We start from the raw sequence: 57262 nt of genomic DNA on the forward strand, positions 1-57262 counted from the left end.
CCCACGATAAACAGCACTACCGTGCCGATAATAATCCCCGCAGCAGCCATATTTTGCTCCTTTTTAGTGTTTTTGTGTATTAAATCTAGAGTAAATTTTACTACAAATATTGATATATTAAGCTAAAATAAGAATTATTTTTTAATTTTTTTTGAATAGTATTATTTTATGTAACTTTTATTTTTATTAAAATTTTAGACTAGTGTAGCAGGTTTTGAGTCAAATTTGACGTCTCGTATGCGCTTAAAACAAGAAAACGCCAAACGACGCGCAAAGCCAAACCAGGTCAAAGCACTAAATTTAAGCCGCACGGATCAAATTTGACTACGATCAAATTTAAAATTTAGCCAAATTTACTCCCGCGGCAGCCCGTTTTTATCGGATTTGTCGCTAACTAGCTTGCCGTCTTTGTCGTATTTTTTGGCGCGGATGAGCCTGCCACGCTCAAACTCCCCCTCGGCTTCGAGTTTGCCGTTTGCGTAGTAGTGGCGCGCCTCGCCGACCTCCAGCCCGTCCTCAAACGTCACTCTGGCCTTTAGCGCGCCGTTTTCGTGATACTCCTCGTATAGCCCGTGATAGCGTCCGTTTTTAAACATCACCTTTGCCGCCAGCGCCCCGCTCTCGTAGTAGTCCAGCCCCGCGCCCGTTTGACGACCGTCTTTGTACTCGTATTCGCCTCGCAGCTTGCCGCTTGGGTAATATTCGCGCGCGACGCCGTCCTTTTCGCCGTCTTTATAGTTTTCTACTACGCGCGTTTTGCCGTTTTCGTAAAATCGCTTCCAAACGCCGTTTTTGCGGTCATTTTTGTATTCGCCTGTCTCCTCCACGGCGCCGCTTTCGTAGTACCACGTCTCCGCGCCTTCTCGTTTGTCGTCCTTATACGTTCGCTTGCTGCGGATTTTGCCGCTTTTGTAGTAATCTACGTCCTCGCCGTTTCGTAGCCCGCCCACATAGGGACTGCGTGCGCTAACCTCGCCGCTAACGTAATAGTCGGTAAATACGCCTTCTCGCTTGTCCGCCTTGAAAATACCCTCCTGCTTTAACGCGCCGCCCTCGTCAAAGTAGTAGCGGCGGTAGCGCCCGTCGCGCACGTCATTTTTGTATTCGCTCTCGCCCATCAGAGCGCCGCTGTCTGCGTGGTAGTGCTTGGCCGTGCCCTCGTGGACGCCGTTTTTTAGGGGGTATTCGTTTGATGGCTTGTCTCTACCGTCAAAATAGTCTCTATATCGCACCGCTATGCCGCCCTGTACGTCTATTTCGCGTATAAGCGTGGGCGGAAGCGGTTTTAGCCTCGGATAGACCATACCCATCGCATTTACGCCGTATAGATCCTCGACGCTGTAACGCAGCATCTTTAGCGTGCCGTCGTAGGGCTTGCCTTTTACGTAGTAAAGGCCGTTTTTTAGGCTCACTTCTGGCTCCATTACGATTTTTGGCTCCAGTGCTTGCACCCCGATCGCTAAAAGCGGAAGTACAAATAGAAATTTTAGGATTTTCATGGCTTTTCCTGCTTTGTTTTATTTGGGTAATTTTAAAATTTGAAACTAAATTTAAGGTGAAGGCGCGGCTATTTTATTTTTGATGAGCTAAATTTGAAAGCTCGCGTCAAATTTAACCGTCTTTTAGCGCCTCAGCTACCGCTGTCCACTCCTGCACGAGCCTTTCAAGGCTAAAATTTGCATTTGCAGGGCTAGTCGAGGGTAACTTGATGGGGTCTTTGCCCGTCGCATTTAAAATTTGATTTTTTAGGTATTTTTCGCAGATTTCATGCGCCTTGCCGCCGTTTGCGTAGACTTGCGTGATCTTTGCGACTTTAAAGATCGGCTCTAAATTTGCAGGAGCGACGGCAGTCATTTTAGCGTCGCTCGAGCCCTTTATCTCGCAGGATATCGCAGCGTCGTAGATAGCGATGCGGTGAGCGAGCAGAAATTTTATCTTTTCATCCGTGCTCACAGGCGGCGGAGCGTTTAAAATCCCGGCCAATACTCGCCAGAAGCGATTTTGCGGATTTGCGTAGTAAAAGCCAAATTTACGAGAAACGACGGACGGAAAGGAGCCGAGGATCAAAATTTTAGAGTTTTTATCAAAAATCGGTTTAAAAGGATGGGTTTGGCTCATATTGCACCTTTTAAATTTGCCATGCTTTCGGCATTTTTCAAATTTGAAAGTAAATTTAACCGCCCAAACGAGCGGCTAAATTTACAGATATTTTCCCTCGCCCATCAAATTTAGGCGAGAGAAATTTTCGCCTTACTCGGCGTTTTCGTTAGCCTGAGCTTCCGCGCTAGACTCGACCTCATCGCTAAAATCGGCTAAAGATAAGCGTTTTAGCTGGCGGTAGCGTCTTTGCGCGTCGGCCTTATTTTTAGCCAGCAGCTCGTCTGCGTGCTCAGGGTTGGTTTTCTTAAGCGAGTTGTAGCGAACCTCGTTTAGCAAAAACTCCTCGTAAAGCGACCAATCAGGCTCTTTTGAGGTCATTTTGAGCGGATTCTTGCCCTCTTTGATTAGGCGCGGGTCGTAGACGTAGGTCGGCCAGTAGCCGCACTTGGTCGCTAGCTCGCCTTGATCGCCAGAGAGCGCCATACCGCCCTTGATACCGTGTGCGATACACGGCGAATACGCGATCACGAGGCTAGGCCCATCGTATGCCTCGGCTGCGGCGATCGCTTTTATCGTGTTTGCTTGGCTCGCGTTTGAGTTGATCTGCGCGACGAAGATATTTCCGTAGGTCATCGCGATGTAGCCTAGATCTTTTTTCTGCATCGGCTTACCGCTAGCGGTAAACTGCGCTATGGAGCCTGCGCGGCTGGATTTTGAGCTTTGACCGCCGGTGTTTGAGTAGACCTCGGTGTCAAGCACGAGCACGTTTACGTTCTCGCCGCTAGCTAGCACATGGTCAAGCCCGCCAAAGCCGATATCGTACGCCCAGCCGTCGCCGCCGATGATCCACTGGGATTTTTTAACCAAATATCTTTTTAGCTCTAAAATTTCTTTTACACCGGGAACGCTTAAATTTTGCTCCAAAACAGGGGTCAAAATTTTAGCTATTTGCGTCGTCTTCTCGCCGTCGTTTTTATACGCGATCCAGTCGGAGTATAGCGCGGCTAAGGCGTTTGGCGCGGTATCTTTGGTGCGTAGCATTACGTCTTCTATACGGTGGCGCAGCGTCTCTACTGCGACATTCATGCCCATACCAAACTCCGCATTATCCTCAAACAGCGAATTCGCCCACGCTACGCCTTTGCCCTCTTTGTTCGTCGTATAAGGCGTCGAAGGCGCGCTACCGCCGTAGATCGAGCTACATCCGGTGGCGTTTGCCACTATCATGCGGTCGCCGAACAGTCTCGTCACAAGCCCGATATAAGGCGTCTCGCCGCAACCGGGACACGCGCCGTGAAACTCAAACAGCGGCTGCGCAAAGCCCACGCCCTTGACGCTATCTTTGCTCATCAGGTCGTCTTTGTAGGTTACTTTTTTAAATAAATAATCGGCATTTTCCTGCTCGTTTTTATCCATCTCCTCTGCTAGAGGCACCATGACAAGCGATTTTTCCTTGCTCGGGCAGTTTTGAGCGCACAGTTCGCAGCCCGTGCAGTCAAGCGGGCTAACTTGGATTTTATATTTTAGCCCTTTTACCTCTTTGCCTTTGGCGTCTAGGACGTGATCTTGCACGGTTTGCGGAGCGGCGGCGAGCTCGTTTTCATCGATAAGAAACGGCCTGATCACCGCGTGCGGGCAGACGAAGGCGCACTGGTTACATTGGATACAATTTTCCTCGATCCACTTAGGCACCATCACGCCGATACCGCGTTTTTCGTAGGCCGTGGTGCCTGACTTAAAGTGTCCGTCCTCAAAGCCCACAAACGCCGAAACAGGCAAGCTATCTCCCCTAGCGGCGTTGATAGGCTTAACGATTTTTTCTATAAATTCATCGCCGACGTATTTTTCCTCCGCGCTCGCGTCATCCGTCAAATTTAGCCAGCTAGGATCGACCTCGACCCTAACCAGCCCGTCCGCGCCCATATCGATGGCCTTATAGTTCATCTCCACGATCGCTTCGCCCTTTTTGGCGTAGGCTTTGTGCGCGTACTCTTTCATGTATTTTTGCGCGTCGGCAAACGGTATGATGTCCGCGAGTTTGAAAAATGCCGACTGCATGATGGTGTTCGTGCGGTTTTTCAGCCCGATCTCGCGAGCTAGCTTCGTGGCGTTGATGATGTAGAAATTTACCTTCTTAGCGGCCAAAATTTTCTTTACTTTATTTGGGAGTTTAGCGACCGTCTGCTCGGCGTCCCAGATCGAGTTTAGCAGGAACGTCCCGCCCTCGCGGATACCGTCTATGACGTCGTAAATTTCAAGATACGCCGCGACAGAGCAGGCTACAAAGTGCGGATTTGAGACGAGGTAGGTCGAGCGGATCGGGTTTTTACCGAAACGCAGGTGCGAGCGCGTATAGCCGCCTGATTTTTTGCTATCGTAGGCAAAATACGCCTGCGCGTAAAGCTCGGTTTTATCGCCGATGATTTTGATGGAGTTTTTATTCGCTCCCACGGTACCGTCCGCGCCAAGACCATAAAATAGGCACTCTTTTACGCTTGCGTCGCTTAGCGAAATTTTCTCGCCGACTTTTAGCGAGGTGAAGGTCACGTCGTCCTTGATACCGACGGTAAAGCCGTTTTTAGGCTCACTTAAATTTAAATTTTCAAAGACGGCTAGCATTTGCGCAGGATCGACGTCCTTTGAGCTTAGGCCGTAGCGACCGCCCACGATCACGGGCTGATTTTTGCGTCCGTAAAACGCAGCCTTGATGTCCAGATATAGCGGCTCGCCTAGACTTCCCGGCTCTTTCGTGCGGTCTAGCACGGCGATCTTTTCTACAGTCTCAGGCATCACGTCAAAGAGGTATTTTAGGCTAAACGGACGATATAGATGCACCTTTAGCGCGCCTACTTTTTCACCCTTTGCGCGCAGGTGATCGACGACTTCTTCTAGAGTTTGCGTTACCGAACCCATCGCTATCACGACGCGCGTTGCATGCGGATCGCCGTAATAATTAAAAGGACGATAATCGCGTCCAGTGATTTTTGAAATTTCTTTTAGATACTCGGCCACGATATCAGGCACCGCGTCGTAGTAGCGGTTAGCTAACTCGCGCGTCTGAAAGTAAATATCGTCGTTTTGTGCCGTGCCGCGAGTTTTCGGACTCTCGGGGCTTAGCGCCTCGTCTCTAAATTTTTGCAGAGCTTCGCGGTCTAGCAGTCTATCAAAGTGCGCGTAGTCAAGCACCTCAACCTTTTGTATCTCGTGGCTCGTGCGAAATCCGTCGAAAAAGTGCAAAAACGGCACGCGACCCTTGATCGCCGCTAGATGCGCGACTCCGGCGATATCCATGACCTCTTGCACGGAGCCGCTTGCCAGCATAGCAAATCCCGTCTGGCGACAGGCATAAATGTCCTGATGATCGCCAAAGATAGAAAGCGCCTGAGCCGCGATAGAGCGAGCGCTCACGTGGATGACGCCGGGAAGTAGCTGGCCTGCGATCTTGTACATATTTGGGATTTTTAAAAGTAAGCCTTGCGAAGCCGTGTACGTCGTAGTTAGCGCGCCTACTTGCAGCGAGCCGTGCACGGTGCCTGCAGCCCCGCCCTCGCTTTGCATTTCGACTACTTTAACTGGCATGCCAAATAGATTTTTCTTGCCCTGAGCTGCCCACATATCGGTGTAATCAGCCATCGGCGAGCTAGGAGTGATCGGGTAGATGCCCGCGACCTCGGTAAATGCGTACGATGCGTGCGCCGCAGCCTCGTTTCCGTCCATAGTTTTCATTATTTTAGCCATTTTTCCGCCTTAAATTTTCTTATGTTTTTTTAAAAATCTTTTATTATAGAGCTAAATTCCAAAATCTATCATTAATCCGCCGCTTTACATTTTCAAAAAAGATTAAATTTAATAATCTAAAGCCCCAAATTTTAGCGGCGATCAAAAAACATTTGACGGCCGATTTTTCTAAATTTGCTAAAATTTGGCCGCCAAATTTACAGCAAGGAAACGTATGCGTAAAATTTTATCCGCTAGCCGCATTTTTCGCCTTATGTTTTTGCGTCGTAGCAGATGAAAATCGCAAACAAGGCAAAATTTGCGATAGGCTAGCGTAAGAAGATACGTTGCTTCATCATCGACCAAAACAGGCTTGAGGTTATTGTTGCGAAAGACGGCAAAGCAGGGAAATGAACCATTATTGGCTATCTGGGCGCTGAGTCTCGTATAAAAAGCCTTAGATGCGGATTTTGACGGCGTTTATCTTAGTATCATCGATGTGCTTGAGTCCCTTGAAAAAAGGGAGCGCATCGGTAAGTCAAATTTGCCTTTTTGCTCAAGTTCTTGCGACAAATTTGATTTAAATTTGACTCGTTATACATACCACTACGTTTTATAAGTGATTAAATTTAACAACTCAAACAAACACTAAAAATAGCCGTTTAGCGAGCTAACTATACGCTACTAAAATTCTAAATTTATCGATCAGACTCATCTGCCCGCTATAAATTTAACCGCCTCAAATGCATTTTGAAAGATCAAATTTGAATGCTCGCGCAAGTCAGCCTCCTTGCCGTAGCCGCAAACTAGCCCAACACCCGCGATACCAGCACGCTTCGCCGACTCAAGATCCATCGTCGTATCACCGATCATAAAAGCGCTCGCCTTATCTTGCGAGCTCGTTTTGCCTAGGCGCTCAAGAGCCGTGTTTATGGGCTCGGGGTCTGGTTTTGGATTTACTACGTCGTCTCTGCCGATCACGGTTTTGATAAATCTCATGACGCCCAAGTACTCAAGTAAAATGACTGAAAATTTCGACGTTTTCGTCGTCACGACGCCAACGTCCGCAACTTCGCTAGCAAGCGCCAACGCACCCGCCGCGCCCTCAAGCAGCGATGTTTGCTCTAAAAAAATCTGCTCGTATCGCGCCTTGTACGCGGCGATATAATCGGGCACTAGCTGCGTCGGCGCGCCAAGTCCGGCAAACATAAAATCAAGCGGATGACCGACTAGAGCCTTGACCGCCTCAGGCTTTGGAGCAGGCTCACCGTGAGCGAGAAATGCCGCGCCAAATCCGTCAAGGATCGCAGGCGTCGAGTCGATGAGCGTACCGTCGAGGTCAAAAAGTATAGTTTTTTTCATTTTACTTCTTTCGTTTTTTATTTTAATGTTGCAAATTTGACGGCATTTTCAAGCCGAATTTACGTTTTAATAAACTTTGATTTTACTTTTTGTATTTTAAAATTTGCCTTAAGATAGCTTTTTGTAAATTTTTGATTTTTAAATTTATACTTTTTGGCTTTGGACTAAATTTTATGCGACTGCACTCTAAGGCGCCGAAATTAAGGATTTGTTAAAATGTTTATGCTGTTAAATTTGACTTTAAAATATGAATTAGATTTTAAATTTGACGAAAGCGGTGAAATTTAAATTTCGAAAACTATAGATAAGTCCTACGTCAAAATTTGTACATTTTTAAAGGGCTTGTGTTGTATTGATTTTGGATTAAATTTAATCTATTTTGCCCTACGTACCAAATAGGATACGAGTATAAGACCAATCTACAACATACCACACAAAAAAAGCCAAAGAACCAAGAAAAACCGTGCAAACCGGTAAATCAAATTTGCTCGTCTTGCCTTTTATCCTGATAGCGGATGCTAAGCTGCGGCGATGGTATAGAGATGCCTTCGGCGTCAAATGCAAGCTTAACGCTCTCAAGCATAGCAAACTGCACGTCGGAAAAATCATCGCTCGCACACCAAAATCTAGCGGTCAAATTTACGCTATTTTCGCCCAGGCTTCCGACGCCGACAAACGGCTTTGGCTCTTTTAAGATCTTTTTATTTTCGTCGGCTAGGCTTAAAATAACCTCTTTTGCGAGCTTTAAATCATCTTGATAATCTATGCAAAACACGAGCTCGACGCGTCTAGTACCCTCTTTTGAGAAGTTGATTATATTGCTACTTATTATGCGACCGTTTGGGATGATAATGGTTTTATGATCAGTCGTACGCAAAACAGTGCTAAACATATTGATCTCTTTGACCGCGCCTTGTACGCCTGCGACCTCGATATGATCCTTGAGCTTAAACGGCCTAAAAAATATTATCAAAAATCCTGCACCGATGTTTGAAAAAGTATCCTTAAACGCCATGCCTATGGCAAGACCGATAGCGCCGAGAGCAGCGACAAACATAGACGTCTCTACGCCTAAATTTGCAATCGCGGCTATTAACACAAAAGCCATAAGAAGCGTTTTGATGATATTTAAAAGAAAATTTGAAAGAGTTTCGTCAAGTCTGGAAGAAATGACTAATTTTGATACAAGATTTGAGATTTTAGCTACTAACCATTTGCCGATAAGCAAGATGGTGATAGAGCCTAAAATTTTTAAAGAGTAGGACGAAATTAACGACCAAATAAGTTCGAATTTAATCTCGTCCATGCGTTATTAAGCTAGGCTAATTATTTGTTAAATCTAGCTTCAACACGCCTATTCTCAGCGCGTCCTTCTTTCGTTTTGTTTGAAGCGACAGGTTTAAGCTCACCGTATCCTACAGTTGTAATCTTATCTGCGCTTACGCCAAGTTCCTCAAGAGCTTTAGCAACTGCGTTTGCTCTTTTTTCAGATAGTTTTTGGTTGTAAGCCTCAGCACCAACGCTATCTGTGTGACCGCTTAGAACTACGCGGTAGCCTGGATTTTCACCCATAAAGTTAGCTACTTTTTTGATCTCCTCAAGATATTTTGGAGTTATTTTGTAGCTGTCGAATGCGAAGTTTACGCCAATATCTCTAAGAACGATAACCTTCTCGCATCCAGTCTCGTCAACTACTACACCAGCCGGTGTATTTGGGCATTGATCGACATCGTTTAAAACGCCGTCGTTATCATCGTCAAGGCTTACAGGAGCTGGAGCTGCCTCAACCTTTGGAGCTTCTGCAACTACAGGAGCGTTTTTAGGAGCAAAACCTACTGCAAAACCTAGAGTATAGAATAGGTTGTGGTCGCCATGGTTAAATTTAATAGCGTCTACAGCTTCAGCACGCAATGCGAAGTTGTCGGTGATTTGGTATCTTAGGCCAAGACCGTATTGACCGAAACCGCCGTCATCGTTTTTAACGAATCTTTTTGAAACATCTTCATATCCAGCGCCAAGCAAACCGTAAAGAGATAGTTTTTCAGTTAGACCGAAATCTTTAATAGCGTTAACAAAATATCTAGTAGCTTTACCGTCTACGCCATATTCTCTTATTTTATTAGTATGGCTAACACCAAGCTCAACATGATCTAAGAAGAAATTCTCAAGGTTTCTTCCTATTCTTAAACCAATAGCAGACTGTTCGTTAACTCCTAGGTTTCCCTCAGGGTGAACTCCGCCGATAGTTGGAGTTAATTCATATTTGTAAGCTGAATCAGCAGCAAAAAGAGCTGTAGCAGCAACTAAAGCAATAGCAATCTTTCTCATAGAAAATCCTTTCATGGTGAAATGTATTTTTTAATAATATCACAAAAATTATAAATTTCGTTTTAACATTTGATATTTATAAAAAATATAATTAAATAATCATAAATATCAATGCACCTTAAATTCGCACTATTCCAAAAACTATTAACGTTTAGAGAACTGCGGGCTTCTTCTGGCTTTTCTTCTACCGAATTTCTTACGCTCAACAACGCGTGAGTCGCGAGTTAGTAGGCCTTTTGGTTTTAGAGTCGCTCTAAAGTCGGTATCAAATAGAGCCAATGCTCTTGAAATACCGTGTCTTAGCGCCTCAGCCTGAGCAGAGTATCCGCCGCCTAGAGTCGTTGCAGTTACGTCTACAGAGCCCTCTTGTTTTGTTAAAAGCAGAGGCTGAACAACTTTTAGCTTGATGGCCTCGTGTCCGCCGAGCCAAGTATTTAGATCGAGTCCGTTTACTAAAATTTTACCGCTGCCCGGTTTTAGCCAGACTTTTGCTACGGCAGTTTTTCTTTTACCGGTTGCATAAACTTTCGCCATGATTATTTTCCTTCTTTTTTAGCTATTTGAGCCGTATGCGGATGCTCGCTGCCGGCGTAAACTTTTAGTTTTTTTATCATCTCTCTACCGAGTTTTGTTTTTGGAAGCATTCCGCGAACGGCTAGCTTAAACAGTTTTTCAGGTTTGTCAGCTAAAAGCTCGCCGAATTTCTCGCTTTTAGTGCTACCGAAATATCCTGAATGGCGGTGATAAAGCTTTTGCTCGGCTTTATTGTTGCCCGTAAATTCGGCTTTAGAAGCGTTGATTATGATAACGTAATCGCCGCAATCGACATTCGGAGTGAAATTTGGTTTATGCTTACCGCGAAGCAGCGTAGCTACCTCGGTTAGCAATCTACCAAAACGCTTGCCTGCCGCGTCAAGCACGATCCACTCGCGCTCCACTTCGTTTGGTTTTGTTATTTTCGTCATTTCTTACCCTTTAGATAATTTTAAGTCGTGATTGTATTCAAATGCACCTTACAAATAGCTTAATTTAAGCTATATTTAAATATCAATGCTTCGAATTTCATCCCGTAAAGCGTAAAATATCGCCGCCTTTACGCTCAAATTCGGGTAAATTTGAGCCAATATTTTTTTGTATTCCGCCACTTGCGCGATATTTTCATCTATGTTTTTATCGCTCGTTTTATAGTCGATCACGCAGATTTCAGATTCGCCAACGCAGAGCAGGTCAAGCTGTTTTAATGCACCCTCATATCGCAAAGGCTGCTCTTTAAACGCACGCTTTCCCTGCGTCATTTGCTTAAATTTAGGCTCATTTATCAAATTTAGCCCGCGAGCGTAAATTTCATCCAGCTCGCCCTCATCTAAAAATTTATGAAACGTATTTCGCATCGAAATTTGCGCGGTTTGTAGCAAGCTCTCGTCAAATTTTTCCGCCATCTCGAGCAGATAGTGTAGCGCCAAGCCAAAATAAATCGCCTTTTGATTTTTGCCCTCGGTTTTTGGCGTTTCATCTACGATTTGCTTTGTAATTTGAGCTAGTTTAATAGGCTCAAATTTGCCCGCTACACTCAAATTTCGCGCCTTGCTAGGCGTCGGCTCGCCGAAGCTAAAATCGACCAAATCAAGATATTCTATAACCTCGCCACTACTCTCATACGCCCCAAAAAAGCTCGGATTTCTGCCGTTCGCGTCTGTTTTTTTTACGATGATTAGCCCGTTGATCGCCCGAGTTAGCGCGACGTAGAGCTTATTCATATCATCCTCGCGCTCGAGCCGCGCCGCCTTTTCTTTTAGCTGCGCAAACTCCTCGTCGATGCACTGTTTTTTGACGTTGTGGCGCACCTGCCAGGAGCCCTCGTCGGCGTCGTATTCAGCGATAAAATTTGACCCATCGTGCCGCCCTGCACCCATTTTATCGCACACGATCACATTTTCAAACTCCAGTCCCTTTGACTTGTGCACGGTCATGATTTTCACGCCCTCGCCGCTTTTTGCGCTCGCTTTTGCTTCAAATCTATCAAGATTATAGATAAACTCGGTCAAATTTGAGTACGGCTGCGCTAGCTCTAGCAGCCGCAAAACGTCCGCATCGCTCATATCTACGCCAAGCTTGCCCGCTAGATAGTGCAGGCTCTCAAGCGCCGATTTTTGCGGATTTACGCTCAGTTTTACGGCGTTTACGTCAAGGATTGCCTCGGTATTTAGCTTGTAAATTCGCTCGCCAAATAGGCAAAATTTAGCATATTCCGCTACTGCGCGCGCATTTTTGCTAGCTAGCAGAGGCATCACGCCCTCGCTCACGCTTTTTACGCCCGCCTCGCTCAGCAAATTTGAGATTTTATTTATATCGTCGTTTTTCCAGCAAAGCACGGTGATATCGTCCTCGCAGACCCCTTTTTGTAGGAGAAATTTAACCTGCTGCGCCGCCTCTGCCGCCACGTCATCGCCGCTGCTTACCCGCACGAATCCAAGATCGTCCGCCTCCGCCTCAAAATACGGCATCTGCCCTACCAAATTTACCCGCTCGCCCTCTTTTTGTGGCGTTCTTTGTGGTTTAAAATTTTCGATCTTGCCCGCAAATACGGCGTTCGTAAATCTAACCAACGCCTTTTTGCTGCGGTAATTTACCTCCAAATTTTGCGCTTTGATCTGCGGAAAATCTCGCATCAGCTTGCCGAAAAGCTCCTTTTTACCGCCGCGAAAACGGTAAATGCTCTGTTTTACGTCGCCGACGTAAAAAAAACTGCCAAGCCCATTTTGTCCGTATCCGGCGACGATCTCTTCGATAAGCGGACGCATGATCTCGTACTGCGCGACGTTGGTGTCTTGAAACTCGTCGATGAGAAGGTGGTTTATCCGCCCGTCGAGCCTAAAATAAAGCATCTGCGCGTCCGTTTCGCCGCCCCTTAAAAGCTCGTAAACCAGGCGCGTCACGTCGCTAAAGGCGAGCGAATTTAGCCTTTTGTTTAGCGTGATTTTACACTCTTTATAGATTTTTAAAAATCTAGCCAGCTCGGCGATTTTATACTCTTCTAGCGCATCGAAATACCGCTTTAACCGCGCTTTTAACTCAAAAAACATCTCGTCAAGCTCCGGCGTATAAATTTTAGAAAACGTGCGATAATCAAGGCTCGCGCGCGACATAAAAGATCGAGCTAAGATTTCGCCGGGAGTTCCCTCTTTTACGGCGTTTTGCGCGTCTTTACCGCCGCCTCTAGCTAGGACGTACTCACGCATGTTTTTTAGCGCTTCTGCGACGCCGCTTTCGTTTGGAAAGGCCGCATTTTCGCTGCTTTTTAGCTCGCCGAAATTTTCGTAAAACATCTCCAAGCTCTCAAAAAAGCTACCCTGACTGCGCTCGGCCGTCGCTATCAAATTTGCAAGCGCTTTTAGCAGTCGCATATCCTTACTTACGCTCGCGACAAACTCGCCCCGCTGTAGCTCGTTTAAATTTTCGCTCACTTCAAAATCTGCGCTTAGCCCCAAATTTAGGCAAAAGCTGCGTAAAACGCCGACGAAAAACGAGTCAAACGTGCCGATTTTTAGATCGCTTTCTAAAAAATGCGTCGCCCGTGCGTCGCGCATGGCTAAAATTTCATCCCTGCCGGCACCTAAAATTTGCTCCAGCTCGGCTAGCTCCGCGCCCTTTTCCTCGAGCCGCAAAAAGGTCTGCACGATGCGCTCTTTCATCTCGTTGGCAGCTTTTTTGGTAAAAGTTAGCGCCGTGATCTCGCGCGCGTCAGCGCCTGATAGCAAAATCGCGATAAAACGCACGCTAAGCGCAAAGGTCTTGCCGCTGCCCGCACTCGCCTCGAGGGCCAAAAACGGCTTCATAGCTCGCCTTTCACTAAAATTTTATAGTCTTCGTATTCGCTCATTGCGCCCTTGGCCTCCCCGAAATTTATCGGCGTGTCGTTGATGGATTTTAGCTGTTCGATCGTCTCTGCAAGCGCATCCGTGCTAGCCTCGCCCGCCACCAAATTCATATTATCTTTTAGATCATAAAAATACCCCTCGCAAGGCCTACCCACGAGCGCTTCGTAAAATGGTAGTTGCAAGGATTTGGCGTCGAAATTTCCACTTTTGTAATCAATCACCGCTAGCTCATCGCCGCGCCCATCTATGCGGTCGATTTTACCCGTTATGCGCACGCCCGCAAAGACGCTATCAAGCTCTTTTTCAAGCCCCTGCACGCGCCATCCGGCCTCATATCTCGTGTCCTCTATGGCCTTAAATTTTTCCATCTTTATCATCGTTATCTCGCGCTCTAGCGGTGGCGTGTTTAGCTCTCTTAGCACCGTTTCAAATTTAGCGAGGTCAAACCTATCAAATTTAGAGTAATACTCAAAAAGCGCCCTATGCAATGAGTTACCGAAGTCCGCTGCAGACGCGGTTTGCGGCATCACGGGCGGCTTTACGTTCAAAATATATCTGTAATAATACCGCCGCGGGCACTGTAAATAGGTATTTAGCCTACTAAAAGAGAGCGGGATAGCGAAAAAATCATGCTTGACGATGATATCTTGCTCGAAAATTTTAGGCTTTGCGGGCGTTTTTCGCGTGAAATTTATCAAATTTACGGCTTGCTGTTTTTCGCTCGGCATTTTGTTTTGCACAGTACTTTCGTCAAATTTGTCGGCCAAATTTAGCTCTCCGTCCGCTTCGCCAAATTCAAACAAACTTCGCTCTTTGGCAGTTTTTGTTTGTTTAGTTTTAGCCTCGTTCTTTTCGTCAAGGCGCGGGCCAAATTCACCGTCAAATTTTTGCTCGTCAGCAAAATCGGCCTCCGCGTCAAATTCGTCGTTAAACAGCGTCGCATAACTCTCATCGCCGTATCTCGCGTCCTCCACGGCGTTAAATTCGCCGAGAAATCTCGACGCGATTTTCTCCTCGTTTGCCGCGTAGCATATCGCCGCCTTTTTCGCGCTGCCGATTAGGCTCTCGTAGTAAAATCTCTGCAAATTTTCGCGGTCGACGTAGCCGATGAGGCCCGCTTTTTGGCGCACGCGCGAGCTTAAAAACATCTCGTTTACGCTACGCTTTGGCACTAAATCGTCGTTAAAATCAAGCACTATGACGCCATCAAATTTAAGCCCGCGACTCTCCAAAACGCCCATGACGCCGATCTTGCCGCCGCCTACGTGATCAAGCCTAAGCCTGGCTAGCTTTATCAAAAATATCTCGCAAATTTGACGCAGCGTAAAGCTAAAATACCGCGCCAAACTCTGCGCGTAAAATAGCTCCTCGCGCGTTTTTTGCGCGGCGGCATGGTCGCTCTCAAGCGCCAAAATCTCCTCCATCAGCGCCCTAAAATCCTCAAACGAACAAGGCGCCTCAAAGCCGTTTTTAAATTTCTCAAACAGCTCGCCGCTAACGCCAAATTCATGGAGATTAAACTCAAATTCGTTAAAATTTTTATAGTTATCCTCGCTCAAATTTACGCGGATTTTGTCGTTTATCGCGGTTACTATGCACTTTAAAATTTGAAAAAACCGCGTGCGGGTAAAACTCTCGCCCATCGCGAAGTTAAACATCTTGCCGCGGTCGTGCAGGCGTAAGATCTCGGCAAAGCTCTCGTCAGGCAAGATAACAGCGATGTTTTCGGGCTTGATACCCTCGGCGACGAACTCGCTAGCCTTTGCCATCGCGTAGGCCGCCTGCAAGCTCCTAGCGCTAAAGCTCCTTTTTAAAACGAGCGGATTTTTGCGCACGGAGCCAGTTTTTCTTAGCTCGCGCGTGCTCAAATTTAGCTCAAATTCGCAGTAAAGGCTAAACTCGCTCGCCTCAATGCCAGAAATTTCAGCCAGTTTTGAGATCAGTTTTTTGTTAAATTTACTGGTTTGAAAGATGATTTTTAGCGTCGTTAGCTTTGCGATCTCGCCAAACAGCTCCCACTCAAATTCGCTCAAAAAGCCGTCTATTTCGAGATTTATCTCGCGAAATTCCCTGACGAACCCGCTGTTTAACTCGTAAATTTCAGGCAGCACGATACCGTCGTATAGATTTTCGGCCGCGAGCAGCTCCTTATATCGCGCGAGCACCACCTCGAGGATACCCAAATGCTCCTCGTAATCGGCGTAAATGTCGCTAAATTTTAGATCTGCCACGCTTTTTTTGCTGATGGCAAGCTCCTTAAAAAAGCTGAAAAGATAGTCGTTGTTTTTCAAAAAAGCAAAAAACTCCGACGGGATACGCAGCCGCTCGGATGCCTCTCTCACGCTCGCGCAGGCTCGCTGCATCAGCACCAGCGCGTACGCCTCGTCCGCCTCAAAGCGCCCCGGCACCAGCACGGCCTTTTGCTCAAACTGCGCTATCGTCATGGCCTTTGGCACGAGTTCGTTTTGAAATTTCGCGTTAAATTCGCGAATCTTTCGCGAGTTGGTAAAGATGTAAAGTTTGTCTAAATTTTGCATAAAGGCTCTTTGTTTTTTGGCGAAATGATAGCCCAGAGCGGCTGAAAATCAAAGAAAACTAACGCGCCTCGAAGTTAAATTTATAAAAGCCGGTGTCGTTTGCGTCGGAGATTTTTAGCAAAATTTGCCATCTGCCTTTTTTTGGGAGCGTCACGGGCGCGGTTTTTAAAATTTGCCCGTCAAATTTGGCGTCTAAATTTTGATTTTGCTCGTTTGTGGCAGGTCTGGTTAGCAAAATCTCGTGCGTGAAATTTGGCGCCAAAGAGCCGTTTTTGGCTTCGACGGCGATCTTAAAATATCCGTTAAGCCCGTCAAATTCGGGCTCGAATTTAAGGGCATATCTGGCGTCAAATCTGCGCTGGCTAGCCTCGATCTCGTTTATATTTTCATCTACGTTTTGGTAGCGCTCGAAGTAAAAACCATCCATCTCCACGGGGGTTTTGACGGCCAGAATGATGGTCGCTACGCAGGAGGCGACTATCAAAATAAGCGCGGTAACGATAGCGTGAGGCCAATAGTTTTTAGCCATTTTTCCTCCTAAATTTTCTAAATGCGGCGACGTAAACGACAAGGGCGATGGAGCCGTAGATAAAAATCCTAAACGCATCTAGCGTGCGGCGGTTTTGATTGCCGACCGCGTTTTGTAGGGCGACGCCTTTGCTTGCGGCGATTTGCTCGGCAAGATCGGCGTAGCCGTTTAGCACGGCAGCGTTAAAGATATCTTTGCCGTTTTTTGACGCTAAAATAGGCAAAATCGAGCCCGAGCTTGGATACGGACTTAAAATTTTCTCTTTATCAAAAAGCTTAAGCGTCTGCGGGTCGGCAAAAATTTCCACCTTGTGTTCAGCCTTAGCAAGCATCAAAAGCACGTAAGGCGGGGTCAAATTTAACTGAGCGGCGGCTTCTTTTAGCGTTTTGCCGTCCAAGTTCTCATAAACCGCAACCCCTGCAAATACGCCACTTTTGCTCGCTAGCTCCTGGCCTAAAACCGCGATTTTCTCGCTTACAGCCGGGCTTAGGATGTTTTGATTTACCAAAACTATCTCGCGAGGTGAATTTGAGCCCTGCAAAGTCGCCGCGCCGCAAAAAAGAAAAAACAAAAAGATAAAAAATGTGCGGGTCAAATTTGCAAATTTGAGCGCAGAAAAGCGGCGAAGTACGCTCAAATTTAAATTTAGAAAATTCATTGTAAATTTAACGCCTCGCAAAAAAGCGAGCGCAGTCAAATTTGAGAGAGTAAAATTTATAAGCTTCATCGGCCAAGTCGCACTTTTTCACGCAAAAAGTAAAGCGAGCCGCTAGGATTTAAACGTAAAATTTGAAAAGAAGCGGCCGAGTTTCCGCTCCTTGATTTATCAAATTTCATCCCACAAAAAGGTGATTTGGCGTTAGCACCGCCCACGCCGTAAATACCGCCGCCGCAATGAGTCCGGCGACGATGATTTTTTCCAAAACCGCTTGCATAGCTACTCCTTCACGCGCACTTTTTTGGCGTTATCCGCGCTTTTCATCTTTAGCTCGGAGGCGTTTAGCGTGTATGGTTTTTGTGCGACTTCTTGCTGGAGCTTGATCGCGTAGTACGTGAGCGCCGCCAGGATCGCTAGCAGCAGCCCGGTCGCGATGAGTAGCCCCGTCACGCCGTGTAGACCGAAAACGTTTCGATTCGTGTTTTCCATTTATTCTCCTTTAGAAAGCGAGATGACATACTCGCCGACGGCTTTTTGCTGCAAGGCGTTTAGTCTGCCGTCGCTAAATTTAGGCATCGTACCGATAGCGCCTTTTTTACCGCGTTGTAATACGTCCTCGATAAATGACGCTGTGCCGTATTTAGATAGATCAGGAGAGTTACCCTCCATGCCTTTGCCGTCCTCGCCGTGGCACGCTGCGCAGGTCGCAAAAAGTTCCTTGCCGCTAGCTACCAAATTTTCGTTTTTGGTCTTTTTTATACCGGAAATTTCTTTAGCGATGTAGGCCGCGATCGCCTTTGCGCCCTCCTCGTCCGCCATACCGGCAGGCATCTCGCCCATCGGATACTCAAGGCCTTTTGAGCCGTTTATTATCGTATCATATATCCCCTCTTCGCTGCCCCATTTGGAAAGGTCTGCGGCCTTGCCGTTTATGCCGTCGCCGGTTATACCGTGGCAGGAGGAACACTGCACCAAAAAAAGGCTTTCGCCCATGGCATGAAGCGTCTTGGCGTCCACGTTTGCGAAGCGTTTTTCAAATTTAGCGTTTGCGGCGGCGACTTCTTCGTTGTATTCGCCGATTTGCGAGTAGGAGTTTACCGGATAGCCGGCGATCATATACCACAAGGCCCAGACGATACATATCGCATAAACTATCGCCCAGCCCAGCGGTACGGGATTTTTGTACTCGCCTATGCCGTCCCAGCTATGCTCGCTAAGCTCGGCCTTAGGTTTTGCTACCTTCATCTGCCCGACCAAGCGACTTACGACGAAAGCCGTGGCCAAAACGATAGCAATAGCTCCGATAAGCCCCAGTAAATTTACGTTATCTTCTAAATTAAACCATTGCATTATTTTTCCTTTTTAGCGTTTTGCTCTATGGACGCAGACTCTAAAATTTCCTCGTCGATACCGTCTTTTAGGGCGAGGTCGGAGTATCTTTCGTAGTCTCGCCTGCCGCTCTTTTCGGATCTATAAAGATGAAAATAGTATCCGTAAAGAAGAGTAACGCACACAGCTAGAAAGATAAAAGCTCCGTATCCTTGGATATCTCTTAGAGTCTGCGCATCCATAAATTCGCCTATTTTAAGCTATTTAGATAGGCGATGAGCGCCACTATCTCGCGGATCTCTCCGCGCTCAAAGGCCTTTTTGACCTCTTCATCTTTCATCTCTTCAACTATAGCGGCGGCTTCTTCTTTGGCGGCTGCTTGTGCCTGCTCGTAGGTGCCGAGTTTTGGCATGCCCTCTACGTCGTACGGTACGCCAAATACCTTTTTCGTCGTTACCGCTTCACCGTATGCCGTCTCGATGTCGGCGTTGTTGCTAAAGTGATGCTTATAAGCAGGCATTATAGAACCGGGCACCACAGAGGTCGGCTCTTTCATGTGATTTTCGTGCCAGTCGGTGGTGCGGTAGTTACCCACGCGCCAAAGGTCGGGGCCGGTCCTCTTTGAACCCCAAAGATGCGGGCGGTCAAACGCATACTCGCCGCTTAGCGAATACATGCCGTATCTATCGGTCTCTGCCTTAAAAGGGCGAATTTGCTGCGTATGGCAGGCGTTACAGCTATCTTTCATATATACGTGTTTGCCCGCAAGCTGTAAAACCGTCGGCGGTTTGGTACCCTCTAGCGGCCTAGCTCTATTGGCAAAATCAGGCAAAATCTCAATCACGCCCGCATAGGCGATAAATATAAAAACCATAACCGCGAAAAAGAAGGGATTTTTCTCTAACCAACTAAACATTAGCAACCTCCTTTACGCCCGCAGGACTTGCGCTTAGCGGCTCTTTTTCGAGTGCTTTGGCGCCAAAACTCTTGTAGATGTTATAAACAAAGATGAAAAATCCTAGCAGATAAAGTAGTCCGCCAACGGCTCTGATCCAGTAATACGGCACTATGTTTATCACCGTATCGATAAACGAGTAGGCTAAATTTCCGTATTCGTCGGTAGCGCGCCACATCATACCCTGTGTGATGCCCGCGATCCACATCGATGAAAAATAAAGCACTATGCCGATAGTCTGTATCCAAAACTGAGTTTCCATCAAGGATTTCGAGTAAATTTCGCGTTTAAACACGCGCGGCGTCATGTGATAAAGCGCCGCCATCGTCATAAATCCGACCCAGCCTAGCGTACCGTCGTGCACGTGACCCGGCACCCAGTCGGTAAAGTGCGCTAGGGCGTTTACGGACTTGATCGCCAAAATCGGCCCCTCAAGAGTTGAAAACATATAAAATGTCGAGCCCAAAATCATAAATTTGATAAGAGGATTTTCTCTAAGCTGTTGCCACTCGCCGCGCATCGTTAGAAGCATATTTATAGCTGAACCCCAAGACGGCAGTATCAAAACCACCGAAAACACAGAACCCATCGTCTGCATCCAGTCAGGCACCGCAGAGTAGATCAGATGGTGTCCGCCCGCCCACAGATAAAGGAACATCAGGCTCCAAAACGAAAAAATCGAAAGCTTGTAAGAAAATATCGGCTGACCGCTCTCTTTTGGGAGGAAATAGTAAATTTGAGCAATGATCGGCACGGTAAACACAAATGCCACGGCGTTATGCCCGTACCACCACTGTACTAGCGCGTCGTTGGCTCCCGCATACATAGAAACCGAGTGCCACCAGTTGCCGTAGCCTGAAACTAGCTTGGTCGGCACGGCCATGTTGTTAAACAAATAAAGCATCGCGATACCTAGAAACGTCGCGATAAAATACCAAACCGAGATATAAAGCGTCCTCTCGCGGCGAATACCGATAAGGCCGAATATACTAACGCCCCAAAGCACCCAAAGCACGACCACGCCGATATCTAGAGGCCACTCTAGCTCGGCGTACTCTTTTGACGTGCTAACGCCGGCAAATAGGCTAAACACGCCGCCTGCCATAACCAGCATATATATCCAAAAGTGTAGCTTACCTACCGCCATCAAAAACGGCGACTCGCTCATCGAGACCTTTAAAACCCTTTGTCCGATATAGTACCACGTCGCAAATACGCCAGAGAGCATAAATCCAAATATCACGCCTGCCGTGTGCAACGGTCTTAGGCGGCTAAAGGTGCCGTATTCGCCCGCGAGATAGTTTAGATCAGGATATGCCATCTGAAAGGCTATCAGCACGCCTATGCCCATGCCGACTATCCCAAACAGTATCGTCGCGAACATAAAATACTTGGCGACCGTGTAGTCGTAGCTTAGCGCCCTGTCTAGTCGCATCGATATCCTCCTTTGTTTATTTTGTTATTAGATTGTTATTTTATTAGATTTTTAGTGTAAAACCGCTTAACCGACCTAAATTTACGTTTCAAATTTCACTTTTTTAGCTCGATTTTATAGCCAAGTCCGGGCGAGTTTTTTATGAGTCCGGCGCCCACTTTATCGCGTATTCGCTTGATAAATGTCCTAACGGCAGGATCGTTTACCTTTTCGCCAAACCACACCACGTTTCTGATCTCCTCGGTTAAAACGAGCGTGCCGATGCGTTTAACTAAAAGAGAGATGAAGGCCAGCTCTTTTTTAGTTAGCGCGATCTCTACGCCGTTTTTTACGAGCACTTTTTTGGTTTGATTAAACGAATATCCGCCAGAAATCTCGATGATATCGGCGCCTATGATTTTGGTTTTTACGATCTGCTCTAGCACGACGAAAAGCTCGTCCATGTCGATAGGCTTGATCACGTATTTATCGATGCCTACGTCGATAGCTTTTAGCAGCTTTTCTTTTTCGCTATATGCGCTTAGGATCACTACGGGCGTGTTTTTTGAGAACTCTTTTATCTGCCTTGACATCTCAAGCCCGTCCATGATAGGCATCATGATATCAGCTATCACGATATCGGGGCTAAATTTTTTAAATTTCTTAAGACCTTCGTCGCCGTTTGAGGCCGGAATGACCTTTTGAAATATGCCGCCAAAAACCTCTTGCATTGACTCCCTTATGCTATCCTCGTCCTCGACTAGCAGTAGCGTTAGCTCTTTAAAATTTTTCATTTTTCATCCTTTAGCGGCAGCTTTATCTCAAATTCCGCTCCAAATTTTACGTTTTTAGCGCCGGCACCTCCGCCGTGATTTTTGGCTATGCTTTTTAGCATATATAGACCGATGCCAGTACCCGCGCTTGGGTGCTTCGTTGTGAAATACGGCTCAAAAATCTTGTCCATTATCTCGTCTTTTATACCGCCGGCGTTATCCGTTACTCTTATGATAGCAAATTTATCCTTTGTTTCTAACGTTAGCGTTACTTTTTTATCGTCTTTTTTATTTACCAGCGCATCTTTGGCATTAGAAAGCAGTATGATTACGGCCTGACAAAGCTGCGACTCAAAGCCGTAAATTTGACCTTCGCTTTTTAGCTCCAAATTTACGTCTATGCCCTCTTTTTCGTAGGTTCCCTGTACCATCTTTAGCGCGTTTTCTACCGCAGCCGAAGGAAAGAAAAGCTCCCTCTCGCGCTCGACGCTAAAGAAGTTTCTAAAATCCTCGATCGTCTGCGACATGCCCTTTATCACACGTTTTGCGTGCTCGTAGTCGGTTTCAAATTTCTCGTTTGACTTCACGCTCTCTTTTAGTTTAAAAAGCGTGATGCTAAGCTCGTTTAGCGGCTGACGCCACTGGTGAGCGATGTTTGCGATCATCTCGCCCATCGAGGCTAGACGCGACTGCAAAAAGAGCATTTTGGTCTTTTCCTCGTTTTTTTTGATCTCGGCTTTTACCAATTTTTCTAGATTTTGGTTTAAATTTACGAGCTTGGCCGTCTGCTCGGCAACCCTGTTTTCGAGATTTTCATTTAAATTTAGCAGCTCTTTTTTCGTCTTTTCAAGCTCGTTGTTTAAATTTATCACGTCCGTTACATCGTATCTAATCGCAAGAAATTCCTCGATCTGCCCGCTTAAATCCAAAATCGGGATGATAGTCGTGTTTAGATAGACGTCGCGACCGTCTTTGGTGCGGTTTCTTATCGTGCCTTTGTGCACTTTTTTGGCTAAAATCGTATCCCAAAGCCGAGCAAAAACCTCCTTTGGCACCTCGGGATGGCGCACGATGTTGTGATTTGCGCCGACTAGCTCCTCGCGCGTAAAGCCCGACATCTTACAAAACTCATCGTTTACGAAGGTGATAGTGCCGTTTGTATCGGTCTTTGAGACTATGTTGCTAGTCTCGATAGCCTCTTGATACTGCCTAAATCTTTCTTTGATGTCATCCATTGCTCGCCGTAAATCCTATAAAAGATAGATAAATTCCGTAAATTATTATCGCCGCGCCGCTTAAATTTAGCGCCTGTTTTTTAAATTTTTCGCTCGCGGCCTTTAAAACCAGCGCATAAAAACTCATCGCAAAAAAGCTAACTACGCCAAACGTAGCCGCGATCGCCGCGCCCTTTGCCCCGCTGCCGCTAGCTACTGCTAAAGCTAAAAAATAATAAACCACTCCACACGGCAGTAGTCCGTTTAAAAACCCAAGCGTCAAAAACCCGATCGCGCTATTTTTGGCGATCGCGGCTTTCATTTTTTCGTTTAAAATTTTGGATAAAAATGCGTTTTTCTCGATAAAATTTAACACCGCTCCGCGCCTAATGAGCGCGACGCCCAAAACCGCCATAAAAACGCCGATAGCAAAAAACAGGTAGCCTCGCGCCGCAAGAGAGAGCGTAAAAACGCCGCCAAGCGACCCAAAAATAAAGCCAAGTAGCATATAGGCGCAAATTCGAGCTAGGTTATATCCAGCTATCATCGCCGCGCTAAAAATTTTACCTTTGCCGCTCAAAAACCGCGCGAGCAAGATAGCAAAACCGCCGCACATACCCGCGCAGTGACCCACCGAGCTAAGCGCCGCGACGCTCAATACCCCAACAAACTCCGCACCGCTCATCAAATTTGACCGATAAATTTCATTTGCGAATTTTAGCCGCACCGGGGTTAAATTTGGCCCACAAATTTAACTGCAAATTTAGCTCAAATTTGACCGCGACTAGCAACTACAAAATTTCTAAAAATTGTTTAAAGATATATTTGCTCTCGCTCGGCCCGCCGCTAGCCTCGGGGTGATGCTGCACCGAAAATACGGGATAATCCTTGTACTTCACGCCCTCGATCGTGCCGTCGAAAAGATTTCTGTGCGTGATCTCGGCGACCTGCGCGATCTCCTCTGGAACGTTGTAGTTGTGATTTTGCGCCGTTATCTCGACTGCTTTAGTTTGCAAATTTAAAACCGGGTGATTTGCGCCGTGCTGACCGAATTTTAGTTTGTACGTCTCAAAGCCAAACGCGTTGCTAAGCAGCTGATGTCCGAGGCAAATGCCAAAAATCGGCACTCGCGCCTCGATCAGCTTTTTTATCTGCGCGATCTCGTTTTTCAGTGCCTTTGGTTCGCCTGGGCCGTTTGAGAGAAACACGCCGTTTATCTCGCCGCTTTTAAATTTAGCGATGAGTTCATCCGCCTGCACGTCGTGCGGATAAATTTGCGTCTCAAGGCCGGTTTCGCAAAGCTCGTTTAGGATGTTTCGCTTCACGCCGTAGTCGATGACGGCGACCTTTTTGCCGTTTGATTTTAGCGCGGAGTAGGCTTTGCTCGCGTGATCCCAGCCGCCCTTTTCGTGAGCGTAAATTTGCTCCGTGCTCACCTTTGCTACGTAGTTTATCTCTGAGATTCTAGGCGAGTTTTCCAGAAGCTTTTTTAGCTCTTTTTCGTCTGAAATTTCAGTCGAGATCACCGCGTGCAGCGCACCGTTATCGCGCAGCATCTTGGTTAAAAATCTAGTGTCTATATCATAAACGCCAAATTTGCCTTGCTCTTTGAAAAATTCTTCCAAGCTCTTTTGCGAGCGGAAATTTGACGTAGTAGCGTTAAAATCCCTCATCAAAACGCCGCTAGCGTGGATTTTCGCGCTCTCCATATCGTCCTCATTTACGCCCACTATGCCGATCTCAGGCATGGTAAAAACAATAAACTGCCCCGCGTAGCTAGGATCGCTCATGATCTCCTGATAGCCAGTTAGGCTCGTGTTAAAGACCATTTCGCCGCTAGCCGTACCGCTCGCGCCAAAGGCCTTCGCCTGCAAAAAAACGCCGTTTTCAAGGTAGATATAAGCTCTCACAACATACCTCGTTTTCTTAGCTCGTCCTCGTAGAGCCGCTCAAATACGATGTCGTACTCCTCGGTGCCCGGGATCAGCTTGCGCTTGTAGCCGTCAATCTTGTCGATAACCACGTCTTGTAAAATTTCATACGTTTTTAGATACTCTTCGATCGAGCCATAGATGATGTTTTTGATACGGTTTTCGGAGACCGTGTAGTCGATGAGTCCCTTTTTCCAAGCGCCCTCAAGCACGAGGTGAGCGACGTTACTAAAGCGGTCTTCATATGTTAGGATCACGCCGTACTCTTTAGCCAGCTTCTTTTTTACGAGCCAAAACATATTTTTTCTATCGACTTGCATGCTCTCCATATCGTCTTCGTTCTCGGCGAGCACCTCGTTTACGCGCTCTTCAAGCGCTTTTTCTTTTTGTAAATCGTTATCTAAAATTTCTTTCGCGCATGCCGCTACGGGCTCTACTCCGCGCGTTAAATTTACGAATCCGGACTTTAATAAATCAATAGCGATTTTGTGCGCGATGTAGGGTGTGTGTGGGAGTTTTATACGCATTTTTACCTCTCTTTTTGGGCTTGATTTTAACCAAAATTTGGTAAGAAATACCTAAAATCTCACGGAGTTTTTTGTTTTGACAGGAGTTTGTTTTAAGTAAAATTTGAAGCTAAATTTGAGGCGTGGATAAAAATACTTTTGAGACTGGGCGCTAGTTAAATTTGAGATTTAGCGTTAAATTTGACGGCAGTAAAATTTAACCTTTGGAGTCAAATTTGACCGCCAAAGGCAAATTTAGCTTTCGCATTATCCGCGCAAATTTGAGCCCAAATTTAGACGCGAGCCAAGCTAAATTTAGAGCGCTATAGCCCAAATTTACAAATTTAGCAGATTTCCAGCAGGGCCGTCGGGCGAAGTCGGAGAGACTTCCTGTGTTACGTTTTTTTCGGCTTTTATAAATGGCGGGCCTTGTTTGATTAAAAGCGTGATTTCAGACGCCGCGGTAGGCTCCATTTTTGCCATTATCGCGGAGATTTTTTTAGGGCTTAGTGAGTACATGATGCTAGCCGCATCCGCCCTATCCATCGCGCTTAGCACGTCGGCAGCAGCTTGGTCCTTCATCTTGCCGTAGGTCTCGCCGACCTTGTCGCTAGTCATCGCTTTTAGCTCTTTTACGATTTCCTCGTTTTTCTTTAGCAGCTGCTCGGTTTGCTTTTTTTCCTCTTGCGCGCGGGCTAGAGTTGCGTTTAGCTCAGCCTCTTTGACGGCTAGCTTGGCGTTTCGCTCCTCAAAAAGCGCCGCCGAGCTCGCTCTAAAAGCCTCCAAGCTCTGCCTTGCTTCGTCTATTTTGGCAAGCTCTCTTTTTAGCTCGTCTTTTCTGGTTTCAAATATCGAAACGCAGTCCACCGGGATCTTAAAGCCGCTTTGGCTCGTGCTTTGAGCGTTTACGTCGTTTGCACCCCAAACGCATAAATTTAAAGTTAGTAAAATCAAAATTTTTTTCAAGCTTTCGCCTCTTTTTGCCTAGTAAAATTCATCGTCGCAAACTCGTCCAGAGCCGCCGCTTCGGCCTTTTTTATCTTTTCTATTTGCGCGCTAAAGTCCTGCGTTTGCAGGTATTTCATCTTTTCGTACTCCAAATTTGCCGCCTTGTGCTGCCGCTCGAGGTGCGCGATGTTTTTTTTCATTAGCTCGAGCCGCTCGGTTAGCAGATTTTTTTCTCGCCGCATAGCGCCAAGAAGCTCCAGCGAACCGCGCAAATCGGTCGCAGAGCCGCTGGAGGGCATTTCAAATTTTGAAATTTGCTCGGCAACCTGCGCTATGAAGCCCTCTATCATCGCCGCTTCGTTTCTGGTTCTTGCTAAATTTAGCTCGATTTTGTCTAAATTTCGCTTTTTTATATTTACGATTTGCGTAAATTTGCTTTTCATCTTAGCGAACTATCGTGTCTTCGCGCTCCGGGCTCGTGGAAACGATGCCGACCTTTACGCCCGTGATCTCCTCGATGCGCTTGATAAAGGCTTTTGCATTTGCAGGAAGATCGTCAAATTTACGCGCCCCTTCTACCTTATCCCAGCCATCAAGCTCCTCGTAGACCGGTTTTACGCCCTCTAAATCGCTTGGAAAATACTCGATTATCTTGCCGTTTTTCTCGTAGGCTTTGCAGATTTTTACCTTTTTAAAGCCGTCTAAAACGTCAAGCTTCATCAGCGCAAATTTATCCACGCCGTCAAGTCTCGCCGCGTATCTCACGCCAACTGCGTCAAACCAACCAGTGCGGCGCGGTCTGCCAGTCGTTGCGCCGTATTCGCGTCCGATATCGCGTATCTTTTCGCCGTCCTCGCCCATATCCTCGGTCGGGAAGGCGCCGTTGCCAACGCGCGTGGTATAGGCTTTGATGATGCCGATTACCTCGCCGACGTTTTTAGGGCTTAGTCCGATACCGCTGCAGCTGCCTGCGGTTACGGTGTTTGAGCTAGTTACGAAAGGATACGTGCCGTGATCGATGTCTAGCAGCGTGCCCTGCGCGCCCTCGAGCAAGATTTTCTTATCCGCGTCTATCGCCTCCCACACCATATGCGTGGTATCAACGATAAATTTACCCAGCGCCGCCTCGTAGCTCTTTAGCTCGCCCAAAAGCTCATCGCGAGCAGGCGCTTTGACGCCTAAAACGTCTAAAAACGCTTTATTTGCCGCAAAATCGGCTAGAATCGCATCGCAAAGTTTCTCGGGATTTTTTAGCTCCCCGACTCGGTGTCCGCTACGGCTGATTTTGTCGCTATATGCAGGCCCTATGCCCTTGCCCGTCGTGCCGATAGCGTGCGCGCCTTTAGCCTTTTCTTTGGCTTGGTCGATTTGCGCGTGATATGGCAAATTTAAATGCGCCTTGTCGCTGATAAACAGCCGTCCCGAGACGTCTCCAAACTGCTTTAGTTCCTCGATTATCGCGGCCGGGCAGAGTACGACGCCGTTGCCGATGATGTTGATTATATTTTTATGAAGTATGCCTGAGGGAACCTGATGCAGCGCGATTTTCTTGCCCTCTACGACGATCGTGTGACCCGCGTTGTGCCCGCCCTGACACCTGCACACCATATCGTAGCCGCCGCTTAGCAGATCTACGATCTTGCCCTTGCCTTCGTCTCCCCACTGTACGCCCACTATCACGTCAGCCTTGCTCATACTCTCTCCTTTTGATCTAAATTTTCGATTAATGCGTCGGTATATACGCCAAAGCCGCTGCTTTTGATGCCCTCTATCTCGTAGTTGCCGCCGCCGCTTAGCACGACGTTGCCGCCTAAAAATCTAAAAAACAGCTTGTCGTAATACCTCATCTTTGAATAATATAACGGAACAATTCTTAAATTTTCATATTTTACCGCCTGCGCCAGCTCTTTTATCTCAAGCAGTGCGGTTTTTATCTCATCCGGCACCACTGGCAAAATCTCGTCGATGCTTGCTACCGTATTTACGAAGGCTAGCCTTTTTAGCCACTCCTCGTTTTGGTTTAGGATTTTTTCGATCTCGCCGTGCTCAAATATCGAAATAGGTAAATTTAGCAGCCTACACACAATCTGCGGGATCGCGATGTGGCTGATTTGCAGCACGGGCGCGAGGTCAAACGACTCAAAAAGCTCCTTTGCGATCTTGACGCTGGTAGCCAGATCGCTCTCGCCGATTAGCTCGGCGCCGATTTGATAGATTTCAGTGCTCGGATACTTAAAAACCGGCTGGATGTAAAACCAGCGTTTAGGTTCGGTATCTTTTAGGCGTCTAAGCACGATGCGTACGACATCCACGGTGCTATCGGCGCGCAGGCTGATTTGGTGATTTTCGTGATCGCTAAAACGCACCAGAGCCGTCGGCTGTACGCTTAGGTGCTGATGATACGAGAAAAATGGCGTCACGATCTCGTGAAATCCATTTTTCTCCAAAATTTCACTCGCCGCGCGCTCAATCTTTCTTTTTAGTTTCGCGCTTTGTCCGAAATACAGCCTCGTGCCGCTTGGTATTTCGTGCTCGTAAACGCTCGCGTCAAATTCGCTCACTCTTGCTCCTTTGCTTTTGATTCATTCTGTTTTATCTCGGGCTCTACCCACGGCAACTCGTGAAACGCCGCCACGAAGTAGCTAGGCTTTGAGCCGCTATAAACGGTCGCGATACTAAGCTGCTCGAGATAAATTTCGCCACTTTTACGCTTATTATAAATTTCGCCGCTATAAAAGCCTTTTTTCAACAACCTCTTCCACATGTGTTCGTAAAATTTATCATCATGCACGCCTGATTTTAGTAAATTCGACGGCTTGCCGATAGCTTCTTCTTTGGAATAGCCGCTTATCTTGCAAAAGGCTTTGTTAGCGTCTAAAAATACGCCGTCTAACCCGACTACGGCGACGGCTTCTTGCGCGTTTGCAAATAGGCTTAAAATCGTATTTTTATATGCGCCCTCTTTGTCGTCGTTTAGTCGCGCTATCTCCATGCCGGTTTTTGCGGTCAAATTTGCCGCCAGCTTGCTCTCGATAAAATACCCGATCACCTCATCCACGGTTCTGCCGTCTTTTGAGATAAATTTGATAAATACGCTGCAGTCTATGACCTCTAGATTTTTCCTTATCAGCCTGCAAGATTGTAGCGACTCGTTCTCTTTTTTGAGCAAAGCCGCGTTAAATAGGCTAAATTTGATATTAAATTCATTCGCGAGCCTATCTCGGTCGTCTGGATGGATGATGTTTTTAAACTCGAATTCACTTGAGAGTATTTCACTTTTTTTGTATCCCAATGCGCGCTCGATATTGTCCGAAACGCTTGATATATCGCCTATAAAGCGGTCCTTCCAAACCACGCTAAACAGCGGCGAGTGGGCGTCTATCTCGCTTTGCTTTTGCGCGTTTTTCTTTAGAGCGTTGCTCTTCGTAACGTCTTTTACGACGCAAAAGCCGATCTTTTCGCCGCCGGGTAGCTCGTAGTTTTGCTTGTAGATGCGCACCTGTTTTATCTCGCCGCCCGCGGCAAAATGGTTCGTTTCGTAAATTTCGCCTTCGTCTTCTTGCAGCGTTTTCATATCGGTCAAATTTGACGCGTTTAGCTCGGCTAAATTTTTGCTTTTTATCGCTTCCTCGCTAAATCCGTAAAACTCGCACGCTCTCGCGCTTGCCTCGACGATCTTGCCGCTTTTTGCGTCGATTAGTAGCAAGATAAAAGGTCCTTTTTCAAACAAAAATCCGAATTTGCGCGAGTACTCTTCAAATTTCGTCTTTTTCTCGCCGAAATCTCCGTAAAATTTGACGATCTCGTCCGAGATTTGATCAAATTCTTCTACCGAGCCAAATTTCGCGTAGGTCTTGATCTCCTCGCCGTCGCCGGCTTTTGCGACTAAATTTTTGATAGATAAAACTGGCTTTATGACGGAGTTTTTGACAAATTTGGTGTAAGAAAAGGTAAAAAATCCGCCTACGGCTAAAAATGCGACGCAGATTAGCAAAAATAGTAAATTTTCTTTTATAAATTTATCCACAGGATAGCTTGAAACCACGGCCAAACCGATCCTCGGGATACTTTGAATATAATAAATTTCGCTGTTTAGCGAGCCTAAATTTGCAAATTTTACTTCGTCACTGTTTAGGTAGTCCGCACTCACATCGTAAAGATCAAAGATGTTTTTGTGCTCTAAAACCAGCTCGGGGTCTTGGTGAAATACGATCCTACCGCTTTTATCTATCGCGAACGAATTTACGCCGATCCTCTCGTATCCGCGCGCAAACTCCTCGTAAATCGCCGTAAAGCGCATGAGCGTAGCCACCATTTTGCCGTTTTTCATCTTTTTTGCGACGAGTCTTGTCGGTACATCGCTTTTATCAAACATAAATTCTGATCTTAAAATTTTATCCTCAGGCTCGTTTTCCCAGGGCTTTGAGAGAAAAAACGCGGAGTACGTATCGCGTAATTTTTCATCGCTGACAAACTCTATCTCGCCGCGTTCGTTTACGATAAAAAAGGCCATGTATTCGTTATTGTTTTTTACGGCAAAGTCAAAGATCGCTTTTGAGTCAAAATCGGGTGCTTCAATATATCTTTCGATAAGTTTAAGTTCGTTATCTATATTTGCGGCGCGTTCTTTGATGAAAGTTTTAAAGTTAGAATTTGCAGCGTAAATATCCTCTTTTACGCCTTCAAATTTTAAATTTAACCCAAAGCTAGCAGCGCATATCAGAAATACGGCGGTAGCAAAAAGCACCACGTATATCCTGCCTAAAACGGCGCGTGCGAGAGGAAATTTAGAGGCGGATGAACTAGCCAAAAGAAAAACCTTAAATTAATTTAATATAAACGGCTTATTGTAGCTGAATTTTGCTTGTTTTAAGATAATAAATTTAGAAGTTTGGCGAGAGGATGAGAGAATCGAACTCCCCGCGAAGCGGTCAACCGCCCCGCCATCGGATTTGAAGTCCGCGAGCGCCACCAGATCGCTTTATCCTCCGCGTCGTTGGATGATGAGCGCGATTATAGCCAAATTTATATAAATTTTAGTTTGATTTCTATAGTATTTGCAGAAAATTTATGGGTCGGCGATGAAAAAGCTATTTGCGCGATTTTTTTTAAAAAACATCTTCATTTTTTCGCCGATTTTTTTCCTCGGCGGTTGTCTTGAGCTCTTTACGACCGTGACGCCGCTAACAGGCATAAACGTCTATGACGCCTATCAGATCAGCAAAGACGAGCGCGGTATATATTCGATAACGAAAGATAAATTTATAAAAACAAAAATCCAGACTAAAATTTTAGCCTCAAGCGGGCTTAGCAACCTAAACGTTGACGTCGAGAGCTTTTACGGTAACGTGTATCTCATCGGCGTGGTGCCCGACGCCGAGCATAAAACCAAGCTCGTAGAGCTAGCTAAAAACACCGACGGCGTGAGCAAAATCTACACGTATATTCGCCTCCCTAGCGACGGCGGCGAATGCGAAAGCAACCTCGCCATAATGCTAAAACTAAAAAATAATTTTTTTAAAGATAGCATAATCAGCGGCACTAGCGTGAGAGTAAGCGTAGTGCAATGCAACGTCGTATTTACGGGCATCATCACCGATATCGAGCAGGAAAAACACGCGATCTGGTACGCCAAACACATCGAAGGCGTGCGGGACGTCTACTCTTTTCTTAAGGTTATGAACGAGTAGTTTTCCCCATTCAAATTTGAGTTAAATTTAAAGATTTTATACTTCAAGGCGCACCGCACGTTTAAAATTAGAAGCCAAATTTGCAAATTTAGCAAGATATGCGACAAATATTCCAGACAGAATAGGCGTAGTTTAGCTTTAAAATTTTAACCCGTGAGGGCGCGTATATGAAATACGTAACCGAAACGGGTTTAAAATTTTAAAGCTTGAAATCCGTCATTTATGGGGAATCTTAGCCCGGTAAAAGGTTTTGATTAGAGTCGGTAGTAGCACTAGCGCCCCTAGCAACATCATTATCATAACAAGATCGGTCAAAAGTCCGAAATATATCGTCGGGATAAAGTTGCTCGTTACCATGATGCTAAAGCCAAGGATGATCGCAAACGAGGTGTAGTACATCGCGTAGCCGATGCTTGCGTGCGAGGCCTTGATCGACTCGGCGACGTTTTTGCTGCGAAGCTCGATTTTTAGGCGGTGGATGTAGTGGATGATGTCGTCCACGCCGATGCCTATGCTGATAGCTGCTATCGTAATGCTCATGATATCAAGCGGAATGCCCAGCACGCCCATGACGCCAAATACCGCGCAAAGCGGGATCAAATTTGACGCGATAGCGATGGCGGCTAGCTTGATGCTTTTAAAAATAATGCAAAAAACGATAAAAAGCGACAAGATAACAAAACCAAAAGAATCCACCTGCGAGGCTATGAGGCTTTGAAGGAGGTTATTATAAAGCACCATCGCGCCGCTAACTTGCACGCTCGCGTTGTCGTTTACGATCAAATTTGCGATATCGGTTTTAAGCTCGTGCAAAAACTCGTCCCTGCGTAGCGCATCGTCGCTATCTAGGGTGCGCGCAGTAAAGCGCAGCTCGTTGTCCTTTATGCTCACGTAGGGGCTTAGGATTATGTCTTTGTACTTTTGCGGGATCTGTTCATATAGGATCGAGAGCATGAGGCCGTCGGCGGGCTTTTGCGTGATACGCTCGACGATCTTTACGACGGTGTTTAGGCTGCTCGCGTGCCCGATAAAGCGCTTATTTTCTAGATAGCTATGCACCTTTTTGGCGACATCGATTTTATGCTGATTAAACCAATACTTATCCTCGTTCGCGCTAGCGGCAAACTCGTCGTCAAATTCGTCTTTAGGCTCGTTTTTAGCCGCGCTTTGCTCAAATTTAGGCTTGTTAAATTTGATCAATATATCGACCGGCACCGTGCCGCCCAGCTTCGTATCGATCACTTGCATACCCTTGTGGATTTCGGTCGTATCTTTAAAATAGCTTATAAAGCTGTTTTCGACCTTTAGTTTTGAGATGCCATAAAGCCCAAAAATAAGCACCGCAAGACTAATGGCGTAAACGGCACGGCTATGATTTAGCGCAAACGCGGCGCAGTGCTTGGTAAAGCTAAATTTATCCTCAAACGTCCTAACCGGAGCAAGCTTTGGCATCAGCACCATCACAGAGCCAAATAGCAAAAACGCAAGCACCAGCGAGATAGAGATCGACGCGCTCATCATAATGCCAAGCATTATGATAGGCTTGATATCAGAAAGCGCAAGCGACAAAAAGCCGATAACGGTCGTAAATATCGCGAAAAACGATGGGCTAGCCTTATCGCGCAGCGTGAGATAGACCAGTTGGCGGTTGTTAAGGTGCGGCTTTGTGATGCAAAACTCGCGGTAGCTCACGATCAGATGGATGACGACAGAGATAGTGATGATGAGCTGAAGTGCGATGTAGTTTGAGCTGATCACTGTGATCTCCCAGCCGAAAAATCCAAACAGCCCGCTCGCCCAAATAACGCTAATCACACAGATAAAAATCGGCATAACGATGTAGCGAACCTGCCTAAAAAAGAGCCAAAGACAAAAGACCAAAAGCAGCGTGACACTGATACCGTATGTCGCAAGATCGGAGCGCACGAAGCTCACCATATCATCGGCGATCATATTTGCTCCGCCTAAAAACAGACTCTCGCCTCCGCCAAATTTCGCTATCGTCTCGCGGATCTGCTCGATCGCGGCGTGCTCTTTTATACGCGCTTCGTCGCGGTGAGCTTTAAACTGCGCATTTACAGCATTTAGACGCTGTTTTTGCTCGCTCGTGATATTGCCGTCAAGTTTGGCGTTTAGCAGAGCGTTTCGCTCGTTTAGTATTCTTTGATATTTTTCGTCGGTCTTTAAATTTAGCACGATCGCGGTAGTTTTTAGATCGCGGCTAACGAGGTTGTTCGTGTATAGCGGACTATCCGCAAACTCGCGGCGCACCAAGGTTTTGTTTATATCGGCATCAGCGAGGCTTGGTACATGCTTAACCAGCTCGCTAAGATCACTAGTTCCGCTTTGAAGCAGCGGGATATTTAGTACCGAAATAACGCTTGATACGAGCTCGTTTTTTTCTAGTTCGCGGCTTAAATTTTCTATCTTTTCAAGCGTAGAAGGTGCAAGCAAATCGTCTTTTGGTGTGTAGGCGATGACTAGGTAGTTTGGGCTAACGTAGCGTTTAGAAACGTCTCTAAAGACGGCTAGATCTTTATCGTTTTCAAGTAATAGCGTCTCGGTCGACGCGTCCACCTCGAGCTTGCCGCTAAAATATCCAAAAAAGAGCGTCGCGGCCAGTACGCCTGCGATAGCGCTTTTTGGAAAGTTGACGATAAATTTAAAAATCCGCTTCATCAACGCCTTATTGCGGAGCTTGGACTGAGTTTAGCTTGCTAAGCAAATTTTCAAAGCTCTCGTTTTCCATCAGGCTATCAAACTGGCTGCGGTAGGTCTGGATGATGCTAACGCCTAAAATTTCGACATCGTAGATGAGCCAGCCGCGCTCTTTGGCATTGTAAAATTTATACGTAAAGCCGTAGTTTTTACTATCCTCGCCGACTAAATCTGCGTTTAGAAAGTAGCGGTTTTCATTCGGTTTGGTCGCGTCTTTAAAATTTATAGTTTGGTTTTTGTAGCTTAAAAGTTTATCGACGTAGCTTGACTTTAATCTCTCTTCAAAAGCTTTATTAAATTTGGCCTTTTGCTCGGCATTTAGGTTGTTGTAGCGCTTGCTTAGGGCGATTTTAGACATCTGCTCGTAGTCGAAATATGGATCAAAAACGGCGAAAATTTTACTTATTTTCTCGTCTTTGCTCAAATTTGCGTTTTTTAGCACCTCGATGGCGTCTTGCGTCGTTTTTTGCATCGTAGGCTTTATCTGCTCCTCGCTGATTGCAAAGAGGCTAACCGCGCTAAAAAGCGCAAGCAGGATGATTTTTAAAAATTTCATTTTATTCCTTTATTAAGTGGTTGCGGCGCTGTTCGTAGGCGTCGCGTAGAAACGGATACAGGTCGATCGCGTCTTTTTTAAGATTGTCGTAAGCATCTGGATGTAAAGACAAAAGGTTGCCCTGACGGAAAGTTTTTATCGCAAAGGAGTCTAGCGCCGGCTTTACGTAGCTTATGGGATCGAGGTAATAATCGCCGACTAGGCCCGCGATATCGCGTAAATTTGACGGGCCGATAAACGGTAAAACCACGTGAAACCCGCTACCCACGCCCCAGTATCCAAGCGTCTGGCCAAAGTCCTCGTCATGGCGCTGCAAATTGTAGTATTTCGCTCCGTCGGTTAGCCCACCAAAGCCAATGATCGTGTTTGCTAGAAATCTCAGCGTCTCTTCGCCCGCCTCGCTAAATTTAAACTGCAAGAGGTTATTTACAAAGCGAACGGGATATAAAAGGTTGTCAAAAAAGTTCCCCACCGCAGTTCTAGCAGCCTCGGGCACTACGTAGTTGTAGCCTTTTATCGCGGGATGGATGGCGTTTACGTACATAAAATCGTTAAATCCCGTCATCATTCTATTATAACCGCTAAGCGGATCGAAAATCTCGCTAGGCTGGGTAAATTCGTCGTCAAATTCGCTCTTTTCTTGCGTTTGTTCAGCAAAAACGCAACTAAAAAAAAGCAAAAAAAAGAGTAAAAATTTTCTCATCGAATCTCCGAATTTTAAGTCTGCAAAGGCAGTAACCTGAGATTTTATCTCAATGTAGCTTTTAAATTTATAAATTTCGAAATGCCCGGTATTACGAAGTTTATTTAAGTTATTTTTCATATATATTTAAATATACTTCCTAGCAAATTATTTTTTTATATTGATAGAATTTGGGGGAATTTCATGAAAGCAGACGTTAGTTTAGAGCTATTTTTAGATAGCGGAGTATCGGTGCTGGCTAAACATATAGAGCTTTTAAAGGCCGTAGAGCACACCAAAAGCATAACAAAAGCGGCCGAGTATGTCGGCATCTCGTACAAAAACGCATGGGACAGCCTAGACGCGCTAAATAACCGCTCGGACGAACCGCTAATCGCAAGAGCCGAGGGCAACAAGAAAAACAGTGGCTCGGAGCTCACGCCGTACGGCAAAAAGATGATCGCACTGTACGACGCGATGCTGGAAAGCCAAAAGATATTTTTAGAAAAAGTTTGTTCAAATATAAACGTCGATACGAACGAAATTTTAAATTTACAGCGCATGAGCATGAGTCTGAGCGCACGAAACCAACTAAGCTGCGAGATCACGGACGTAAAAACGGGCGCGGTCAATTCACAAATCAGCGCCAAACTCTCAAACGGCGAAATTTTACGCGCTAACGTCACGGTCGAGTCTGAAAAAAATCTAAATTTAAAGGTCGGCAAAAAAGTCGTATTTATCTTTAAAGCCCCTAGCGTAATGCTCGCAAAAGAGGAAAATCTAAAACTAAGCGCGGCAAATTTGCTAAAAGGACGCGTGATCGAGGCCAAAATCGGCTCGGTAAACGCCGAAATCGTGCTAGAAATCAGCAATCATCAGACGCTAACCTCTATCATCACCAAAGAAAGCGCGATGCAGATGCGTATCGGCGTGGGCGACGAACTCACCGCTATAATCAAAGCAAGTCAAATCGTAATAGGAGTATAAAAAATGAAAAAAACATTTTTTTTGCTAGTAGTTGCAGCCATCACCGCTTTTAACCTAAACGCGGGCGAGATCAACGTATTTGCCGCTGCAAACGTCACTTATGCGTTTGACGAGCTAAAAGCGGAGTTTGCCAAATCAAATCCGGGCACCAAAGTAACTGTTACTCTAGGAGCTAGCGGCGCTCTGTCTACGCAGGTCAAAAACGGCGCTCCGGCGGACGTTTTCATGGCTGCGAATATGAAATTCGTACAAGACCTATACGACACTAAATTTGCCGTAACCGAGCCTGTAGTATACGCTCAGGGCGCACTTGCTCTATTTACGATCAGAGATATCGATCTAGCTAAAGGCATAAACGCTGTTGAAGGCCTAAAAGCCATCGCGATCGCAAATCCTGAAACCGCTCCGTACGGCAAAGCTAGCATCGAGGCTCTAAAAAAAGCGGGCATCTACGATAAAGTCGAGAAAAACGTCATCCTAGCAAAATCTATCGGCGAGGCTCTAAGCCAAGCTCTAAGCGCTGCTGACGTCGGATTTATCGCGGCTTCTGCTATGTACGATAAAAAAATGGCCGAATACAAAGAGGGCAAAAACTTTATCCTCATCGATCCTGCGCTCTACACTCCGATCGATCAAGGTATGGTTATCCTAAAACACGGCGAAAACAATCCTGAAGCCAAGGCTTTCTACGACTTCATCAGAAGCGACCGCGCGAAGGAAATCTTTAGAAAATTCGGATACGTCGTCCCGTGATAAAGGCTAAAATTTCGGCGATAGAGCAAAACGACGGCGTTAGCGTTTTTGAGTTTAGCGCCGAAAATTTGAGCCTAAAAATGCTATCCTTGGAAAATCTGCAAAATTTAAAAATCGGCGACGAAGTTTGGCTAAATTTTAAAAGCTCGGACGTCTTCGTCGCTACTTCCCCGCTTTTAAACTGCTCGGTCTCAAACGAGATAAAAGTGCGAATTTCGGATATCCAAAAAGGCGAGATCACAAGCTCGCTGCATCTAAACGCGGGCGAGTTTGAGTTTGAAAGCATTATCTCGGCAGCATCGCTAAAGCGGCTAAATTTAGCGCCGGGCGATCAAATTTACGCCTACGTCAAGGCAACCTCGCTCTACATCGCATGATAGAACTAAACTGCATAAAAAGCCTAAACGGCGCAAACGGGAAATTTGATCTAGACGTAAATTTGAACGTAAAAAAGGGCGAATTCGTCGCTCTTTACGGCAAGAGCGGTAGCGGCAAAACGACGCTTTTGCGCCTGATCGCGGGCTTTGAAACGCCTGATAGCGGAACGATAAAAGCAGGCGGAAAAACGCTATTTGAGGGTAAAAACTTCGCTCCGCCGCAAAGCCGAAATATCGGATTTTTATTTCAAGACTACGCGCTTTTTCCAAATATGAACGTGATGAAAAACCTGCTTTTTGCAAATAACGACCTAAATTTAGCCCGCAAGCTGCTGGGTCTCGTCGAGATGAGCTCGCTAGAAAACGCCGCCATCTCGCAGCTCTCGGGCGGTCAAAAGCAGCGCGCCGCCCTAGCCCGCGCTCTCATGCGAAAGCCAGAAATTTTACTACTCGACGAGCCTCTTTCGGCGCTTGATAACGCCATGCGCGAAAAGCTGCAAGACTATCTTGCCAAGGTGCACGCCGAGTTTGATATGACGACGATTTTGGTTAGCCACGACGTCGCGGAGATCTACAAACTCGCGTCCAAAGTCTTCGTGCTTGACGGAGGCAAAATAACGCAAGAAGGCGGCCCGGGCGAGATATTTTTGAGACACAAAGGCTCGCAGAAATTTAGCCTGCCGGCAAAAATTTTAGAAATCTCAAAGCGCGACGCCATCTACGTAGCCGTCGTTTCCGTCGGTGGGCAGCTTTGCGAAGTGGCTCTAAGCGCGGCTGAAGCCGCAAATTTAAAAGCGGGCGACGAAGCGGCGATAAGTGCCAAGGCGTTTGGGTTAAATTTGCAAAAAAGCGCTAGCGAAAGAGGCGCGATTTACGGCGCCAAATTTGACGACCCAAGCAGCGAAATTTACGCGCAAAGCGAGCCGAAATGAATATAGATTTTACGCCCTTTTACCTCTCTTTAAAGCTTGCTTTTATCTCGACTGCGATCCTGTTTTTCCTCGTGTTGCCGGTCGCATTTTGGCTCAGCCGCGCGAGTTTTAAATTTAAACCCGTGCTCGAGGCTGTTATCTCGCTACCCCTCGTGTTGCCGCCTTCGGTGCTCGGTTTTTACATGCTGGTTTTTCTCTCGCCTTACAACTTTTTAGGCAAATTTTTTGAAGAAACCTTTGATATCCGCTTGGTTTTTAACTTCTCAGGCCTCATCATCGCTAGCTGCATTTACTCTCTGCCATTTATGTTTCAGCCGCTTCAGGCGGGCTTTGCGAGCCTGCCAAAGAGCCTTTTTGAGGCGAGCTATTCGCTAGGTAAAGGCAAATGGGAGACGCTTTTTAGAGTTGCTTTGCCAAATATCAAACCCTCGCTTCTAACCGCTCTCATAGTGAGTTTCGCACACACTTTGGGCGAGTTTGGCGTCGTGCTGATGATAGGCGGTAGCGTCGGGGATAAGACTAAAGTCGCCAGCATCGCCATCTACGAGGCCGTCGAGCTCATGGACTACACCAAAGCGCACGTTTATTCGGCGATTATGCTGTTTATAAGCTTTGCGGTGCTATTTTTAGTTTATTTTTTCAACAATTCACACGCAAAGAGGACGCAATGAAAGATATAAACGCAAATCCGGTAAAATTTAGCGAGCTAATAGGCGGCAAAAACTGCATCGTTTTTACCTATCCTAAAATGGGCGAGAGCGGGAAGTTTTTGCCTGAAAATTTAAAAGATTTAAAGGGGCTAACCGGCTGCACGCTTCAGTGCAAAGCCTATCAAGAAAACCTTGCAAAGCTTGAATCCGCAGGCTTTACGCTAATAGCCGTCGGCTCTCAAAGCGTAGAAAAGATGAATGAATTTAAACAAAGCGTAGGCGCGAATTTTATCTTTTTAAGCGACGAAAACTTCGAGCTAGAATCCGCATTAAATTTGCAAACTTTTACCACGAACGACGGCAAGAAATTTTACCGTCGCCAAACTCTGATTATCAAAAACGGTGAAGTCGTAAAAAGATTTAACGACGTGGCCGAGCCCGCAAACGACGCGGCAAACGTACTATCGGCGATAGAGCGGCTTTAAATTTCCTTCAAATTTACGCAAGACGGCGAGCGACTTTAGGGCTCAAATTTGAACGCAAATTTGAGCAGGCTAAGTCCCATGCCGTTTTGAACTCAAATTTTAAATTCCCGTCAAACGTAAATTTAACCTAACCCAAAAAATTTTTTTATATAATTACGTAAAAATTTAGGAGGGATATGAATCTTTTTTCCATAGAATTTGGCTTGTGCTTTTTTATTTTTTGGCCGATTTATTATTTTTTAAACGCTCGCCCGCACCTGCAAAAAGCCGTTTTACTCGCTTTTTCTTATCTGTTTTTAGCCTCATTCGGGCTTAAGTTTTTAATCATAAATTTTATCTTTAGCACGGCGATTTTTCTTTTCGCAAGGGCGAGCGAGAACAAGGACTCTGCGTTTTCGTTTGCCGCCGGCGTTATTTTCGTGCTTTGCGCGCTTGCGTTTTTTAAATACGGCGGATATTTCACGATCAAATTTGGTGTCATGAGACTCGAAACCATCGCACTTCCGCTTGGCATTTCGTTTTATTCATTTATGAGCATTTTGCTACTAAAGGCCGTGCGAGAGGGCGAGCTAGAGGCGCCTAGCTACCTTGATACGCTGATTTTTCTTAGCTTTTTTGCCGCGATTATTTCGGGTCCGATTTTACGGCCAAAGCCATTTTTTGATGCATTAAACTCTCCCAAAGTTTTTCGTGCTAGCCCCGCCATATTCGCGCTTTTATGCTCTGCGCTTTTTAAAAAACTCATCGTCGCAAACCATCTTTTCGAGATAGTTAATCCCGTTTTCGCCGCGCCTACCCTACCCGCTTCGCAGCTTCTTGGCGCGCTTTTTGGCTACAGCGTGCTGCTTTACGCCGATTTTAGCGGCTACGTGGACTTCGTGACGGCGCTAGGACTCATGTGCGGCTTTGTTTTACCGCAAAACTTCAACCGCCCTTTTACGGCGCGAAATTTAAAAATTTTCTGGCAAAATTGGCACATCAGCCTCATAAATTTTTTCAAAGAGTGCGTCTATTTTCCGCTCGGTGGCAGTCGCGGCACGGTAGCACAGACGCAGCTAAACGTGATACTGGTTTTTGCGATCTCGGGTGTCTGGCACGGCGCGGGGCTGGGATTTTTGCTCTGGGGGCTCATCCACGGCCTTGGCGTCGTGTTTTTAAATTTAACCAGCGAGCGCAAATGGCTAAATTCGGCTATGCTTGGACGATATTTTACGTTTATTTTCGTGAGCATGGTTTGGGTATTTTTCACGATGGATTTTGAGGGGGCGGTGCGCTACATCGGGGCTATTTTTAGAAACTCCGGCGGCGAACTTCTTGCCATTTGCGCGCTATTTGCTGGCGTTTTCGTGTTCGTATTTTTATACGCCGCGCTTGACGTTTATCCGATTTTGGTCAAATTTTTTGCAAGTATAAACGTTATTTTTTCAGCCGTTTTTTTGGCGATTTTTGGGATAATTATTTACTTTTTGATGCCGTCAGGTATGCCTAACTTTATATATCAAGGATTTTAATGAGAGCGTTTTTTGGGCTATTTCTCGCGTTTTTTACGCTGATTGCGCTATTTTTGCGACCGCTGTCAAACTACTACGAAGCCAAATATCAAAAAGATTTTTTCATCACGGACGAACGAGCGATGGCGCTGAGCGATAAATTTATAAGCGCGGCCGAGGATGGCTTGCAGAGCGCAAAATCGGCCATAGATAAACTTACTGGCACTTTTTCGGGCGATAAAAAACAGGTCGCAACTAGCGCTAAAACGGAGCAAAATTTAACCACCTCGCAAACCAAGCCCGTAAATTTAAATGCTCAAAATACGCAAAATTTAACGCCTAGTATCGGCACGGTAAAAGAGGCAAATTTAACTGCGCAAACCGCTCAATTACCGGCTAAAACCGCTTTAAATTTAGATAAAAACGGCTCGCTAGCCTCAAATTTAACGCCGAGCGCTCCAGACAAAACAAACAAATCCGCAACTTTTGATATCGAGCTAAATGAAAATTTAGGCGTCATTTTGATAGGCGACTCCATAATGCAAGGCTTTGGCTGGGGGTTTGAAAACGCGCTAAAAACGAGCAAAATCTCAATCAAAAATATGGCAAAAGCAAGCACGGGGCTAACAAATAAGAAATTTTACGACTGGAGCGAGGAGCTAAAAGCGGCGCTAGCAGGCTTAGAAAATCGCCCGCGAAATCTGCTAATCTTCGCGCTTTTTGGCGCAAACGATGCTTATAGCTACACCTTTGACGAGCAGGCGCTGGACTTTGGCACCGATGCGTGGAGGCAGGCGTATAAAGGCAGGATCGCCGAGATCTACGAGATCGCCACAGAGTACGGCGCGCAGGTCGTGTGGCTGGGAGTGCCGTGCATGAAGAGCGAGAAATTCGACAAAAAAATGAAGGCGCTAAACCTGATCTACAAGGACTCGGCGCAAAAATACGGCGCGCGCTACATCGATATCAGCGACGCGATCTGCGATAACGGCAAGTATCTAAAAGAAGGCGCCGACAAAAAGCCGCTGCGCAAGGACGACGGCATGCACATCAGCATGAACGGCGCTAAAAAGATTGCCGTCTACGTCGTGGATAAGCTGCTAAACGGGCAGAGCGATAATTAACCTAACTTGGAGTATTGGCAAATTTTAGCTGTTGTCAATTTTTGCAATTTGAACTTTGCGGATTTGTCAGCCGTTTGCAAAACAAATACGGATTCACATTAATTAGCCCATACCGATTTTCATCGTATAGCGCGAGTAAATACTCGCTCGCCTAAAATAAAATGCCACAAAAAACAAGTTGTCACAAACGATTATCCAGTCTAGATCGCTAGCGTCTATTGCGATCAACCTAGATATGACCACTCGCCAGACCGGCTGTAGCTTGCGTTTTCATGTCGCCTGCGTCGTACATGCTCCAACTGCATATTTGTCGCCTTAGCAAATAAATTTGCAAAAATTTGAGCGACAAAACTCAAATTTAACTCGGCCAGCGCCAAAAACGCATTTAACTCGCGCCGACCGCGTCAAATTTCAAATTTACGCAACTACCGAATTTTAATATATCCACTTCACGATGTCGCTTATTTCGCGGTGATATTTTTCAGGCTGTGGATTTAGGCGGTAGCCAAATGGCACTAAGATAGCCACTCTTTTCTCGCTCTCATCAAGCCCTAAAATTTCATTTAAAGCGTGTCTGTCAAAGCCTTCGATCGGGCAGCTGTCAATCCCAAGGCTTGCAGCTGCGTTCATCATATTTGTCGCAGCTATCATGCACTGCTCGTGCGACCACTGAAAAGTTAGCTCATCATCGTTTTTGAAATTTGATAGCAAAAAGTCGTTGTAAAATTTCTGCCTCGCAGCGATCATCTCAGGATCTTTATCTGCACGTCTAGCGATCATTTTATCAACATAGCTGCTACCAAATTTTACCTCTTTGATCTTTGCTAAGATGACAACCAAATGCGAGCAAGAAGTGATTTGCACTTGGTTCCACGAAACGGCTTTTATCTTTTCTCTAAGCTCCTTGTTTTGCACAACCAAAAAGTCCCACTGCTCAAGGCCAGTCGAGCTTGGGCTTAGTCTGCCAGCCTCTAGGATAAAGTCAAATTCGCCAGCACTTATCTTTTTGCTCTCGTCAAAAATTTTGCAAGCGTGACGAAATTTTAAAATTTCAAGATAGTTCATTATATCTCCTTTGTTAAATTTCTTGAAATTATAGAGCGGTTAGGTAAATTAAAGGGAATTTAGTAGCCAGCAAAAAAGGCCGACTTTAAATGTAAACAATCCAAATTCGCCCGCTTTGTGCGGACGAATTTGTTATTTTGGGCTAAATTTACTGAGCCAAAGGGTTATTTAGCTCTACGACGTTTACTTTGCCATCTTTATGAGCTAGAGCGTAGATACTGCCGCCCTTTATCGCTAGTCCAGATATATCGCCGATTTGAGGCATCGAATAGGCGTCAGTTATCTTTGCGTCCGCAAGGTCGATCACGAGCAAGGTGTTATAATTTTTAGAGTAGGCTAAAAATTTACCGCCCACGATATCGCCAGCCGTGACGTAGTAGTCTTTTAGATCGTGCTTATCTTTTAGTGCAATGGCTGATGTCACGATAGTTTCGCCGCTTAGCATTTTATCCTTGCTATCGACTTTTATGAGGATAAAGTTCTTGGCGCGCTCGTTTGGCACCGTGATCATATACAGATATGTGCTTTGCGGGTCTTTTGCGAGCGTTAGGACGTATTGCTTTTTCGCTCTTATCGTTTCAAATTTCCACGCAGACTCGAGTCCGCCGCTACTCTCTCTAAATATCTCCACTCGTGATACGCGTCCACTTTTTGGGCAGGTTTAACGGCGAAGGTTGTTTTGTTAAAGCCCGTAGTCACCAGCATGTCACCGACAAAGGTCGATGCGACGGCTTTTTTGATATTTTGGCCGTTTGGCTTGTCGATGATAGCGTGAGCGATCTCTTTAAAATTCGCATCCGTAAAATAAACTCCGCCTTCAGTGTTTGAGATGCCAAAAGTATCGTTTTTAGCGTTATACGCAAGTCCGCTCGTTACGCCTTTGCCGAAAATCCCTTTGTCTCAAAAGGAAGCGGGAAGCTGTTTTTCACGCTAAGCGCAGGCTTTACGTCAACAAACGCGCCAGCGCTTGGATCAGAGTTAAATTTGACGCTTATATCTTTAGGCTCGCCCGCTATAAACGGATCCTCAACGACGTTTGCGCCGACAAATGAAAACGGCTTTTCAAACCTTTTCCAAACGCCTGAGGTCCAAGTATTATTTAGGCTGATACGCTCAGGATCGCCCTTGCCACTATACGGAGGGATGCCTGCTGAGATGAGCGCTTGAACGGCATTTGATAGGATGACAAATAGGCTTAAAGCGATCACAAATTTAGAGTACGCGCTAAGCGGCTTTATCCTAGTGTCCGAGCGCGAGATGTCCTCAGATACGACCTTGTCTTTGGCAAAAAGCATCATAAGTCCCATCGCTACGACCACGACCCAGTAGACCAAAATGCCCCACGTATATGTGTGAGCGCCAAATATATCGCCGCCAAAGCCCATGCCAACATCTCTATATAAACTAAAGCTAGCATGCCTTAGCGTCATAAAAATGCCGTATGCTGCGCCAAAAAGCACGGCGGCTATGTAGCGTGCCTTTAGTCCGTAGCGCAGTATCAAGATACCAGCGACGCCGACCACGACCATGCCGATACGCTCCCACCAGCAAAGCGTGCAAGGCCCCTCGCCGATGACGTAGCCAAGATAGATGTTTGCGATACCGACGGGGATAGCAAGCACGAGCAAAACCGCGGTGGCCATGACGAAGTCGAAATTTTTCTCGTTAAAAAACTCATCTAGCCCTCCTAGTACGCCGCGTAAGGTAGCAAGGGCGTCCAGCTGGCGATGAAAAACATAATAAAGCAAATCGCCGTCCCCACGGCAAATGCGCCAAACGCTAAGCCCTCTTTTTTAGGCTTTTTCCAAGCTATAAAAACGGCTATAGCTAAAAAGAGAAACGATAAAAATTCCATTTTTATCTCCTTTGTATCATTAAGATTAGATTGTCATTTTAATTTAATTATTTTATATTTTCGCCTAAAATACGGAATATTTTTGATAATACATTGCAGATTACTCTAAAATTTGGGTAAATATTTTAGAAATTTAACGGATTTGGTTTGCGAACAAATAGCTAAATTTACGGATATTTGAACACGGGATTACGCATAAATTTGCTGTTTTATTTTGCTATAATTTTTTATTTTAGTTAAATTTCATTTTTAAGGATTTTAGCTTTTTTGTATTTTAGACGGTTCAAATTTGACTAAATTTATAAACTCGGGGGCTTTGTCAATTTATATAAATAAATTTGGCGGGCTTGCCGTTTTAAACTTGATATTTCAAAATTTGACCGAATTTAAACCCGTCAAATTTGATTAAATTTGCGCGTTAAAATTTAAAGCTTGATTACCGTAAATTTATACCGTATTCGCCACGCTTTTTAGCTATGCCTACGATCGCCGAGCTCTCGTAACCCGCCTCTTTTAAGCGAGATAGAGCCAAATTTGCCTCGCTTTGCGGTACCGCTAGCAGCAACCCACCCGAAGTTTGCGCATCGTAGAGCAATATATCTGCCTCGCCACCAACGAATTTACTCGCAAATTCGCGGTTTTTGTAGCTGCCCTCGGGGATGATGCCCATATCGGCAAACTCGCGCGCAGCAGCTATCACGGGCACGCTATCCGCGTAAATTTCAAAGCTGATTTTGTCGTTTAGCATTTCGCTTAAATGCCCCAAAAAGCCAAATCCCGTAATGTCGGTCGCCGCCGTTACTTTGATATCTTTTAGCGCGTCCACGGCATAGAAATTTAGCTGCCGCATCGTCTCGACGGCCTGCTCGATTTGGGTTAAATTTAGCAGATCGGCCTTGATCGCCGTGCTTAAAATGCCCGTTCCCAGCGGCTTTGTGAGTATGAACGCGTCGCCCTCTCGCGCAGTGTTGTTTGACCAAAAAGAGCTTGGCGAAACGACGCCCGTGACGCTGAGTCCATAATACATCTGCTGCGTCTCTATCGTGTGTCCGCCGACGATCACGCCGCCGCATTCGGCGACTTTGTCCTGCCCACCGCGTAAAATTTCGCCCAAAATTTCGCCGCTTAGATTACAGCTATCAAAACCGACGATATTTAGCGCGTTTAGCACCTTACCGCCCATCGCAAACACGTCGCTTAGACTGTTTGCAGCCGCAATCTGACCGAATATAAACGGATCGTCCGCCACCGGCGTGATAAAGTCTAGCGTCTGCACGAGCGCGATATCGTCCGTGATCTTAAAGACGCTCGCATCCTCGTTTGTGCCGATGTTTGAGAGCAAATTCGGGTGAGCTAAATTTAAATCGCCGATAGTTTTGTGTAGACCCGACGGGTCAAGCTTGGCCGCTCAACCCGCCGCTTTAACGAATTTCGTGAGACGTTTGTCGTTGTAAATCATAGCTTGATTTGCTCGTGCGTAGTTAAAATTTGCATGATTTCGTAGGCATTTGATATCTCTCCGACGCTTAGATCGCCGACGAGTTTATACGCCTCTAGGCAGCTGCCGCAGCTTAAAATTTTAACGCCCGCAGCCTCTAAATCCTTAAGCGGTTTAAAGCTCGCATGCGCGCGGTTTGTAGTCATTTTAACGGCATTATTTACGCAGATTACGTATTCTGGTTTATTTTCTACCTGCAAAAGCGCGCCTAAAAATTTAGCCAGCAAATTAACGCCTACATCGCCGCTACCGGCGCGCTCTTCATTTAGATAAAGGGCTGTTTTTTTAGCCTTTGGCGTGATCTCGCAGACGAATTCGTCAAAATTTGCTAACTCAAGCTTTGATTCGCCCTTAACGGCGGTAATTTTCGTCTCGGCGCCGTTTTGTTCAACGCTAAATTCGACGTTTTGGTTTTTCAAAAAGCGGCTAATGTTTTCTTTTGGAGCGATTGAATTTACTAAAATCTCAAGCTTTTCGCCGACTTTTAGGCTCTCAAGCGCATTTTTAGTCCTGATAACGGGCTCAGGGCAAGCCAAATTTCTACAATCGATTTGCATGATTTTTCCTTAAATTTATTACTCTTCAACCTGAAGTCTGAGGGGAATTTTATCTAAAAGATTTTAAATTTCGTATAAAAAGGCGGATTTCAGCCTAGGCTTTAAAATAAAAAAGGAGAAAAACTTCTCCTTTTTTATTATTTTAATTTCGCGTAAGTTTTTTCGTATTCAGATACGGGGATTTTGTTTTTAGAGATGAGTTCCTGATACCAGTAATGGTGAAGCACATAAACCTCTTCTTCTTCTTTATATCCCGTTACCATCGACCAGATAGCGCCGTGTATCGCGATAGCAGCCATGTATATATGCACCAGGAAAAACACGGCGCAAACTATACCGAGAACGTTATGAACTAGCGCAGAAGCTCTTAAAACTTCGATTTGCGGTACGCCTAGCCAAGTAGCGACGTCAGGCGTTTTAAAATCCAAGAAGAACATCGCGGCACCGGTTAGTATCATCACGATACCGCCGGGGATAGCAACCCAGTACCATGCTTTTTGACCGGCGTTAAATTTACCCGCAGGTACCGGTCGCTTAACTTTTGAAAGATACCCGCCTACGATCAGCATCCATCTGATGTCGTAGATCGTCGGTAGCATTCTTTTCGTCCAAGCTATCAGCATCGGCAGTACGGATACCGCAAATATAATAGTGGCTAACCCGTGAATATTTTTGCAAAATCTCACGAAAGCCCCGCCGCCAAGCTCCGCGCCCCACATCATGATGATACCGGTCGGTACCAGCACTATCCACGAGATCGCGGCTAGCCCGTGAGCGACGCGCTCTATTACGCTAAATGCATAGACTTTGTTCCCGTCGTGGCTAAAATGCTTTGGCCCGATAATCAAAAAATGCAAAGCAAATGCCCCAATCACGGCTAAAATCAGCGACAAAACGGCTATAGCAAAGTAGTCGTTACCCTGAATAAAAGTAAAAATCGGTCCCAAACCGTCTTCGTAAGGCTTGATGTTTTCGATTCTACCAGCAGCCCAGATATTGCTCTGATACTGGTTGGTGCTAGGACTTGCCTCGATAGCGAAGGCCCAACAGGCGAAAACCGAAAGCAAACTAAAAATTCTCGTCATGCTATCTCCCTTTGGTTTTGTTTTCCGTCTCAAAAAGCTTGTTGTGGTCGGCATCCAGCCAAAGGCTAAATTTTGCGGATTTTCGTGAAATTATATCAAAAAATAGCGCAATGCAAGCTTAGCGTCAAAACAACGCATTTTTAGGCGGTTGCGGCGCTTTTTTATCAAAATAGGGGTCAAATTTATAATCCGCTCTACTAATTCATTTATATAAGCTAGATTTTATTTATCTTAAATTTAACTTCGTTTGAGATTAAATTTGCGGCAAATTTTACGGGTGATAAACTAAATTTCAAAATTTAAATCCGAAAAGCTACGGGTTTAGCGCACGCGCATGTCAGGCAAAAACCTGGCGTAAAATTTGATTTAAATTTACAGCCACAAACGGCGCCCTAAAATGTCAAAATTACACCCTAAAGGGCGCAGTTTCAGGAGGCAAATTTAGTTTCGCCTCTCATACTCTTCAAAGCCAAATTCCCGCACGGTTACAAGCTCGCCGTTTTCTTTTAAAAGCAGCAAATCAGGCAGCTTTATGCCGTTAAAGGTCGTGTTTTTCACGATCGTGTAGTGGATCTGATCCTCAAATATCACCTTGTCGCCCACGCTTAGCGGCGTGTCAAATTTATACTCGGGCTCGCCCGCGTCAAGCCCTACGATGTCGCCGGCTAGACAGGTATTTCCGCCGAAACGGTAGCTAAATTTACCGCCCCTGCTCTCGCCTCGCACAGCCGGTCGGTACGGCATCAGCACAGTATCTGGCATATGCGCTTCGGCCGAGACGTCCAGGATGGCTATGGTTTTTTCGTTTTGTACGAAATCAAGCACCGAAGCGGCCAAAAATCCCGTCTGCCAGCCAACCGCTTCGCCGGGCTCGATATAGACCTCAACGCCGTATTTTTCGCGGAAATTTTTGATCAAATTTATGAGCAGATCCACATCGTAGCCTTCTTTGGTTACGTGATGTCCGCCGCCAAAATTTACCCACTTCATACGCGGGATAAACTCGCCGAATTTCTCCTCAAACGCCATCAGCACGGTCTCCAGGCTCTGCGCGCTCTCTTCGCAAAGCGCGTGAAAATGCAGTCCCGTGATGCCATCAAGCGCGTCAGCGTCGAAATTTGCGCGAGTGATACCTAGGCGGCTGTAGCGACCGCACGGGTTATACGCGTCGGTCGGTGCGACGGATAGCTCCGGATTTACGCGAAGCCCACAGGTAACGCCTGCAGATAGGGCTTTTTCTTTAAATTTAGCCCACTGCGCAAAGGAGTTAAAAACTACGTGTTTTGAGAGCGCTAGCACCTCATCTATGTCCTCGTCTTTAAATGCAGGCGAATAGGTATGTATCTCGCCGCGAGCGTATTTTGCGGCAAATTTAGCCTCGTGTAGGCCACTGCATGTCGCGCCGTCTAGATACTCGCCGACAAGCCCCATCACGCCGCTAAATGCAAAACCTTTTAGGGCGACTAGCACCTTCGCGCCGCTTTCATCCTTGACGCGTTTTAAAATTTCTAGATTTTTGCGCACCTTGGCCTCTTCGCAGACGTAGGCGGGCGTTTTTATTTTGCTTAATATTTCGTTCATTACGGCTCTTTCGTTTAAAATTTGGCGTAAGTATATCTAAATATTTTTTTAGGTAAAATCAAGAAAAAAATTTAATTTCAAAGGCGAATTTATGGTAGAAATCGAGTTTTTGGGCCCAATCAAAATGGAAAATTTAAAGCTAGAAGCGGCAAATTTAAGCGAAGTAAAAGAAAAACTAGGCGAATACGCGCAGCTTAAAGAGTGGCTAAAAATCTGCGCCGTCGCCGTAAACGACGAGATCGCAAGCTCTCTTGACGCGCCGCTAAAAGACGGGGATAAAATTTCCATTTTACCGCCGGTTTGCGGAGGTTAATATGCAGATTTTTGAAGGAAGCCTCGACGCCAAGGCGATCACGAATGCCTGGTACGACGAGTTTAAAGACAAAAACTGCGGCGCGCTCATCACGTTTACGGGCATTGTGCGCGAGGAAGGCGGCATAAGCGCGCTTAGCTTTGATATCTACGAGCCGATCCTGCGCAAATGGCTAGCGGGCTGGGAGCAAAAGGCGAAGGATCTGGGCGCATACGTGCTTTTTGCGCATTCGCGAGGCGACGTTCCGGTACACGAGAGCTCCTACGTCGCAGGCGTGGTAAGCCCTCAAAGAAAGGTCGCCTTGCGGCTGATAAACGAGTTCGTCGAGGACTTTAAAGCTAACGCTCCGATCTGGAAATACGACGTCATAGGAGGCGAGCGCATCTACGCAAAAGAGCGCAGCCAGGCGATAAAAGGGGCCGGACTTTTAGGCTGAATTTACTTGACTCGGCCTTGATATACGCGCCGAGCGAATTTGACTGCTTTTTAGATAAAAGATTTATTTCTTGCAGGCTAGGATATGTTTTAGCCTGCTTTTTACTCTTAACCGCCATCAAATTTGGCAAATTTAAACTCTTTTTTCATAATCTCTTACTCACCGAGACCCGCGCCGCGAAAATGTCAAATTTACAAATTTAGTAAGATGCAAGGCAAATATTCAAGACATAATAGGCGTAGTTTAGCCTTAAAATTTTAACCCGTGAGGGCGCGTATATGAAATACGTAACCGAAACGGGTTTAAAATTTTAAAGCTTGAAATCCGTCGTTTATGGGGAATCAAGCAACTTTTTTGTGAAAAAATCCCACATAAACCGCAAAAACAAACCCTATCGCCACCGCCCGCGGAGCCGCCGCCGTTACGGCGCTTGGCGAGCTGGCAAGCAAGAAGTTATGCGCTACGGCCGCACCCGCCGCCATACCGATGACAAAGATTACCGAGCTTAGATTGCCCGCGCCCATTTGCACGAGATGCTTACCCGGACAGCCTTCGCTCAGGCTAAAGCAAAGCCCAGCTAGCATCATGCTAAGGAAGTTCCAAACCATGTCGTTGTGTGCGATAGGCTGGCCTTCAAAGCCAAATTTATACTGCCCGAGCGCTAAATTTACGATGCTGGCAAAAACGACGATACTGATAATGCCCGTAAACATCGAGAAATCCTTTTTAAAAAGCCTACCAAAAGCCCCGACGCTGCAAAATTTGCTTTTATGCATTAGCGCGCCCACGACGACGCTAAAACCAAGCGAGATCAGGATAGGAGCGTGCATGGAGCCAGGGCCCTTTGCGGAGGTAAAAAGCGCGCCGTTTTCGCCAAGCTTCAGCCCTAAAGCAAGCGCCGCAAGCAGCAAAATACCCATAACCGTCGGCAAAACGCCTATCGCGGTCTGGGTTTTAGTCTCACTCGTCAGCCCGTAGCCGAGCTTTTTGAAAAATACGCCCGCGCACACGCCCGCAAAAATACCGACGACTCCCGCAATCGCCGTCATATCGCCGCCGCCAAGACGCAAAAACGCTCTCCACGGGCAGCCCAAAAACACGAGGCAGCCGATCATCGCGAAAAATCCGAGAAAAAAGCGCACGAAAGGCGAAGAGCCCGTGGTCGCGCTAAACTCCTTCGTCCAAAGCACGCTGGCTAAAAAACCACCTAAAATGAGCCCGATGATCTCCGGGCGCACGTACTGCACGACTCCTGCGCGGTGAAAGCCGAGCGCCCCCACCGTATCTCGCAAAAAGCAAGCTGCGCAAACACCCATGTTGCCGGGGTTGCCAAAATACACGAGCAGTGCGCCAAGAACGCCAAGCGCCGCACCTGAAACGATAAACCATTTTGAATTTGAAAAATTCATGGAGTGTCCTTTGAAAAGGTAAAATCGACCCGATTTCTTAGGCTGTATTTTACTGATGTTAAAATAAAAAATTAATAAAATTTGACGGGAGATTAATCGCGAGCTTTAAATTTCGGCCAAATTTTAAAATTTACCTGAGTAAGCGCGTTTGGCTAATATTTTCGGCTTTTTTAAATTTACGTTTTTTAGGCGGGAGCGGCTTTGCCTCGGCTCTTACTTGCAAATTTAAATTTGGCACATTTTTTAACTTCTATGCTTTATTAGCATAATTTACGATTAAATTTAGTAAAATCGGCAGAAATATTCCAGACAGAATAGGCGTAGTTTAACTTTAAAATTTTAACCCGTGAGGGCGCGGACTCGTCGTCCGTAACCGAAGCGGATTTAAAATTTAAAGCTTGAAATACGTCATTTATGGGGAATCAAAAAGGACAAAAAATGAAAGAATTTATGAGTTACGAATCCTCTCTTGAAATTTTACGCTCTACGCTCGCTCCGTGGGACCGCGTAGAAAAGGTCACGCTCACGCAAGCACTTGATCGCCGTATCGCCGTAGATATCGCGGCACAGGACAACTACCCGGCCCAGCCCGTCTCCGCTATGGACGGCTACGCGTTTGCGTGGAGAGAGGATTTGAGCGAGCTTGAGCTCATCACCGACCTGCCCGCAGGCAGCGATAAGGGGCTAAAGGTCGAGGGCACAAAATGCGTCAAAACATTCACCGGCTCGCTGATGAGCGAAGGCACAGATACGCTAATCCCGGTCGAAAACGTCGAGGTCTCGGGCGACAAGGTAGTGATCAAAAAGCCCGTCGCAAAGGGCTTTGCCGTGCGAGAAGTGGGCGAAAGCTACAAAAAAGGCGAAATCCTAATCAAAAAAGGCGCGACGATAGGCTACGCCGAGACTGCGCTGCTAGCCGAGCTTGGGATCTTTAACGTTAGCGTATTCGTGCGGCCGCGCGTTGCGGTGCTAGCGACGGGAAGCGAGATAAAAGACCTCGGAGAGCCGCTAGAAAACGCCGCGCAAATCCACAGCTCAAACCACGTAGGCATCGCAGCCATGGTGCGCAAAATGGGCGGCGAACCCGTGCTGTGCGAGATAGTTCGCGACCGCGCCGAACTCGTAAAAGACGCCATCGTCCGCGCGCTAAAATCAGCCGACGTGCTCGTAACCACGGGCGGCATCAGCATGGGCGACTACGACTTCGTAAAAGGCGCGCTGGGCGAAAATTTCGACATTATCATAGACGGCGCCGCGATCAAACCGGGCCGCCACATCAAGGTCGCAAAAGCTGGAGAAAAATACATTTTTGCACTACCAGGCTTCCCATACTCGGCGATGGTGATGTGCGTGCTCTACGTGCGCGTGCTGCTAAATGCGTGGTTTGGCGCTAGCGAGCCTAAAATCACGGCGATCATGGACGAGGACTACAAAAAGCGCTCGCCGTTTTTGGAGTTTACGGCGGTAAATTTGGTCAATCTGGGCGGCAAAATTTACGTAAATTTAGACGGCAAGAAGGTGGGTAGCTCGGCGATCGTAAATAATCTCACAAATGACGCCGCGCTTTTAATCATCCCAAAAGAGACCGAATTTATCGCAAAGGGCGAGATAGTCGAAGTGCTGAAAATGGTCTAAATTTGAGGTTAGGCGTTTGCGGTTGCTGGTAAATTTGGGTGCAGTTTTTACAAATCTATGACAATCACGGACAGGCAATAGCAACCAAATTTGCGCACAGGAAAATTGATTTTTGGGCGATAAAATTTCAAAATTTAGGCGAAAATTTACCGCTTTGTTTACTCTTTTAAGGCTTTACGAACGCCGTTTAATCCGTACCTGCCCAGTGTTTCAAAAAGTGACTAGAAACGCTTTGGGCAAACTACTTGTTTTTTGTTTTTAATTAAAACAAGCATCGTCTTGTAATGTCAGCTCCAGTTCCTTGAAATACCCACCAACAAAAATAGACCCAACTACTGTATTTTCAGCTCGTATATCATTAAAGTTTTAAATTTTAAGTAGTACCTAGTTTACATAATATGTAAATTATATATTGACATTTCACATAAAATAAGCTATGATTTTAAAAAATTAAAGAGGCGACATATGGTAAAAAAACAGCTACTAAGAGAGCGATTAAAAGGGATAGATTTGCGGCTAGTAGATTTAGCGGAGCTTTTAAAAATTTCCCGTCCTACGGCTTATAAATTTATAGAACTATACGAAATCGGACAAAGAGATAAATTTGACTCTAAAATTTTGAGATTTTTCGACTACGTCTGCCAAAACGACATCAACAAAATGGATGCCATATCGTTTATCTTAAACAACATATCGATGCCAGAAAATCAAAGCAACGAAGATAAAAAACAACAAATCACAAATTTGCTAAAAAAGGATAACGAAGTGAAGGTAAATTTCATAGAAAAGTTAACTCAGGTCGATATTTTCGACCCAATTTTGGGTTATTTGCTCGAGTGCGAAAAAATAATAACATCAAATAATAGGTCTAGAAAAAAAGAGTTAAGCGACGATGAAGATAAAAAACTTGAAGCGTTAAAACAGTTTTATAATGCGCTCGGGTTTAAGCTAAATATCAAAGGAGAAAAAAATGCGTAAAATCAGTATCTCAAACTACAGAAATATAGGCATAGATGCGCCTGCGGAGCTAAAAATACCGCAAGACGGCGGGCTAATAGTCCTTTTGGGCGAAAACAACGTCGGTAAAAGCAATGTGCTTTCTGCTATATATACCTTGCAAAGCGGAGTTATAAATAAAGGCGATGAGCCAAATTTCTTTGACACTGCAGAAAAGATAAGTATCGAATATTTTACTAAAGCAACCAAAGCAGACAACGATGTCGCAATAGAAAATACAAACAATACAAAAGCGCCAAAGTACAGTCAAAAAGATGAATCGAAAACGTGTAAAAACTCAAATAAAGATGGCATTTTAAAATTTAGCGTAACTTCTGATAACAACAAAGCTTTATTGGACACAAATGATGCAAAAACGTATTTTGATAATATAGAAAAACTAGTCATGTGGTATAAGGATAATAGCTATAACATAGTGGGGGATAGAAATATAGTAAAAAGCAGAACAACACTTTACAAATTTGAAAATGATGTAAAGGCAGCTTTTTTGGCAGGCAATATTGAAGAACTTAAGATACATTATACATCTATATATAAAATATGCGAGGAGTTAAAAAATATGTCGAAAATTTGAAATACGAAAATAGAAAAATCACACTACCTAGCTTTATAACCATAAATGAAACCAAAAAATATAATGAGAAAATGCCTAATAATATATTTTTCTACCTTGAAAAAGAAATTAGAAATTTAGACTTGCAAACAAAGCCCAGCAGCATAGCAAATAGTCGTTTTTTTCAAGCACTATTTAAGGCCACCAATGTAGAAATAGCCAGAGTACAAACCTCCTATGAAAAATCTAAAGAAAAAGAAACTGCTAGTTTTTATAAAAAAGCCGAAAAAGATATAAACAAATCCATAAAAGGTACCGTGAATAAAAGATTTAATGAGCTATATTATAAAACCGCCAATAATGAAATTTATGAATTCGAGGTGATATTAGAGGCTGAAAATATTTCATTAAGCATAACCAAAAACGGCGAACCGATAAGTCTAAGCGAGCAAAGTGTCGGATTTAAAAAATTCTTTAATCTATTTTTTAACTTTTTATACCAAGACAAAGTAGGATATGGCGATATAATCCTGATAGACGAAGTGGAAAATCATCTAAGCATACCGGCCCAAAAGGATATTCGTAAATTTTTAAAAGAATTTGGACAAAAACGCGGTATAACCTTTATCGTTTCTACTCACTCAAATCATATTTTAGATATTCGCCATCTTGACGAGATAAGGATAGTAAAATCCGATAAAAAAGGCTCCACGATCATAAATGATTTTTATATCATACCAGATCACGAAGCTGACACCTTAGCTGAAATAAAAAGAAGTCTCGGCACAGGATATCTTAGTCTGGTGGGATATAATGATAAGCTTATATTTGTGGAGGGAATAACAGACTATAACTACCTAACGGCTATGAATTTTTTGTACGAAAAAGAGCGAAACAGCGAGGAGAAGTTACTGTTTTTACCGATAAGCGGACTTGGCAAGGTGGATAATAAAACTAAAAATAGTAGAAATACAGTTGCTACGCCTACTCAAGAAAATATAGCAAATGAACTAAAAATGCTAGCCAGAATGGCAAAAGACGGCAGAGCGCTACTTTTAGTAGATGGCGACAGGGCGGGACAAGCTATGATGCAGTTAAATGACGATAAATTTATAGCCATACCAAACAATGAACAATTTAAAGAAAAGTATCCAAATTTTAAAGAAATAGAAGATTTTTTTAGTGACGAGCTAAGAAATGAATTTGAAATGAATGAAAAATCAAGCGATATGTCAAGCAAATTTAAAAATGAAGTCGAGCAAGGCAAAATCAAAATAGACGAAAAAACCAAAGACAAGTTCTTTGAGCTGTTCAACTACCTGTCAACATTTTAGCCGCTAAAAGCCAAGATCTCTTTTTTTGTCTTGGCTTTTCCTTTTTTTCACTCAAACACCCTATAATGCGCCTCGTCGGCAAACTCCAGCATCTCCTTATCACCCCTGCTGTCGCCGTATGCGATCACGCGCTCAAAGGCGTCCGTGTCGTACGCCTCGCGCACGCGGCGCACCTTCTCCGCGCCGTAGCAGTTGGCGCCGTCGATCTCGCCCGTTATCACGCCGCCCTTTTTCTTGATACGAGTGCCTATTAGCTCCAGCCCCTGCGCCCTGCACCACGGAGCTAGCCAGTCCTCGAGCG

At 45.6% G+C, this 57262-nt stretch carries 57 protein-coding genes and 1 tRNA gene (1 of these 58 cut by a window edge); 16 read left to right on the plus strand and 42 right to left on the minus strand.

Annotated features, from left to right (window positions below):
* Positions 1–353: 353 nt before the first annotated feature.
* Both Q0386_RS05725 and Q0386_RS05730 read right to left on the minus strand, forming a co-directional pair.
* Entirely contained in the window at positions 354–1499 is a 1146-nt protein-coding gene (locus Q0386_RS05725) for a toxin-antitoxin system YwqK family antitoxin (RefSeq protein WP_299028343.1), read from the minus strand.
* A gap of 112 nt (positions 1500–1611) precedes the next feature.
* Positions 1612–2118 carry a DNA-deoxyinosine glycosylase gene (locus tag Q0386_RS05730; protein WP_299028347.1) on the minus strand — a complete coding sequence of 169 codons (507 nt, stop codon included), beginning with the start codon at positions 2116–2118 and terminating at the stop codon, positions 1612–1614.
* Between Q0386_RS05730 and Q0386_RS05735 the strand changes: the two genes are divergently transcribed.
* Positions 2110–2232 carry a hypothetical protein gene (locus tag Q0386_RS05735; protein WP_299028350.1) on the plus strand — a complete coding sequence of 41 codons (123 nt, stop codon included), beginning with the start codon at positions 2110–2112 and terminating at the stop codon, positions 2230–2232. The genes Q0386_RS05730 and Q0386_RS05735 overlap by 9 nt on opposite strands.
* Before the next feature lie 18 nt (positions 2233–2250).
* Here the strand turns inward: Q0386_RS05735 and nifJ are convergent, their stop codons facing one another.
* The 27 genes from nifJ to Q0386_RS05870 form a co-directional block, all read right to left on the minus strand.
* Positions 2251–5838 (minus strand): pyruvate:ferredoxin (flavodoxin) oxidoreductase, encoded by a 3588-nt coding sequence (nifJ, locus tag Q0386_RS05740; RefSeq protein WP_299028353.1) that lies wholly within the window; start codon positions 5836–5838, stop codon positions 2251–2253.
* A 690-nt stretch (positions 5839–6528) separates the two neighbouring features.
* The gene (locus Q0386_RS05745) at positions 6529–7179 is read right to left on the minus strand and encodes an HAD family hydrolase (RefSeq protein WP_299028356.1); all 651 of its coding nucleotides are present in this window, start codon (positions 7177–7179) and stop codon (positions 6529–6531) included.
* A gap of 478 nt (positions 7180–7657) precedes the next feature.
* Entirely contained in the window at positions 7658–8485 is an 828-nt protein-coding gene (locus tag Q0386_RS05750; protein WP_299028359.1) for a mechanosensitive ion channel domain-containing protein, read from the minus strand.
* 20 nt (positions 8486–8505) lie between these two features.
* The gene (locus Q0386_RS05755) at positions 8506–9507 is read right to left on the minus strand and encodes an OmpA family protein (protein ID WP_299028362.1); all 1002 of its coding nucleotides are present in this window, start codon (positions 9505–9507) and stop codon (positions 8506–8508) included.
* Positions 9508–9651: 144 nt separating this feature from the next.
* A complete protein-coding gene (gene rpsI, locus Q0386_RS05760; protein WP_009492499.1) occupies positions 9652–10041 on the minus strand; it encodes a 30S ribosomal protein S9 in 390 nt (129 codons plus the stop codon).
* Positions 10042–10043: 2 nt separating this feature from the next.
* Complete coding sequence (rplM, locus tag Q0386_RS05765) at positions 10044–10472, minus strand: 50S ribosomal protein L13 (RefSeq protein WP_002949135.1); 429 nt, start codon at positions 10470–10472, stop codon at positions 10044–10046.
* A 75-nt stretch (positions 10473–10547) separates the two neighbouring features.
* Complete coding sequence (locus Q0386_RS05770) at positions 10548–13343, minus strand: RecB-like helicase (protein ID WP_299028365.1); 2796 nt, start codon at positions 13341–13343, stop codon at positions 10548–10550.
* Entirely contained in the window at positions 13340–15922 is a 2583-nt protein-coding gene (locus Q0386_RS05775; RefSeq protein ID WP_299028368.1) for a PD-(D/E)XK nuclease family protein, read from the minus strand. The genes Q0386_RS05770 and Q0386_RS05775 overlap by 4 nt, the downstream gene beginning before the upstream one ends.
* Before the next feature lie 58 nt (positions 15923–15980).
* Entirely contained in the window at positions 15981–16451 is a 471-nt protein-coding gene (locus Q0386_RS05780) for a FixH family protein (RefSeq protein ID WP_299028370.1), read from the minus strand.
* Positions 16444–17109 carry a hypothetical protein gene (locus Q0386_RS05785; protein ID WP_299028372.1) on the minus strand — a complete coding sequence of 222 codons (666 nt, stop codon included), beginning with the start codon at positions 17107–17109 and terminating at the stop codon, positions 16444–16446. The genes Q0386_RS05780 and Q0386_RS05785 overlap by 8 nt, the downstream gene beginning before the upstream one ends.
* A gap of 175 nt (positions 17110–17284) precedes the next feature.
* Positions 17285–17386 (minus strand): hypothetical protein, encoded by a 102-nt coding sequence (locus Q0386_RS05790; protein ID WP_299028374.1) that lies wholly within the window; start codon positions 17384–17386, stop codon positions 17285–17287.
* A gap of 2 nt (positions 17387–17388) precedes the next feature.
* Entirely contained in the window at positions 17389–17598 is a 210-nt protein-coding gene (locus tag Q0386_RS05795) for a DUF4006 family protein (protein ID WP_299028376.1), read from the minus strand.
* On the minus strand, positions 17599–18459 hold the full coding sequence (locus tag Q0386_RS05800; RefSeq protein ID WP_299028378.1) for a cbb3-type cytochrome c oxidase N-terminal domain-containing protein: 861 nt from the start codon (positions 18457–18459) through the stop codon (positions 17599–17601).
* Positions 18459–18680: a cytochrome c oxidase, cbb3-type, CcoQ subunit gene (locus tag Q0386_RS05805; RefSeq protein ID WP_299028381.1), complete on the minus strand. Its 222-nt coding sequence runs from the start codon at positions 18678–18680 to the stop codon at positions 18459–18461. Before Q0386_RS05805 ends, Q0386_RS05800 begins: the two co-directional genes overlap by 1 nt.
* 8 nt (positions 18681–18688) lie before the next feature.
* A complete protein-coding gene (ccoO, locus tag Q0386_RS05810) occupies positions 18689–19354 on the minus strand; it encodes a cytochrome-c oxidase, cbb3-type subunit II (RefSeq protein ID WP_002953410.1) in 666 nt (221 codons plus the stop codon).
* Entirely contained in the window at positions 19347–20828 is a 1482-nt protein-coding gene (gene ccoN, locus Q0386_RS05815; RefSeq protein ID WP_299028386.1) for a cytochrome-c oxidase, cbb3-type subunit I, read from the minus strand. The genes ccoO and ccoN overlap by 8 nt, the downstream gene beginning before the upstream one ends.
* 95 nt (positions 20829–20923) lie before the next feature.
* On the minus strand, positions 20924–21601 hold the full coding sequence (locus Q0386_RS05820; protein WP_299028389.1) for a response regulator transcription factor: 678 nt from the start codon (positions 21599–21601) through the stop codon (positions 20924–20926).
* Positions 21598–22815 carry a PAS domain-containing sensor histidine kinase gene (locus Q0386_RS05825; protein ID WP_299028392.1) on the minus strand — a complete coding sequence of 406 codons (1218 nt, stop codon included), beginning with the start codon at positions 22813–22815 and terminating at the stop codon, positions 21598–21600. The genes Q0386_RS05820 and Q0386_RS05825 overlap by 4 nt, the downstream gene beginning before the upstream one ends.
* Positions 22808–23521 carry a sulfite exporter TauE/SafE family protein gene (locus Q0386_RS05830; RefSeq protein ID WP_299028395.1) on the minus strand — a complete coding sequence of 238 codons (714 nt, stop codon included), beginning with the start codon at positions 23519–23521 and terminating at the stop codon, positions 22808–22810. Before Q0386_RS05830 ends, Q0386_RS05825 begins: the two co-directional genes overlap by 8 nt.
* Before the next feature lie 64 nt (positions 23522–23585).
* Complete coding sequence (carA, locus tag Q0386_RS05835) at positions 23586–24704, minus strand: glutamine-hydrolyzing carbamoyl-phosphate synthase small subunit (protein ID WP_299028398.1); 1119 nt, start codon at positions 24702–24704, stop codon at positions 23586–23588.
* Positions 24701–25252, minus strand: coding sequence for a DUF507 family protein (locus Q0386_RS05840; protein ID WP_009492462.1), 552 nt, complete (start codon positions 25250–25252; stop codon positions 24701–24703). The genes carA and Q0386_RS05840 overlap by 4 nt, the downstream gene beginning before the upstream one ends.
* Positions 25253–25567: 315 nt before the next feature.
* Entirely contained in the window at positions 25568–26197 is a 630-nt protein-coding gene (locus Q0386_RS05845; RefSeq protein WP_299028401.1) for a MotE family protein, read from the minus strand.
* Complete coding sequence (locus tag Q0386_RS05850; RefSeq protein WP_299028404.1) at positions 26194–26622, minus strand: flagellar export protein FliJ; 429 nt, start codon at positions 26620–26622, stop codon at positions 26194–26196. The genes Q0386_RS05845 and Q0386_RS05850 overlap by 4 nt, the downstream gene beginning before the upstream one ends.
* 1 nt (position 26623) lies before the next feature.
* A complete protein-coding gene (locus tag Q0386_RS05855; protein ID WP_299028407.1) occupies positions 26624–27874 on the minus strand; it encodes an adenylosuccinate synthase in 1251 nt (416 codons plus the stop codon).
* Entirely contained in the window at positions 27871–28740 is an 870-nt protein-coding gene (locus Q0386_RS05860; RefSeq protein ID WP_299028410.1) for an ATP phosphoribosyltransferase regulatory subunit, read from the minus strand. The genes Q0386_RS05855 and Q0386_RS05860 overlap by 4 nt, the downstream gene beginning before the upstream one ends.
* Positions 28737–30989, minus strand: a complete 2253-nt coding sequence (locus Q0386_RS05865; RefSeq protein WP_299028419.1) for a PAS domain S-box protein — start codon at positions 30987–30989, stop codon at positions 28737–28739. The genes Q0386_RS05860 and Q0386_RS05865 overlap by 4 nt, the downstream gene beginning before the upstream one ends.
* 82 nt (positions 30990–31071) lie before the next feature.
* A tRNA-Sec gene (locus Q0386_RS05870) sits at positions 31072–31169 on the minus strand.
* Between the two features lie 91 nt (positions 31170–31260).
* On the opposite strand from Q0386_RS05870, the gene Q0386_RS05875 reads away from it, so the two are divergent.
* The gene (locus tag Q0386_RS05875) at positions 31261–31869 is read left to right on the plus strand and encodes a BON domain-containing protein (RefSeq protein WP_299028422.1); all 609 of its coding nucleotides are present in this window, start codon (positions 31261–31263) and stop codon (positions 31867–31869) included.
* A gap of 216 nt (positions 31870–32085) precedes the next feature.
* On the opposite strand, the gene Q0386_RS05880 is transcribed toward Q0386_RS05875, so the two are convergent.
* From Q0386_RS05880 to Q0386_RS05890, 3 genes are read right to left on the minus strand one after another with little or no spacing between them, the layout of a single operon-like run.
* On the minus strand, positions 32086–34548 hold the full coding sequence (locus Q0386_RS05880) for an MMPL family transporter (RefSeq protein ID WP_299028425.1): 2463 nt from the start codon (positions 34546–34548) through the stop codon (positions 32086–32088).
* A 7-nt stretch (positions 34549–34555) separates the two neighbouring features.
* The gene (locus tag Q0386_RS05885; RefSeq protein WP_299028428.1) at positions 34556–35143 is read right to left on the minus strand and encodes an ABC transporter substrate-binding protein; all 588 of its coding nucleotides are present in this window, start codon (positions 35141–35143) and stop codon (positions 34556–34558) included.
* 1 nt (position 35144) lies between these two features.
* Entirely contained in the window at positions 35145–35966 is an 822-nt protein-coding gene (locus Q0386_RS05890; protein WP_299028431.1) for a VacJ family lipoprotein, read from the minus strand.
* A gap of 63 nt (positions 35967–36029) precedes the next feature.
* On the opposite strand from Q0386_RS05890, the gene Q0386_RS05895 reads away from it, so the two are divergent.
* The 8 genes from Q0386_RS05895 to Q0386_RS05930 all read left to right on the plus strand — a co-directional run bounded on the left by Q0386_RS05895 (position 36030) and on the right by Q0386_RS05930 (position 42623).
* The gene (locus Q0386_RS05895) at positions 36030–36812 is read left to right on the plus strand and encodes a TOBE domain-containing protein (RefSeq protein ID WP_299028434.1); all 783 of its coding nucleotides are present in this window, start codon (positions 36030–36032) and stop codon (positions 36810–36812) included.
* Positions 36813–36815: 3 nt separating this feature from the next.
* A complete protein-coding gene (modA, locus tag Q0386_RS05900) occupies positions 36816–37565 on the plus strand; it encodes a molybdate ABC transporter substrate-binding protein (RefSeq protein WP_299028437.1) in 750 nt (249 codons plus the stop codon).
* Entirely contained in the window at positions 37562–37942 is a 381-nt protein-coding gene (locus Q0386_RS05905; RefSeq protein WP_299028443.1) for a molybdopterin-binding protein, read from the plus strand. Before modA ends, Q0386_RS05905 begins: the two co-directional genes overlap by 4 nt.
* On the plus strand, positions 37939–38874 hold the full coding sequence (locus Q0386_RS05910; protein WP_299028446.1) for an ABC transporter ATP-binding protein: 936 nt from the start codon (positions 37939–37941) through the stop codon (positions 38872–38874). The genes Q0386_RS05905 and Q0386_RS05910 overlap by 4 nt, the downstream gene beginning before the upstream one ends.
* Positions 38871–39545, plus strand: coding sequence for a molybdate ABC transporter permease subunit (gene modB / locus Q0386_RS05915; RefSeq protein ID WP_298058457.1), 675 nt, complete (start codon positions 38871–38873; stop codon positions 39543–39545). The genes Q0386_RS05910 and modB overlap by 4 nt, the downstream gene beginning before the upstream one ends.
* Positions 39542–40009, plus strand: coding sequence for a redoxin family protein (locus tag Q0386_RS05920; RefSeq protein WP_299028450.1), 468 nt, complete (start codon positions 39542–39544; stop codon positions 40007–40009). The genes modB and Q0386_RS05920 overlap by 4 nt, the downstream gene beginning before the upstream one ends.
* Positions 40010–40185: 176 nt before the next feature.
* Positions 40186–41520, plus strand: coding sequence for an MBOAT family protein (locus Q0386_RS05925; RefSeq protein WP_299028453.1), 1335 nt, complete (start codon positions 40186–40188; stop codon positions 41518–41520).
* Positions 41520–42623 carry a DUF459 domain-containing protein gene (locus Q0386_RS05930; RefSeq protein ID WP_299028456.1) on the plus strand — a complete coding sequence of 368 codons (1104 nt, stop codon included), beginning with the start codon at positions 41520–41522 and terminating at the stop codon, positions 42621–42623. The genes Q0386_RS05925 and Q0386_RS05930 overlap by 1 nt, the downstream gene beginning before the upstream one ends.
* 435 nt (positions 42624–43058) lie before the next feature.
* Here the strand turns inward: Q0386_RS05930 and Q0386_RS05935 are convergent, their stop codons facing one another.
* The 8 genes from Q0386_RS05935 to nspC all read right to left on the minus strand — a co-directional run bounded on the left by Q0386_RS05935 (position 43059) and on the right by nspC (position 50264).
* The gene (locus tag Q0386_RS05935) at positions 43059–43688 is read right to left on the minus strand and encodes an NAD(P)H-dependent oxidoreductase (protein ID WP_299028459.1); all 630 of its coding nucleotides are present in this window, start codon (positions 43686–43688) and stop codon (positions 43059–43061) included.
* 148 nt (positions 43689–43836) lie between these two features.
* Complete coding sequence (locus Q0386_RS05940) at positions 43837–44319, minus strand: hypothetical protein (RefSeq protein ID WP_241091347.1); 483 nt, start codon at positions 44317–44319, stop codon at positions 43837–43839.
* 241 nt (positions 44320–44560) lie between these two features.
* On the minus strand, positions 44561–45436 hold the full coding sequence (locus tag Q0386_RS05945; protein WP_299028462.1) for a disulfide bond formation protein B: 876 nt from the start codon (positions 45434–45436) through the stop codon (positions 44561–44563).
* Complete coding sequence (locus Q0386_RS05950; protein WP_299028465.1) at positions 45376–45543, minus strand: hypothetical protein; 168 nt, start codon at positions 45541–45543, stop codon at positions 45376–45378. The genes Q0386_RS05945 and Q0386_RS05950 overlap by 61 nt, the downstream gene beginning before the upstream one ends.
* Before the next feature lie 436 nt (positions 45544–45979).
* Positions 45980–46999, minus strand: a complete 1020-nt coding sequence (gene selD, locus Q0386_RS05955; protein ID WP_299028515.1) for a selenide, water dikinase SelD — start codon at positions 46997–46999, stop codon at positions 45980–45982.
* Positions 46999–47598, minus strand: coding sequence for a sulfurtransferase-like selenium metabolism protein YedF (gene yedF / locus Q0386_RS05960; RefSeq protein WP_299028468.1), 600 nt, complete (start codon positions 47596–47598; stop codon positions 46999–47001). Before yedF ends, selD begins: the two co-directional genes overlap by 1 nt.
* A 137-nt stretch (positions 47599–47735) precedes the next feature.
* The gene (locus Q0386_RS05965; RefSeq protein WP_299028471.1) at positions 47736–48683 is read right to left on the minus strand and encodes a formate dehydrogenase subunit gamma; all 948 of its coding nucleotides are present in this window, start codon (positions 48681–48683) and stop codon (positions 47736–47738) included.
* A 441-nt stretch (positions 48684–49124) separates the two neighbouring features.
* Positions 49125–50264: a carboxynorspermidine decarboxylase gene (gene nspC, locus Q0386_RS05970; RefSeq protein WP_299028474.1), complete on the minus strand. Its 1140-nt coding sequence runs from the start codon at positions 50262–50264 to the stop codon at positions 49125–49127.
* 91 nt (positions 50265–50355) lie between these two features.
* On the opposite strand from nspC, the gene Q0386_RS05975 reads away from it, so the two are divergent.
* Positions 50356–50577 (plus strand): MoaD/ThiS family protein, encoded by a 222-nt coding sequence (locus Q0386_RS05975; protein WP_297965473.1) that lies wholly within the window; start codon positions 50356–50358, stop codon positions 50575–50577.
* A gap of 1 nt (position 50578) precedes the next feature.
* Complete coding sequence (locus Q0386_RS05980; RefSeq protein WP_122862512.1) at positions 50579–51013, plus strand: molybdenum cofactor biosynthesis protein MoaE; 435 nt, start codon at positions 50579–50581, stop codon at positions 51011–51013.
* A 341-nt stretch (positions 51014–51354) separates the two neighbouring features.
* Here Q0386_RS05980 and yedE read toward each other — a convergent pair whose 3' ends face one another.
* Positions 51355–52422 carry a YedE family putative selenium transporter gene (gene yedE / locus Q0386_RS05985; RefSeq protein WP_299028483.1) on the minus strand — a complete coding sequence of 356 codons (1068 nt, stop codon included), beginning with the start codon at positions 52420–52422 and terminating at the stop codon, positions 51355–51357.
* Between the two features lie 438 nt (positions 52423–52860).
* On the opposite strand from yedE, the gene Q0386_RS05990 reads away from it, so the two are divergent.
* From Q0386_RS05990 to Q0386_RS06005, 4 genes are all read left to right on the plus strand, one after another.
* A complete protein-coding gene (locus Q0386_RS05990; protein WP_299028486.1) occupies positions 52861–54057 on the plus strand; it encodes a molybdopterin molybdotransferase MoeA in 1197 nt (398 codons plus the stop codon).
* A gap of 465 nt (positions 54058–54522) precedes the next feature.
* Complete coding sequence (locus Q0386_RS05995; protein WP_299028489.1) at positions 54523–55035, plus strand: hypothetical protein; 513 nt, start codon at positions 54523–54525, stop codon at positions 55033–55035.
* Positions 55028–55648: a hypothetical protein gene (locus tag Q0386_RS06000; RefSeq protein WP_299028492.1), complete on the plus strand. Its 621-nt coding sequence runs from the start codon at positions 55028–55030 to the stop codon at positions 55646–55648. The genes Q0386_RS05995 and Q0386_RS06000 overlap by 8 nt, the downstream gene beginning before the upstream one ends.
* Positions 55645–56961 (plus strand): ATP-dependent endonuclease, encoded by a 1317-nt coding sequence (locus Q0386_RS06005; protein WP_299028495.1) that lies wholly within the window; start codon positions 55645–55647, stop codon positions 56959–56961. The genes Q0386_RS06000 and Q0386_RS06005 overlap by 4 nt, the downstream gene beginning before the upstream one ends.
* Positions 56962–57008: 47 nt before the next feature.
* Here Q0386_RS06005 and Q0386_RS06010 read toward each other — a convergent pair whose 3' ends face one another.
* A protein-coding gene (locus tag Q0386_RS06010) for an HAD-IB family hydrolase (RefSeq protein WP_299028498.1) crosses the window boundary here: on the minus strand, positions 57009–57262 show its 3' end. 334 nt of this gene lie beyond the right edge of the window; 254 of the gene's 588 nt are visible here — the last part of the coding sequence; the start codon falls outside the window, past its right edge; the stop codon is at positions 57009–57011.

Source organism: uncultured Campylobacter sp., assembly GCF_938045625.1.
Classification (GTDB): domain Bacteria; phylum Campylobacterota; class Campylobacteria; order Campylobacterales; family Campylobacteraceae; genus Campylobacter_A.

What these genes read in the sequence shown, in the direction of transcription:
- yedE (WP_299028483.1), bottom strand. Translation starts at nt 52,422, where the DNA reads ATGAATTTTTCAAATTCAAAATGGTTTATCGTTTCAGGTGCGGCGCTT.
- Q0386_RS05790 (WP_299028374.1), bottom strand. Translation starts at nt 17,386, where the DNA reads ATGCAAGCGGTTTTGGAAAAAATCATCGTCGCCGGACTCATTGCGGCG.
- yedF (WP_299028468.1), bottom strand. Translation starts at nt 47,598, where the DNA reads ATGCAAATCGATTGTAGAAATTTGGCTTGCCCTGAGCCCGTTATCAGG.
- Q0386_RS05795 (WP_299028376.1), bottom strand. Translation starts at nt 17,598, where the DNA reads ATGGAAAACACGAATCGAAACGTTTTCGGTCTACACGGCGTGACGGGG.
- Q0386_RS05990 (WP_299028486.1), top strand. Translation starts at nt 52,861, where the DNA reads ATGAAAGAATTTATGAGTTACGAATCCTCTCTTGAAATTTTACGCTCT.
- Q0386_RS05750 (WP_299028359.1), bottom strand. Translation starts at nt 8,485, where the DNA reads ATGGACGAGATTAAATTCGAACTTATTTGGTCGTTAATTTCGTCCTAC.
- Q0386_RS05850 (WP_299028404.1), bottom strand. Translation starts at nt 26,622, where the DNA reads ATGAAAAGCAAATTTACGCAAATCGTAAATATAAAAAAGCGAAATTTA.
- Q0386_RS05745 (WP_299028356.1), bottom strand. Translation starts at nt 7,179, where the DNA reads ATGAAAAAAACTATACTTTTTGACCTCGACGGTACGCTCATCGACTCG.
- Q0386_RS06000 (WP_299028492.1), top strand. Translation starts at nt 55,028, where the DNA reads ATGCGTAAAATCAGTATCTCAAACTACAGAAATATAGGCATAGATGCG.
- Q0386_RS05730 (WP_299028347.1), bottom strand. Translation starts at nt 2,118, where the DNA reads ATGAGCCAAACCCATCCTTTTAAACCGATTTTTGATAAAAACTCTAAA.
- Q0386_RS05950 (WP_299028465.1), bottom strand. Translation starts at nt 45,543, where the DNA reads ATGGAATTTTTATCGTTTCTCTTTTTAGCTATAGCCGTTTTTATAGCT.
- Q0386_RS05855 (WP_299028407.1), bottom strand. Translation starts at nt 27,874, where the DNA reads ATGAGCAAGGCTGACGTGATAGTGGGCGTACAGTGGGGAGACGAAGGC.
- ccoN (WP_299028386.1), bottom strand. Translation starts at nt 20,828, where the DNA reads ATGCGACTAGACAGGGCGCTAAGCTACGACTACACGGTCGCCAAGTAT.
- Q0386_RS05925 (WP_299028453.1), top strand. Translation starts at nt 40,186, where the DNA reads ATGAATCTTTTTTCCATAGAATTTGGCTTGTGCTTTTTTATTTTTTGG.
- nifJ (WP_299028353.1), bottom strand. Translation starts at nt 5,838, where the DNA reads ATGGCTAAAATAATGAAAACTATGGACGGAAACGAGGCTGCGGCGCAC.
- Q0386_RS05785 (WP_299028372.1), bottom strand. Translation starts at nt 17,109, where the DNA reads ATGAATTTTCTAAATTTAAATTTGAGCGTACTTCGCCGCTTTTCTGCG.
- Q0386_RS05825 (WP_299028392.1), bottom strand. Translation starts at nt 22,815, where the DNA reads ATGGATGACATCAAAGAAAGATTTAGGCAGTATCAAGAGGCTATCGAG.
- Q0386_RS05890 (WP_299028431.1), bottom strand. Translation starts at nt 35,966, where the DNA reads ATGAAAAATAACTTAAATAAACTTCGTAATACCGGGCATTTCGAAATT.
- Q0386_RS05980 (WP_122862512.1), top strand. Translation starts at nt 50,579, where the DNA reads ATGCAGATTTTTGAAGGAAGCCTCGACGCCAAGGCGATCACGAATGCC.
- Q0386_RS05920 (WP_299028450.1), top strand. Translation starts at nt 39,542, where the DNA reads ATGAAAGATATAAACGCAAATCCGGTAAAATTTAGCGAGCTAATAGGC.
- Q0386_RS05965 (WP_299028471.1), bottom strand. Translation starts at nt 48,683, where the DNA reads ATGACGAGAATTTTTAGTTTGCTTTCGGTTTTCGCCTGTTGGGCCTTC.
- Q0386_RS05800 (WP_299028378.1), bottom strand. Translation starts at nt 18,459, where the DNA reads ATGCAATGGTTTAATTTAGAAGATAACGTAAATTTACTGGGGCTTATC.
- Q0386_RS05775 (WP_299028368.1), bottom strand. Translation starts at nt 15,922, where the DNA reads ATGCAAAATTTAGACAAACTTTACATCTTTACCAACTCGCGAAAGATT.
- Q0386_RS05975 (WP_297965473.1), top strand. Translation starts at nt 50,356, where the DNA reads ATGGTAGAAATCGAGTTTTTGGGCCCAATCAAAATGGAAAATTTAAAG.
- rpsI (WP_009492499.1), bottom strand. Translation starts at nt 10,041, where the DNA reads ATGGCGAAAGTTTATGCAACCGGTAAAAGAAAAACTGCCGTAGCAAAA.
- ccoO (WP_002953410.1), bottom strand. Translation starts at nt 19,354, where the DNA reads ATGTTTAGTTGGTTAGAGAAAAATCCCTTCTTTTTCGCGGTTATGGTT.
- Q0386_RS05805 (WP_299028381.1), bottom strand. Translation starts at nt 18,680, where the DNA reads ATGGATGCGCAGACTCTAAGAGATATCCAAGGATACGGAGCTTTTATC.
- Q0386_RS05885 (WP_299028428.1), bottom strand. Translation starts at nt 35,143, where the DNA reads ATGAAATTTTTAAAAATCATCCTGCTTGCGCTTTTTAGCGCGGTTAGC.
- nspC (WP_299028474.1), bottom strand. Translation starts at nt 50,264, where the DNA reads ATGAACGAAATATTAAGCAAAATAAAAACGCCCGCCTACGTCTGCGAA.
- Q0386_RS05995 (WP_299028489.1), top strand. Translation starts at nt 54,523, where the DNA reads ATGGTAAAAAAACAGCTACTAAGAGAGCGATTAAAAGGGATAGATTTG.
- Q0386_RS05780 (WP_299028370.1), bottom strand. Translation starts at nt 16,451, where the DNA reads ATGGCTAAAAACTATTGGCCTCACGCTATCGTTACCGCGCTTATTTTG.
- Q0386_RS05820 (WP_299028389.1), bottom strand. Translation starts at nt 21,601, where the DNA reads ATGAAAAATTTTAAAGAGCTAACGCTACTGCTAGTCGAGGACGAGGAT.
- rplM (WP_002949135.1), bottom strand. Translation starts at nt 10,472, where the DNA reads ATGACGAAAATAACAAAACCAAACGAAGTGGAGCGCGAGTGGATCGTG.
- Q0386_RS05895 (WP_299028434.1), top strand. Translation starts at nt 36,030, where the DNA reads ATGAAAGCAGACGTTAGTTTAGAGCTATTTTTAGATAGCGGAGTATCG.
- modA (WP_299028437.1), top strand. Translation starts at nt 36,816, where the DNA reads ATGAAAAAAACATTTTTTTTGCTAGTAGTTGCAGCCATCACCGCTTTT.
- modB (WP_298058457.1), top strand. Translation starts at nt 38,871, where the DNA reads ATGAATATAGATTTTACGCCCTTTTACCTCTCTTTAAAGCTTGCTTTT.
- Q0386_RS05770 (WP_299028365.1), bottom strand. Translation starts at nt 13,343, where the DNA reads ATGAAGCCGTTTTTGGCCCTCGAGGCGAGTGCGGGCAGCGGCAAGACC.
- Q0386_RS05840 (WP_009492462.1), bottom strand. Translation starts at nt 25,252, where the DNA reads ATGCGTATAAAACTCCCACACACACCCTACATCGCGCACAAAATCGCT.
- Q0386_RS05910 (WP_299028446.1), top strand. Translation starts at nt 37,939, where the DNA reads ATGATAGAACTAAACTGCATAAAAAGCCTAAACGGCGCAAACGGGAAA.
- Q0386_RS05880 (WP_299028425.1), bottom strand. Translation starts at nt 34,548, where the DNA reads ATGAAGCGGATTTTTAAATTTATCGTCAACTTTCCAAAAAGCGCTATC.
- Q0386_RS05935 (WP_299028459.1), bottom strand. Translation starts at nt 43,688, where the DNA reads ATGAACTATCTTGAAATTTTAAAATTTCGTCACGCTTGCAAAATTTTT.
- Q0386_RS05875 (WP_299028422.1), top strand. Translation starts at nt 31,261, where the DNA reads ATGAAAAAGCTATTTGCGCGATTTTTTTTAAAAAACATCTTCATTTTT.
- Q0386_RS05725 (WP_299028343.1), bottom strand. Translation starts at nt 1,499, where the DNA reads ATGAAAATCCTAAAATTTCTATTTGTACTTCCGCTTTTAGCGATCGGG.
- Q0386_RS05930 (WP_299028456.1), top strand. Translation starts at nt 41,520, where the DNA reads ATGAGAGCGTTTTTTGGGCTATTTCTCGCGTTTTTTACGCTGATTGCG.
- Q0386_RS05755 (WP_299028362.1), bottom strand. Translation starts at nt 9,507, where the DNA reads ATGAGAAAGATTGCTATTGCTTTAGTTGCTGCTACAGCTCTTTTTGCT.